Origin of the sequence: Allobosea robiniae (assembly GCF_900102525.1) — a bacterium.
Taxonomy (GTDB): Bacteria; Pseudomonadota; Alphaproteobacteria; order Rhizobiales; family Beijerinckiaceae; genus Allobosea; species Allobosea robiniae.
Window position 1 is genome coordinate 393,875 of sequence record NZ_FNBZ01000005.1, and the last position, 54,715, is coordinate 448,589.

At 65.8% G+C, this 54,715-nt stretch carries 57 protein-coding genes and 1 tRNA gene (2 of these 58 cut by a window edge); 30 read left to right on the top strand and 28 right to left on the bottom strand.

Annotation, left to right across the window (positions count from 1 at the left end):
* The 4 genes in view from BLQ70_RS16285 to BLQ70_RS16300 are tightly spaced (at most 22 nt apart) and all read left to right on the top strand, a layout consistent with a single transcriptional unit that may run on beyond the window.
* Positions 1-853, top strand: partial view of a TRAP transporter large permease gene (locus tag BLQ70_RS16285; RefSeq protein ID WP_244512047.1) — the 3' end only. Its footprint begins 995 nt before the window's first position; 853 of the gene's 1,848 nt are visible here — the last part of the coding sequence; its start codon lies off the left edge, out of view; its stop codon occupies positions 851-853.
* 19 nt (positions 854-872) lie between these two features.
* Positions 873-1,427, top strand: coding sequence for a VOC family protein (locus BLQ70_RS16290; protein ID WP_091858592.1), 555 nt, complete (start codon positions 873-875; stop codon positions 1,425-1,427).
* A 22-nt stretch (positions 1,428-1,449) separates the two neighbouring features.
* On the top strand, positions 1,450-2,724 hold the full coding sequence (locus BLQ70_RS16295) for a ribulose-bisphosphate carboxylase large subunit family protein (RefSeq protein WP_091858594.1): 1,275 nt from the start codon (positions 1,450-1,452) through the stop codon (positions 2,722-2,724).
* A 6-nt stretch (positions 2,725-2,730) separates the two neighbouring features.
* A complete protein-coding gene (locus BLQ70_RS16300) occupies positions 2,731-4,008 on the top strand; it encodes a four-carbon acid sugar kinase family protein (RefSeq protein ID WP_091858597.1) in 1,278 nt (425 codons plus the stop codon).
* Here BLQ70_RS16300 and BLQ70_RS16305 read toward each other — a convergent pair.
* From BLQ70_RS16305 to BLQ70_RS16330, 6 genes are all read right to left on the bottom strand, one after another.
* Positions 4,005-4,949 (bottom strand): threonine ammonia-lyase, encoded by a 945-nt coding sequence (locus BLQ70_RS16305; RefSeq protein WP_091858600.1) that lies wholly within the window; start codon positions 4,947-4,949, stop codon positions 4,005-4,007. The two genes, BLQ70_RS16300 and BLQ70_RS16305, sit on opposite strands and share 4 nt — an antisense overlap.
* On the bottom strand, positions 4,949-5,986 hold the full coding sequence (locus BLQ70_RS16310; protein ID WP_091858603.1) for a succinylglutamate desuccinylase/aspartoacylase family protein: 1,038 nt from the start codon (positions 5,984-5,986) through the stop codon (positions 4,949-4,951). The genes BLQ70_RS16305 and BLQ70_RS16310 overlap by 1 nt, the downstream gene beginning before the upstream one ends.
* Positions 5,987-6,167: 181 nt before the next feature.
* Positions 6,168-6,950 carry a transporter substrate-binding domain-containing protein gene (locus BLQ70_RS16315; protein ID WP_061968939.1) on the bottom strand — a complete coding sequence of 261 codons (783 nt, stop codon included), beginning with the start codon at positions 6,948-6,950 and terminating at the stop codon, positions 6,168-6,170.
* A gap of 39 nt (positions 6,951-6,989) precedes the next feature.
* On the bottom strand, positions 6,990-7,721 hold the full coding sequence (locus tag BLQ70_RS16320) for an amino acid ABC transporter ATP-binding protein (RefSeq protein WP_061968940.1): 732 nt from the start codon (positions 7,719-7,721) through the stop codon (positions 6,990-6,992).
* Positions 7,708-8,358: an amino acid ABC transporter permease gene (locus BLQ70_RS16325; RefSeq protein WP_210184308.1), complete on the bottom strand. Its 651-nt coding sequence runs from the start codon at positions 8,356-8,358 to the stop codon at positions 7,708-7,710. Before BLQ70_RS16325 ends, BLQ70_RS16320 begins: the two co-directional genes overlap by 14 nt.
* The gene (locus tag BLQ70_RS16330) at positions 8,355-9,017 is read right to left on the bottom strand and encodes an amino acid ABC transporter permease (protein WP_091858607.1); all 663 of its coding nucleotides are present in this window, start codon (positions 9,015-9,017) and stop codon (positions 8,355-8,357) included. Before BLQ70_RS16330 ends, BLQ70_RS16325 begins: the two co-directional genes overlap by 4 nt.
* 142 nt (positions 9,018-9,159) lie before the next feature.
* Here BLQ70_RS16330 and BLQ70_RS16335 point away from each other — a divergent pair, with 142 nt between their 5' ends.
* A complete protein-coding gene (locus BLQ70_RS16335; RefSeq protein WP_061968946.1) occupies positions 9,160-9,942 on the top strand; it encodes an IclR family transcriptional regulator in 783 nt (260 codons plus the stop codon).
* Between the two features lie 20 nt (positions 9,943-9,962).
* Here BLQ70_RS16335 and BLQ70_RS16340 read toward each other — a convergent pair whose 3' ends face one another.
* On the bottom strand, positions 9,963-10,865 hold the full coding sequence (locus BLQ70_RS16340; protein WP_091858610.1) for a GntR family transcriptional regulator: 903 nt from the start codon (positions 10,863-10,865) through the stop codon (positions 9,963-9,965).
* 93 nt (positions 10,866-10,958) lie between these two features.
* Here BLQ70_RS16340 and BLQ70_RS16345 point away from each other — a divergent pair, with 93 nt between their 5' ends.
* The 10 genes from BLQ70_RS16345 to minE all read left to right on the top strand — a co-directional run bounded on the left by BLQ70_RS16345 (position 10,959) and on the right by minE (position 22,315).
* Positions 10,959-12,107, top strand: coding sequence for a C45 family autoproteolytic acyltransferase/hydrolase (locus BLQ70_RS16345; protein ID WP_091858612.1), 1,149 nt, complete (start codon positions 10,959-10,961; stop codon positions 12,105-12,107).
* A 49-nt stretch (positions 12,108-12,156) separates the two neighbouring features.
* A complete protein-coding gene (locus BLQ70_RS16350) occupies positions 12,157-13,698 on the top strand; it encodes an ABC transporter substrate-binding protein (protein ID WP_091858615.1) in 1,542 nt (513 codons plus the stop codon).
* A 182-nt stretch (positions 13,699-13,880) separates the two neighbouring features.
* Entirely contained in the window at positions 13,881-15,350 is a 1,470-nt protein-coding gene (locus BLQ70_RS16355) for a M81 family metallopeptidase (RefSeq protein WP_091858618.1), read from the top strand.
* A 103-nt stretch (positions 15,351-15,453) separates the two neighbouring features.
* Entirely contained in the window at positions 15,454-17,055 is a 1,602-nt protein-coding gene (locus tag BLQ70_RS16360) for an ABC transporter substrate-binding protein (RefSeq protein WP_170843439.1), read from the top strand.
* A gap of 177 nt (positions 17,056-17,232) precedes the next feature.
* Positions 17,233-18,174 carry an ABC transporter permease gene (locus BLQ70_RS16365; RefSeq protein ID WP_061968957.1) on the top strand — a complete coding sequence of 314 codons (942 nt, stop codon included), beginning with the start codon at positions 17,233-17,235 and terminating at the stop codon, positions 18,172-18,174.
* A 13-nt stretch (positions 18,175-18,187) separates the two neighbouring features.
* Positions 18,188-19,069 carry an ABC transporter permease gene (locus BLQ70_RS16370; RefSeq protein WP_091858624.1) on the top strand — a complete coding sequence of 294 codons (882 nt, stop codon included), beginning with the start codon at positions 18,188-18,190 and terminating at the stop codon, positions 19,067-19,069.
* Between the two features lie 110 nt (positions 19,070-19,179).
* The gene (locus tag BLQ70_RS16375) at positions 19,180-20,181 is read left to right on the top strand and encodes a D-cysteine desulfhydrase family protein (protein ID WP_091858627.1); all 1,002 of its coding nucleotides are present in this window, start codon (positions 19,180-19,182) and stop codon (positions 20,179-20,181) included.
* A 286-nt stretch (positions 20,182-20,467) separates the two neighbouring features.
* Complete coding sequence (gene minC / locus BLQ70_RS16380) at positions 20,468-21,202, top strand: septum site-determining protein MinC (RefSeq protein ID WP_091858876.1); 735 nt, start codon at positions 20,468-20,470, stop codon at positions 21,200-21,202.
* Between the two features lie 34 nt (positions 21,203-21,236).
* The gene (gene minD / locus BLQ70_RS16385; RefSeq protein ID WP_061968962.1) at positions 21,237-22,052 is read left to right on the top strand and encodes a septum site-determining protein MinD; all 816 of its coding nucleotides are present in this window, start codon (positions 21,237-21,239) and stop codon (positions 22,050-22,052) included.
* Positions 22,049-22,315: a cell division topological specificity factor MinE gene (gene minE / locus BLQ70_RS16390; RefSeq protein WP_091858630.1), complete on the top strand. Its 267-nt coding sequence runs from the start codon at positions 22,049-22,051 to the stop codon at positions 22,313-22,315. The genes minD and minE overlap by 4 nt, the downstream gene beginning before the upstream one ends.
* Before the next feature lie 33 nt (positions 22,316-22,348).
* Here the strand turns inward: minE and BLQ70_RS16395 are convergent, their stop codons facing one another.
* From BLQ70_RS16395 to BLQ70_RS16405, 3 genes are read right to left on the bottom strand one after another with little or no spacing between them, the layout of a single operon-like run.
* Positions 22,349-22,867, bottom strand: a complete 519-nt coding sequence (locus BLQ70_RS16395; protein WP_091858634.1) for a hypothetical protein — start codon at positions 22,865-22,867, stop codon at positions 22,349-22,351.
* Between the two features lie 55 nt (positions 22,868-22,922).
* Positions 22,923-23,846, bottom strand: a complete 924-nt coding sequence (locus tag BLQ70_RS16400; protein ID WP_091858637.1) for a LysR family transcriptional regulator — start codon at positions 23,844-23,846, stop codon at positions 22,923-22,925.
* Entirely contained in the window at positions 23,843-24,718 is an 876-nt protein-coding gene (locus BLQ70_RS16405) for a LysR family transcriptional regulator (RefSeq protein WP_091858640.1), read from the bottom strand. Before BLQ70_RS16405 ends, BLQ70_RS16400 begins: the two co-directional genes overlap by 4 nt.
* A 115-nt stretch (positions 24,719-24,833) precedes the next feature.
* Here BLQ70_RS16405 and BLQ70_RS16410 point away from each other — a divergent pair, with 115 nt between their 5' ends.
* The 4 genes from BLQ70_RS16410 to BLQ70_RS16425 all read left to right on the top strand — a co-directional run bounded on the left by BLQ70_RS16410 (position 24,834) and on the right by BLQ70_RS16425 (position 29,133).
* Positions 24,834-26,360, top strand: a complete 1,527-nt coding sequence (locus tag BLQ70_RS16410) for an ABC transporter substrate-binding protein (RefSeq protein ID WP_091858643.1) — start codon at positions 24,834-24,836, stop codon at positions 26,358-26,360.
* Between the two features lie 61 nt (positions 26,361-26,421).
* Positions 26,422-27,357 (top strand): ABC transporter permease, encoded by a 936-nt coding sequence (locus BLQ70_RS16415; RefSeq protein WP_091858646.1) that lies wholly within the window; start codon positions 26,422-26,424, stop codon positions 27,355-27,357.
* Between the two features lie 4 nt (positions 27,358-27,361).
* Positions 27,362-28,174 (top strand): ABC transporter permease, encoded by an 813-nt coding sequence (locus BLQ70_RS16420; RefSeq protein ID WP_091858879.1) that lies wholly within the window; start codon positions 27,362-27,364, stop codon positions 28,172-28,174.
* Between the two features lie 35 nt (positions 28,175-28,209).
* Positions 28,210-29,133, top strand: a complete 924-nt coding sequence (locus BLQ70_RS16425) for a serine hydrolase (RefSeq protein ID WP_091858648.1) — start codon at positions 28,210-28,212, stop codon at positions 29,131-29,133.
* A 46-nt stretch (positions 29,134-29,179) separates the two neighbouring features.
* On the opposite strand, the gene BLQ70_RS16430 is transcribed toward BLQ70_RS16425, so the two are convergent.
* From BLQ70_RS16430 to BLQ70_RS16460, 7 genes are read right to left on the bottom strand one after another with little or no spacing between them, the layout of a single operon-like run.
* On the bottom strand, positions 29,180-30,883 hold the full coding sequence (locus BLQ70_RS16430) for a GMC family oxidoreductase (protein WP_091858650.1): 1,704 nt from the start codon (positions 30,881-30,883) through the stop codon (positions 29,180-29,182).
* Between the two features lie 43 nt (positions 30,884-30,926).
* A complete protein-coding gene (locus BLQ70_RS16435; protein WP_170843440.1) occupies positions 30,927-31,358 on the bottom strand; it encodes a GlcG/HbpS family heme-binding protein in 432 nt (143 codons plus the stop codon).
* A 2-nt stretch (positions 31,359-31,360) separates the two neighbouring features.
* On the bottom strand, positions 31,361-32,269 hold the full coding sequence (locus BLQ70_RS16440) for a carbohydrate ABC transporter permease (RefSeq protein WP_091858656.1): 909 nt from the start codon (positions 32,267-32,269) through the stop codon (positions 31,361-31,363).
* Positions 32,269-33,132, bottom strand: coding sequence for a carbohydrate ABC transporter permease (locus tag BLQ70_RS16445; RefSeq protein ID WP_061968984.1), 864 nt, complete (start codon positions 33,130-33,132; stop codon positions 32,269-32,271). Before BLQ70_RS16445 ends, BLQ70_RS16440 begins: the two co-directional genes overlap by 1 nt.
* A 53-nt stretch (positions 33,133-33,185) precedes the next feature.
* Complete coding sequence (locus BLQ70_RS16450) at positions 33,186-34,502, bottom strand: ABC transporter substrate-binding protein (RefSeq protein ID WP_091858660.1); 1,317 nt, start codon at positions 34,500-34,502, stop codon at positions 33,186-33,188.
* A gap of 26 nt (positions 34,503-34,528) precedes the next feature.
* Positions 34,529-35,275: a GntR family transcriptional regulator gene (locus BLQ70_RS16455; protein WP_170843441.1), complete on the bottom strand. Its 747-nt coding sequence runs from the start codon at positions 35,273-35,275 to the stop codon at positions 34,529-34,531.
* Positions 35,256-36,452, bottom strand: a complete 1,197-nt coding sequence (locus tag BLQ70_RS16460; RefSeq protein WP_139163568.1) for a mandelate racemase/muconate lactonizing enzyme family protein — start codon at positions 36,450-36,452, stop codon at positions 35,256-35,258. Before BLQ70_RS16460 ends, BLQ70_RS16455 begins: the two co-directional genes overlap by 20 nt.
* A gap of 315 nt (positions 36,453-36,767) precedes the next feature.
* Between BLQ70_RS16460 and BLQ70_RS16465 the strand changes: the two genes are divergently transcribed.
* Positions 36,768-38,375: an FMN-binding glutamate synthase family protein gene (locus tag BLQ70_RS16465; protein ID WP_091858668.1), complete on the top strand. Its 1,608-nt coding sequence runs from the start codon at positions 36,768-36,770 to the stop codon at positions 38,373-38,375.
* 46 nt (positions 38,376-38,421) lie between these two features.
* Here BLQ70_RS16465 and BLQ70_RS16470 read toward each other — a convergent pair whose 3' ends face one another.
* The 4 genes from BLQ70_RS16470 to BLQ70_RS16485 are packed head-to-tail and all read right to left on the bottom strand — an operon-like array spanning position 38,422 to position 42,118.
* Positions 38,422-39,105, bottom strand: coding sequence for an HD domain-containing protein (locus BLQ70_RS16470; RefSeq protein WP_210184309.1), 684 nt, complete (start codon positions 39,103-39,105; stop codon positions 38,422-38,424).
* A 38-nt stretch (positions 39,106-39,143) separates the two neighbouring features.
* Positions 39,144-40,433 carry a TRAP transporter large permease gene (locus BLQ70_RS16475; protein ID WP_091858671.1) on the bottom strand — a complete coding sequence of 430 codons (1,290 nt, stop codon included), beginning with the start codon at positions 40,431-40,433 and terminating at the stop codon, positions 39,144-39,146.
* Between the two features lie 5 nt (positions 40,434-40,438).
* Complete coding sequence (locus BLQ70_RS16480) at positions 40,439-41,029, bottom strand: TRAP transporter small permease subunit (protein WP_091858674.1); 591 nt, start codon at positions 41,027-41,029, stop codon at positions 40,439-40,441.
* A gap of 27 nt (positions 41,030-41,056) precedes the next feature.
* Entirely contained in the window at positions 41,057-42,118 is a 1,062-nt protein-coding gene (locus BLQ70_RS16485; RefSeq protein WP_170843442.1) for a TRAP transporter substrate-binding protein, read from the bottom strand.
* Between the two features lie 109 nt (positions 42,119-42,227).
* Between BLQ70_RS16485 and BLQ70_RS16490 the strand changes: the two genes are divergently transcribed.
* Positions 42,228-43,157: a LysR family transcriptional regulator gene (locus tag BLQ70_RS16490; RefSeq protein WP_091858680.1), complete on the top strand. Its 930-nt coding sequence runs from the start codon at positions 42,228-42,230 to the stop codon at positions 43,155-43,157.
* A gap of 15 nt (positions 43,158-43,172) precedes the next feature.
* On the opposite strand, the gene BLQ70_RS16495 is transcribed toward BLQ70_RS16490, so the two are convergent.
* Together BLQ70_RS16495 and BLQ70_RS26145 are read right to left on the bottom strand one after the other, a co-directional pair.
* A complete protein-coding gene (locus tag BLQ70_RS16495) occupies positions 43,173-44,081 on the bottom strand; it encodes a LysR family transcriptional regulator (RefSeq protein WP_162766209.1) in 909 nt (302 codons plus the stop codon).
* A complete protein-coding gene (locus BLQ70_RS26145; RefSeq protein WP_280140821.1) occupies positions 44,078-44,200 on the bottom strand; it encodes a hypothetical protein in 123 nt (40 codons plus the stop codon). Before BLQ70_RS26145 ends, BLQ70_RS16495 begins: the two co-directional genes overlap by 4 nt.
* On the opposite strand from BLQ70_RS26145, the gene BLQ70_RS16500 reads away from it, so the two are divergent.
* The 4 genes from BLQ70_RS16500 to BLQ70_RS16515 are packed head-to-tail and all read left to right on the top strand — an operon-like array spanning position 44,199 to position 48,183.
* Positions 44,199-45,350 (top strand): mandelate racemase/muconate lactonizing enzyme family protein, encoded by a 1,152-nt coding sequence (locus BLQ70_RS16500; RefSeq protein ID WP_091858682.1) that lies wholly within the window; start codon positions 44,199-44,201, stop codon positions 45,348-45,350. The two genes, BLQ70_RS26145 and BLQ70_RS16500, sit on opposite strands and share 2 nt — an antisense overlap.
* A gap of 46 nt (positions 45,351-45,396) precedes the next feature.
* Positions 45,397-46,383 (top strand): TRAP transporter substrate-binding protein, encoded by a 987-nt coding sequence (locus BLQ70_RS16505; protein WP_210184310.1) that lies wholly within the window; start codon positions 45,397-45,399, stop codon positions 46,381-46,383.
* On the top strand, positions 46,380-46,892 hold the full coding sequence (locus BLQ70_RS16510; protein ID WP_091858685.1) for a TRAP transporter small permease: 513 nt from the start codon (positions 46,380-46,382) through the stop codon (positions 46,890-46,892). The genes BLQ70_RS16505 and BLQ70_RS16510 overlap by 4 nt, the downstream gene beginning before the upstream one ends.
* Before the next feature lie 13 nt (positions 46,893-46,905).
* Positions 46,906-48,183, top strand: coding sequence for a TRAP transporter large permease (locus BLQ70_RS16515; protein WP_091858688.1), 1,278 nt, complete (start codon positions 46,906-46,908; stop codon positions 48,181-48,183).
* Positions 48,184-48,487: 304 nt separating this feature from the next.
* Here BLQ70_RS16515 and BLQ70_RS16520 read toward each other — a convergent pair whose 3' ends face one another.
* The 4 genes from BLQ70_RS16520 to BLQ70_RS16535 are packed head-to-tail and all read right to left on the bottom strand — an operon-like array spanning position 48,488 to position 51,985.
* Positions 48,488-49,321, bottom strand: coding sequence for a metal ABC transporter permease (locus BLQ70_RS16520; protein ID WP_091858691.1), 834 nt, complete (start codon positions 49,319-49,321; stop codon positions 48,488-48,490).
* Positions 49,321-50,178: an iron/manganese ABC transporter permease subunit SitC gene (gene sitC, locus BLQ70_RS16525; protein WP_091858694.1), complete on the bottom strand. Its 858-nt coding sequence runs from the start codon at positions 50,176-50,178 to the stop codon at positions 49,321-49,323. Before sitC ends, BLQ70_RS16520 begins: the two co-directional genes overlap by 1 nt.
* A complete protein-coding gene (locus tag BLQ70_RS16530) occupies positions 50,175-51,080 on the bottom strand; it encodes a manganese/iron ABC transporter ATP-binding protein (protein ID WP_091858697.1) in 906 nt (301 codons plus the stop codon). The genes sitC and BLQ70_RS16530 overlap by 4 nt, the downstream gene beginning before the upstream one ends.
* Complete coding sequence (locus BLQ70_RS16535) at positions 51,077-51,985, bottom strand: metal ABC transporter substrate-binding protein (protein ID WP_091858891.1); 909 nt, start codon at positions 51,983-51,985, stop codon at positions 51,077-51,079. The genes BLQ70_RS16530 and BLQ70_RS16535 overlap by 4 nt, the downstream gene beginning before the upstream one ends.
* A 301-nt stretch (positions 51,986-52,286) precedes the next feature.
* Here BLQ70_RS16535 and BLQ70_RS16540 point away from each other — a divergent pair.
* Positions 52,287-52,363: transfer RNA gene (locus tag BLQ70_RS16540), tRNA-Arg, on the top strand.
* A 109-nt stretch (positions 52,364-52,472) separates the two neighbouring features.
* On the opposite strand, the gene BLQ70_RS16545 is transcribed toward BLQ70_RS16540, so the two are convergent.
* Positions 52,473-52,931, bottom strand: coding sequence for a DUF669 domain-containing protein (locus BLQ70_RS16545; protein ID WP_091858700.1), 459 nt, complete (start codon positions 52,929-52,931; stop codon positions 52,473-52,475).
* A gap of 95 nt (positions 52,932-53,026) precedes the next feature.
* On the opposite strand from BLQ70_RS16545, the gene BLQ70_RS26195 reads away from it, so the two are divergent.
* From BLQ70_RS26195 to BLQ70_RS16570, 4 genes are all read left to right on the top strand, one after another.
* Entirely contained in the window at positions 53,027-53,470 is a 444-nt protein-coding gene (locus BLQ70_RS26195) for a helix-turn-helix domain-containing protein (RefSeq protein WP_082617541.1), read from the top strand.
* Between the two features lie 472 nt (positions 53,471-53,942).
* On the top strand, positions 53,943-54,248 hold the full coding sequence (locus BLQ70_RS16560) for a helix-turn-helix domain-containing protein (RefSeq protein WP_061969035.1): 306 nt from the start codon (positions 53,943-53,945) through the stop codon (positions 54,246-54,248).
* Positions 54,235-54,618: a hypothetical protein gene (locus tag BLQ70_RS16565; protein WP_091858706.1), complete on the top strand. Its 384-nt coding sequence runs from the start codon at positions 54,235-54,237 to the stop codon at positions 54,616-54,618. Before BLQ70_RS16560 ends, BLQ70_RS16565 begins: the two co-directional genes overlap by 14 nt.
* A gap of 9 nt (positions 54,619-54,627) precedes the next feature.
* Positions 54,628-54,715 carry the 5' end (the start) of a helix-turn-helix transcriptional regulator gene (locus BLQ70_RS16570; RefSeq protein WP_091858709.1) on the top strand. 374 nt of this gene lie beyond the right edge of the window, so 88 of the gene's 462 nt are visible here — the first part of the coding sequence; the start codon lies at positions 54,628-54,630; its stop codon lies beyond the right edge, outside the window.

The window sequence follows — 54,715 nt, forward strand, 5'->3', positions numbered from 1 at the left end:
CTCGGCGACCGGCGCGCAGACCGAGACGATCCCGCCCTCGATCGTGCTGATCACCATCGGCTCCGTCACCGGCGTCTCGATCGCAGCCCTGTTCACCGGCGGCATGCTGCCGGCCGTGGTGCTGGGCGCGGCGCTCTGCTTCGTGGTCTGGTGGCGCTGCCGGGGCGAAGACCTCAGCAACGTCAAGCGCTATCCCAAGCGCGAGATCGCCAAGCTCGCTTTGATCGCAGCGCCCGCCATCGCCCTGCCCTTCGTCATCCGCGCCGCGGTGGTGGAAGGTGTCGCGACCGCGACCGAGGTCTCCACCATCGGCATCGCTTACGCGATCCTCGCCGGCATCCTGCTCTACCGCCAGTTCGACTGGCGCCGCCTGCCCAAGATGCTGATCGAGACGGCCTCGCTGACCGGTGCGATCATCTTCATCATCGGCTGCGCCACCGCCATGGCCTGGGGGCTGACGCAATCGGGCTTCTCGCGCGACCTCGCCCAGGCGATGGCGGCGGTGCCGGGCGGAAGCTGGGGCTTCCTCGGCATCTCGATCGTCGCCTTCACCATCCTTGGCAGCGTGCTCGAGGGCATCCCGGCGATCGTGCTGTTCGGGCCGCTGGTGTTCCCGATCGCCAAGCAGGTCGGGATACACGAGGTCCACTACTCGATGGTCGTGATCTTCGCGATGGGCATCGGGCTCTTCGCCCCGCCCTTCGGCGTCGGCTATTACGGCGCCTGCGCGATCAGCAAGATCAATCCCGACGAAGGCCTGAAATACATCTGGGGCTACATCCTCGCCCTGATCCTCGGCCTGCTCGTCGTCGCTGCCGTGCCGTGGATCTCCATCGGCTTCCTCCGGTCCTGATAATCAGAAAGCAACGCCCATGAGCCGCTTCTTTGGCCAGATCCGTCAGGCTGGCTACGTCGTCCCGGATATCGAGGCGGCGATGGACTACTGGAGCCGCGTGCTGGGCGTCGGACCGTTCTTCTACAATCCGAAGGTCCCGATCAGGAACTACCGCTACAAGGGCGAGACCTACGAGCCGCACAACTCCGTGGCGCTGGCCAATTCCGGCCCGCTCCAGATCGAGCTGATCCAGTGCCGCAACGCCGTGCCGTCGATGTACAAGGACTTCACCGATGCGGGGCTGACCGGCCTGCAGCATGTCGCCTACTGGACCTCGGACTACGATGCCGACCTGGAGCGGCTCGTCGCGGAAGGCTTCAAGCCGGTGATGTCCGGCGAGGTCGGCGAGCGCGGGCGCTTCGTTTATTTCGACACGCATTACCACCCGGGCACGGTGATCGAACTCTCGGAGGTCGCCGGCCCCAAGGGCGAGATGTTCCGCCTGATCCGCGAGGCGTCCGAGACCTGGGACGGCAAGGATCCGGTCAGGCCCTTCCCGGACCTGAGCAAGCTCGCTGCTGCGGCAGCCTGATATCCCTTCGCATACCGACCCCATGACCAGCGAACGCTTCGAAGCGACCTATCTCATCGAAACTCCGCTCGACCCGGCCAAGGTCGCGGAGGTGATGGCGGGTGAGCAATCCTGCGGCACCTTCGCGCGCGTCGCCGGCGAGACCGACGAGTTGCGCAAGCGGGCGCGGGCCGTCGTAACGCGGATCGAGGAGCTGGAGCCCGCCACGGAGCCCAGCCTGCCTAATGCGTGGCTTGCGCGGAAGGGCGTCGGCGGGCCATGGCGGCGCGCGCGCATCACGATCTCCTTCCCGGTCGACAATGTCGGCGCCAATCTCGCGACGCTGGCCGCCGTGGTTGCGGGCAATCTCTACGATCTCGGCGAGGTCACCGGCCTCAGGCTCGAAAGCATCGCCCTGCCCTGGTCATACCGCCAGCGCTTCCCGCTGCCGGCACAGGGCATCGCCGGCACGCGGCGCCTGACCGGGGCGGCGAAAGGACCGCTCGTCGGCTCGATCATCAAGCCGAATGTGGGTCTCAGCGCCGCACAGACGGCCGAACTCGTCGCGAGCCTCTGCGAGGCCGGGCTCGACTTCATCAAGGATGACGAGATCTCGGCCGATCCGGTGCATGCGCCGCTGGCCGAGCGCATCCCGGCGGTGATGGCGGCGGTTCGCCGGCATCAGGACCGGACCGGCAAGCACGTCATGGTCGCCTTCAACATCACCGACGAGACCGACGCGATGCGCCGCCATGCCGATCTCGTCACGCGCGAGGGCGGTTCCTGCGTGATGGCGAGCCTGAACTGGTGCGGCTTCTCCGCGATCGAGAGCTTACGCCGCTCGACTGATCTCGCTCTGCACGGCCATCGCAACGGCTATGGCGCCTTCTCGCGCCATCCGCTGCTCGGCATCGGCTTCCAGGCCTATCAGGTGCTGTGGCGGCTGGCCGGTGTCGACCATATGCATGTCCATGGCCTGCAGGGGAAATTCGCGCAGGAGGACGAGGAGGTCGTGACCTCCGCTGGGGATTGCGTCACGCCGCTGACCGATGGCGCCGACGACCGGGTGATGCCGGCCTTCTCCTCCGGGCAATGGGCCGGTACGGCTCAGGCGACCTGGGATGCGATCGGCCATGACGACCTGCTGTTCATGGCCGGCGGCGGCATTCTGGCTCATCCCGGCGGCCCGAAGGCCGGCGTCGCCAGTATCCGGCAGGCCTGGGCTGCCGTCGCCGAAGGCACGCCAATCGTGGAGGCGGCGCGAACGCACCCTGAATTGCAGCAGGCGCTCGACACTTTCGGCGGCAAGGCGGGCTAGCGCGCCGTGACGACGAAGCGCATCCCTCTCTACGGCTGGTACGGCGACGATTTTACCGGCTCGACCGATACGCTGGCGACGCTGGCGGAGCGTGGCTTTCGCGCCCTGCTGTTCCTGCGCCAACCGAGTGAAGCCCAGTTGGCGGCAGCCGGCCCGCTCGACGCGATCGGCATTGCAGGCGCTAGCCGGGCCATGGCACCGGACGCGATCACCGCGGAACTGACGGAGATCGGGCGCTTCTTCGCCGGGCAGGGCGTCGGGCTGATGCATTACAAATGCTGCTCGACCTTCGACAGCGCGCCTAATGTCGGCAGCATCGGCGCGGCGGTCGCAGCGCTGAAGCCGTTCTTCCCGAACCCGCTCGTGCCGATCCTTGGCGGCCAGCCCAATCTCGGGCGCTTCTGCCTGTTCGGAAACCTGTTCGCGGCCGGCGGCGACGGCACGGTCCACCGCATCGACCGGCACCCGACGATGAGCCGTCATCCGGTCACGCCGATGGCGGAAGCAGATCTGCGCCGGCATCTTGCCGCGCAGGGGTTCGAAGGTATCGGACTCGTCGATTATCGCGCCTATGGCGAGGGCTCGGCAGCACCGGCGACGCCGCCAGACGGAAGCCCGGCCGTCCTGTTCGATGTGGCAACCGAGGCCGATCTCACGGCGATCGGTGGATGGCTCGCGACGTCACTGAGGAATGGGCCGATGCTTGCGGTGGGGGCAAGTTCGGTCGCCCGCGCCTTCGCGGCCGGGCATGGCAAAGCGGTCATTTCCGCATCGGCGTCAGATGCGAAATATTGCGGGGCAGGACCGGTCCTCGCCCTAGTCGGCAGCCTGTCGCCGGTCACACGCGCGCAGGTCGAAGCGGCGCAAGGCTACGCGATGCTGCCCGTCGATGCCGGCCGGTTGTTGGCGGATGCAAACTATGGAACGGAGCTGCGCGCCGCAGCCTTGTCCAAGCTGGCTCAAGGCGACGTCATGCTGGTGACCAAACGGCCTGAGGGCGCTCCGACGGCAGCAGGCGCAGTTGCGGAAGCGACCGGGGCATTGCTCGCCGCAATCATCACCGAGGCTCGCCTCGGCCGGCTCGTCGTCGCGGGTGGCGATACCTCGACTATGGCGATCCGGTCCCTGCCGCTCTGGGGACTCTCCTACCTCCGGCCCTGCGTGCCCGGCGCGCCGCTCTGCCGCGCCCATTCCGACGATGCGCGTCTCGACGGGCTCGAGATCGTGCTGAAGGGCGGGCAGATGGGGCCGCCCGGCTTCTTCAATAACGAGGCACGCGCCTAGCCCGGCAGGCAGCCATCCGTGCCGGCGCCACAGACCAGCGCGCAGACCTTCTCGCCACCGGACAAGGCGACCCGCCCTGATTGCAGCGCCGCCAGCGCCGCCGCGCCCGACAGGTCGGCGGCGATGCCGAATTCGAACCAGAGCGATTTCGCCGCCGTCTCCATCTCGGCGTCGGTGATCAGAACGATCTCGTCGACATTCCGGGCCGTCGCCTCATAGATCGCCTGATCGGTCTGGCGGCAGGACATGGTGGCGACGCGCGTCTCCAGCTTGCCGAGCGCGACGAGGCGCCCGGCGGCGAAGCAGGCGTGGAGCGTCGGCGAGCCCACCGGCTCGATGCCGATGATCCGGGTCTGCGGGCGCAAGGCCTTCACCGCCGTCGAGAGGCCGGTGATCAATCCACCGCCGCCGATGGCGACGAGGATGATGTCGACATCGGGCATGTCGTCGAGGATGTCGAGGCCGAGCGTGCCCTGCCCGGCCACGACGACCGGATCACTGAAGGGATGGGCATAGGTCGCGCCGGTTTCGCGGGAGCGAGCCAGCGCGGCGGCATTGGCATCGTCCCAGATCGCGCCGACGATATGGACGTCGGCGCCCCAGTCGCGCAGCTTGGCTATCTTGTCCGGAGCGGCATTGGACGGCAGGAAGATCGTCGCGTTGACGCCGAGCACATGGGCCGAGCGGGCGATGGCGAGACCGTGATTGCCGCCGGACGCCGTGACGACGCCGCGCGCCAGCTCGTCCTTCGACAGGGTCAGAAGGCGGTTCATCGCACCGCGCGCCTTGAAGGAGCCGGCCGCCTGCAGCAATTCGAGCTTGAGCGTGACGTCGCCGCCGAAATCGCCGCCGCGCGTCTTCGCGTAGGGCAGCGTCGGGGTTTTTCGGATGTAGGGCGCGATGCGCTGGCGGGCGGCGCGGATATCGTCGAGCGCGATCATCAGAGGGTCCCGCGATAAGGCGCCGCCACGATCAGGCAGCAATTGCCCGGCTTCACGCGGCCCGGCTGGCGCCGACCGTAGAGGATGCCGTCGGCGGCGTAATGCAGCGTCTCGGGTTGGCGCGTTGGGTCCCAGGTGCAGTGGATGCGTCCGGCCGGCTCGCCGGCGCTGACCTTGGTGCCGTTGGCATGGAAGGGCTCGAAGATGCCGTCCGCCGTCGCATAGACGTAAGCGGAGATGCCGGGCAGCTCGAGGATCTGCCCCTCGCTGCGCCTGGGCTCGGGTTTTTCACGGACGACGACGCCGAGATGGTCGAGCACATTGGCGACACCGCGCCGGCAGACCGCAAGCGCGTCCAGCGAGACCGTGCCGGCCCCGGCCATCTCCGTGCCGACCGTGACGAGCCCGGCCCGGCAGGCGGCCGCCGTCGCGGTGCGCGGTTCGCCGAGATTGCTGATCACCACGGTCATCGGCGCGTCGAAGGCCTGCACCGCCGCGATATTGCGTTTGTGCAGGGCGGGATCGTCGGTCGGCTCGACGATGGCGCTCGGAATGATGTCGAGCGAGGAGCCGCCCGAGTGCAGGTCGAGGAAGGCGTCACCGATCGGCAGGATATGGTCGGTGACGAAGGCCGAGATCTGCTGGGTGATGGTGCCGCGCGGATCGCCCGGGAAGGTGCGATTGAAGTTCAGTCCGTCGACCGGCGAGGTGCGCTGGCCGGCCATCACGGCGTGGACGTTGTTCGCCGGCATCAGGATGAGGCGGCCCTGGACGCGGCCGGGATCGAGATCGCGGATCAGGTCGCAGATCGTGATCGGCCCCTCATATTCGTCGCCATGGTTGCCGCCTTCCAGGATCACGGTCGGGCCGGTGCCGTTCTTGATCACGGCGATCGGCACGCGGGTCGCGCCCCAGGCATCGTCATGCGGCGAATGCGGGATCATCAGGAAGCCGGTCTGCTTGCCCTCGCGGTCGAGATCGACGGTGAGGAAGGCGCTGGATGGGCGCGGGGTCGGCTTGGGGCGGAGGTTGGTCATGGCGGGCTCGATCGGACAGTACTTGGCATGACTTGGGGGGCCTCCCCGAGACGGGGAGGATCGATGCAGGCCGTCATGCTCGGGCTTGACCCGAGCATCTCAGGCAGAAGGAGGCTCCGACCAGCGCCTTCTGGTCGGGAGATTCTCGGGTCAAGCCCGAGAATGACGCGGGTGGTTCACGTCACAGCGTCGGCAGCGGATCCATCGGCATGTCCAGATACTTCCGGTGCAGCCGATCGAGCTCGCCGTTCATCGAATTGAAGAAGATGAAGCCGTCGAGCCAGCGCACGAGATTATGCTGGTCCATCTGCACGCCCATATGGGCCGGGCTGCGGCGGATGACGAACTTGCGCTCGAATTCCTTGTTCGGGTTCTGCTTGGCGAGCGCCTGCGCCACGATCGAGTTGGTGGCGAGGAGATCGGCCTGGCCGGTGATGTACGCGGCGGCGGCCGTCGCGTCGTCCTCGGTGCGCATCAGGCTGGCCTTCGGCGCCGCGGCCGAGATGGCGAGCTCCTGCGTCGTGCCCTTGGCGGCGGCGACGCGGGCGGAGCCGATCGTCTCCGGGCTCGACACCGTCGAGCTTTTCGCGCCGTAGACCGCGAGGAAGGTGTTGGCATAGGGCGCCGTGAACTGGATTTGCTTGGCGCGCTCGGGCGTCAGGCCCATCACCGAGATGACGATGTCGACCTTGTCGGTCATCAGGAAGGGAATGCGGTTGGCGCCGGTAATCTGCTGCATCTCCAGCTTCACGCCCAACCCCTTGGCGACCATCTCGGCCATTTCGATATCGAAACCGATGGCCTTGCGGTTGGCATCCTGCGAGCCGAAGGGCGGCGCATCGAGCGGCACGCCGATGCGGACGACGCCCTTGGACAGGATGTCCTGGAGCTTGTCGGCCTTGGCCTCGGCGGCGCCGAAGGCGGCGATGGCCAGGGCGGCTAAACCTGCGAACAGTGAACGCATCGTCTTCTCTCCCCTCGTTGATGTTGTTGGCGTTCCGCCTCAGTGCAGGACCGCGCTGAGGAAGGTCTGGAGTTCCGGCGTCTTCGGCTCGGCCAGCACGGCGGCCGCCGGCCCCTGCTCGTGGATGCGCCCTTCATGCATGAAGACGACGCGCGAGCCGAAGCGGCGGGCAAAGCCCATCTCATGGGTCACGAGGATCATGGTCATGCCCTCGTTCGCGACGGATTCGAGGACCTTCAGCACCTCGCCGGTCAGCTCAGGGTCGAGCGCGGATGTGACCTCGTCGAACAGCATCAGCTTCGGCCGCATGGCGAGCGAGCGGGCGATGGCGACGCGCTGCTGCTGGCCACCGGAGAGCTGCGAGGGGTAGGCGTCGAGCTTGTCCTCGAGGCCGACGCGGGCGAGCACCTCGCGCGCGACCTCGCGGGCAGCCTGCGGCGCCTGTTTCTTCACGACGCGTGGGGCGAGCGTGATGTTGTCGCAGACCGAGAGATGCGGGAACAGGTTGAAGCTCTGGAAGACGATGCCGACCTCCTGCCGCAATTTGCGCAGGTTGGTCGCGGGATCGTTGACCTGCGTGCCGTCGACGCGGATCACGCCGGCCTGGATCGGCTCCAGCCCGTTGATGCAACGGAGCATCGTGCTCTTGCCCGAGCCGGAGCGGCCGATCACGGCGATGATCTCGCCCTTGGCGACGTCGAGCGTGACGTCCTTCAGCACCTGGACCGAGCCGTAGCTCTTGTTGATCCCATGGATTTCAACGAGCGACATCGAGCTTCCGCTCGATCGAGCGGCTCCATTGCGAGAGGGGGAAGCACATCGCGAAATAGATCGCGGCGACGGTGATGTAGACGGCGAAGGGCTTGTAGGTGCCGGCCGCCGTGAGCTGGCCCTCGCGCGTCAGCTCGACGAAGCCGATCACCGCGGCGAGCGAAGTGTTCTTGATGAGCTGGACGAGGAAGCCGACCGTCGGCGGGATCGCGACCCGGATCGATTGCGGCACGATGACATGGCGCAATTGCTCCCACAGCGAGAGGCCAAGCGAGGCGCCTGCCTCCCACTGGGTCTTCGCGATGGAGACGAGCGCACCGCGCCAGATCTCGCCGAGGAAGGCGCTGCCATAGACCGAGAAGGCTGTCGCAGCCGCGAGCCACGGATTGACGGAGATGCCGGTGAGCGGCAGGCCGAAGAAGATCACGAACAACCAGACCAGCAGCGGCGTGCCCTGGACGATGTGGATATAGGCGGCGGCGAGCCAGCGCAGCGGCGCGAAGGGCAGGATGCGGGCGATGGCGATGACGATGCCGATCAGCGAGGCGCCGATGAAGGCGGTCGCGGTCAGTGCCAGCGTCCAGCGCGCCGCCGCGATCAGATACATCACATCGATGAGGCCGAATTCGCGGATCATCGCCTGACGAACGCCCAGTAATAGAGGCCTGCGAACAGGCCACGGAAGGCGAAGGCGAGCCCGAGATAGAGCACGCCGATGACGGTGTAGACCTCGAAATCGCGGAAGGTGCGCGACTGCACGATCGAGGCCGCGTGGAACAGGTCCTCGACCGAGATCTGCGAGACGACGCTGGTCGCCAGCATCAGCAATACGAACTGGCTGGCGAGCGCCGGGAACATCGCCTTCAGCGCGGGGAACATCACGACATAGCGGAAGACCTGCAGGCCGGAGAGCCCGAGCGAATGGCCGGCCTCGACCTGCGCCTTCGGCACGGCCTCCAGCCCGGCGCGGACGATCTCGGTGGTGTAGGCGCCGAGATTGATCACCAGCGCGATGATCGCGGCGGTGAGCCCGTCGAGCCTGACGCCGAAGCTCGGCAGGCCGAAGAAGATCAGGAAGAGCTGCACCAGCAGCGGGGTGTTGCGGATGACCTCGACATAGGTGCCGACGATCCGGCGAAGCCAGGCGGGGCCGTAGACGCGGGCGGCGGCGCAGGCGATGCCGATGACGAGGCCGCCGACCATCGCCAGCGCAGAGAGCAGCAGCGTGATCCAGACGCCGTCGAGGATCGATTCCCAGGTGGCGAAGACATCGCGGAACTGCAGGCCGTATTTCATCGCCGGCCGCCTCGCGGCAGCGGCGCGATGCCCCCAGAACCTGCGATATGATGCGACGATCGTACCATCCGCCTCCCCTTTGACGACGAGGCTAGGTTCGTTTCTTATTTGATGTCAAGCTTCATATATGAAACAGAGAGACATGAGCGACCTGCCGGATACCGAGAACGGAGACAAAAGCAGCTACGCGGCGCCGGCGCTGGAAAAGGGGCTCGACATCCTCGAACTCCTTGCCGAGGTCGGCGAGCCGCTCTCGACGCGCGAGATCGCCGAGCGACTCGCCCGCTCGAAGAGCGAGATCTTCCGCATGGTCTTCGTGCTGCAGCAGCGCGGCTATCTCGCCCGCGAGGCGGGAACCGACCGGCTCGAGCTGTCGCGCCGACTGTTCGATCTGGGCATCCGCACGCCGGCCGGGCGCCAGCTCACCTCGATCGTGCTGCCGGTGATGGAGCGCTTCAGCGAGGCGAGCGGGCAGGTCGCGCATCTCGTCGTGCTGAGCCGGGCCCAGACCGTGGTGCTGGCGACGACCTCGGGACATCTCGATGCCAGCGTCATCGTCAGGCCAGGCTATGGCCGCCCGGCGCTCGATGCGAATTCCGGGCTGCTGATCCTCGCCTTCCAAAGCAAAAGCCGCCGCGACGCGTTGATGCGGGAAGCATCGGAGGCCGACAAGCGGCGCCTCGAAGCTGCCGAGACCGAGCGCATATTCGCGGATATCCGCGCCCTCGGGCACCGCGTCGCCGCCAGCCGTGACATCATGGCGGTGACCGACATCGCCTGCCCGGTCATCGGCCCCGGCGGCCATGCCGAGGCGGCGATCCTGGTGCCCTGCCTGCAGCGCCACGGCATCGCGACCGACGAGGAGGCGATCCTGAAAGCGCTCAAGGCGAGTTGTGCCGAGGCCGGCTCGCAGCTGTCGCTTTAGCGGGGGCGCCGGCTGAAGCGTCAGGGGCGCTCTGAACCTTCCGACGATGGCTCTTCCCAATCCTGGGCCGCTCCGGCGAGATGCGCGACGAGAAGCTGTACGGCGCCCGGCCGGTCGCCCTTGTCGAGCGCGGCGAGAATGGCGAGGTGGTCCCGGCAGGATTGCAGGATCTGTTCCGGCTCCAGTTCCCAGAAATCGGCGAATTGATGCATGCGCCGCAGCGCATTCTGGCGCCGGACCGCCTGCAAGAAGAAGCGATTGCGCGACCATGAGGCCAGGGTTTCGTGGAAGGTCGAGTTGACCTCGAACCAGAGCTGCGGCGTGACCTCCCCGACCGGGCGGCGCATCAGCGCCTCATGCGCCGTGCGGAGTCGGGCGAGCTCGGCAGCATCGACGCGGTAGCCGGGCTGGCTCAGCGCCGCCGTCTCGATGGCGATGCGGAAGGCATAGGATTCGAGAATGGCCTCCGGCGTGTCGAGGCTCTCGGTGAAGCGCCAGCCATGGCCGCGCTGGCGCTGGACCAGCCCTTCCGAGGACAGCCGCATCAGGGCCTTGCGCAGATCGCCCTTGGCCGCGCCGAAATGCGCCAGCATCGCGTTCTCGGTGACTTCGGTCGGGAGATCGCCGCGCGCCCGCCCGGTCAAAATCCTCTGGTAGAGTTCGCCGCCACCGGCCGGGGCCGGCATATGCGCAGCGATCGCCACGTCGTCGACCGACTGCAGCAGGCTGAAGCCCTGGCTCTGCTCGCGCGCCAGCAGCCCCATCTCGACCAGCGTCAGGAGCGCGCTCCGCACTGGCGTACGCGAGACGCCGAACCGCGCCGCCAGAGGCTTCACGCCGACAGGCGCGCCCGCCGGCCAGCCCTCGTCGCGGGCCAACCGCAGGATGTCGCCGATGATCTCGCCGTGCAGGCTGTTGGCCATTCCCTGGTTTCGCCTCTTCCGGAGCGATTTGACAATCCGCGAAATGATGCGCCACTGTGCATCTTGGTCAATCAAAAAACACGATAGTGTCTCATGATCGAACCGTTTCCCTTCGTCTCCGTGTCAGGCTCGCCCTATGAGCGCGGCCGCAGCTATGGCGCGGCGGTGCCGGATCGCATCGTCGGCAGCGCCCGGTTCTATGCCGGCCAACTGGACGGGCTCGGCTCCAGCACGACGCTGCGCCGCAAGCTAATCGACGAGGCTAGGCAGGGAATCGCAGCTTTCGACGAGGCCTATCTGGAGGAGATGCGCGGCATCGCCGACGGCTCCGGCGTGCCGCTCGATGCGATCATCATGATCAACGCCCGCACCGAGATCGTCGCCAAGGCAAGGCTTCTCGCCAACCGTGCCGACGAGGAGGAAGAGGAAGACGAGGCCGATAATGACGGCTGCACCGGGGCGATCATCCTGCCCGAGCGCAGCGCCACCGGCGGCATCATCCAGGGCCAGAACTGGGACTGGCAGCCGGAATGCGCGAAGACCGCGATCGTGCTCAGGGTGCAGCGAAAGAACGGGCCGGACCTGCTGACCTTCGTCGAGGCTGGCGGGCTGGGCCGGCACGGCATGAACGAGGCCGGCATCTGCGTCACCGGCAATTACCTGCGCAGTGACCGCGACTATTGCCAGGAAGGCGTGCCGCTGGCGCTGGTCCGCCGCAAGGCGCTGGAGCAGGAGCATCTGGCGCTGGCGATCAAGGTGGTCGCGACCACGCCGAAGGCCTGCTCGACCAATATGATGCTCAGCCAGGACAAGGGCTTCGGCATCGACCTCGAATGCGCGCCGGACGAGGCCTTCCCGATCCTGCCCGAGGACGGGCTGATCGTGCATGCCAATCACTGGGCCAGCCCGACGGCGCTGGCGAAGCTGCGCGAGACCGGCATCGCCAGCGCGCCCGACAGCCCCTATCGCGACTGGCGCGTCCGCAATCTCCTGAACGAGCCGCGCCGGCCGCTCGGGCGCGAGGACCTGAAGGCTGCGCTGTTCGACGATTTCCTCTCGCCCTTCTCGGTCTGCCGCCCGCCACGCCCCGGCCAGCGCGGCGATATCACCGCCAGCGTGGCGATGATCCTGCTGGAGCCCGCCAAGGGCGTGATGGAGGTGGCGCCGCTGCCGGCGCTTAACCGGCATTTCACCTGCTACGGCCTGACCGGCGAGCCCTTCGCGACCGAAAAGGCCGCCTGACCGACATCGATCGCGCCGCTCGTCGCGGCATCTTGAGGGAGCCGATGCCATGAGACGCCCACTCGCCCTTGCCATCCTGCTCGCCGCCTGCGCGAGCCCGGCCGCGGCCCAGTCGATCACCGTCGCGGTCGCCGCCGACATCCGCAGCAACAATCCCGGCGTGAACCGCGACGACAGCACCGACGATTTCGCACTGCAGCTCGTCGAGGGGCTCGTCGGCTACAACGAGGGCGGCAATGCCACGCCGCTGCTGGCACAGAAGGTCGATCTCTCGGCCGACGGCAAGACCTATACCTTCACGCTGCGCGAGGGCGTGAAATTCCACAACGGCGCGACGCTGACCTCGGCCGACGTGCTGTGGAGCTGGAACCGTTATATGGACCCGAAGACCCAGTGGCGCTGCACCTCGGAATTCGACGGGCGCAGTGGTCTCAAGGTCGAATCCGTCTCGGCGCCCGATGCCAGGACCTTCGTCATGACCATCGACAAGCCGAACGCGCTGTTCCTCGACACGATGGCCCGAACCGACTGCGCGATGACCGCGATCCTGCACAAGGATTCGGTCAAGGCCGACGGAAGCTGGGACAAGCCGATCGGCACCGGCCCCTACAAGTTCGGCGAGTGGAAGCGCGGCGAGTATTTCACCATGACCGCCTTCGACGGCTACCAGTCGCCGGGGCAAGGCAAGATCGACGGCTATGTCGGCTCGAAGCGCCCGCTGCTCAAGGAGGTCAAGTTCCTCGTCGTCAAGGACGCGGCGACCGTGAAGGCCGGCCTCATCTCCGGCGCGCTGCAGATGAGCGAGACGCTGCCGAGCGATGTCGAGGAACTCAAGAAGGTGCCGAGCCTCAAGGTCATGGTCGCGCCCAACGCGGTCCGCCACATCTTCCTGATCCAGACCAAAGACACTGTCATGGGCAACAAGAACCTGCGCCAGGCGATCGCGGCGGCGCTGGACTATCCCGAGCTGGTCGCGGCGGCCTCCAACAATCTGGGCACGCCGAACAACTCGCCGATCTACTCGACCTCCGGCTATTTCGGCGAGGTCGAGAAACAGGGCCATAAATACGACCCGGCCCGGGCCAAGCAGTTGCTGCAGGAGGCCGGCTACAAGGGCGAGAAGATCACCATCCTCGCCAACAAGCGCCCGACGGTTCCGAGCTTCCCGGCGGCGGTGGTCTGGCAGCAGATGCTGCAGGCGGTCGGGATCAATGCCGAGATCGAGGTCCTGGACTGGGCGACGCAGCTCGACCGGTTCAACAAAGGCAACTACCAGATGCAGTCCTTCTCGTTCTCGGCCCGCTTCGACCCGGCCATCGCCTTCGAACAATTCTCCGGCCCGAAGGACAAGCAGCCGCGCAAGGTCTGGGACAATCCCGACGCCCAGGCGCTGATCGACAAGTCGATGCTGATCTCGGACAAGGCCGAGCGGCAGAAGATCTTCGACGAGCTGCACCGCCGCGTCATCGACGAGGTGCCGCTGATCTTCCTCTATAACGGCCTCGATGCCGTCGCGATGAGCAAGGCCATCTCCGGCTTCCAGCCCTGGCAGTCCAAGCTGCGGATGTGGGAAGTGACGCTGGCGCAGTGAGCCGCCGCCCGTCGACCAGCCCGGCGTCGAAGCCGCGAGCACCGAATGCGAATGCACCTCATTAGCAATAATGAGGTGCGCTGCATCAATGCTGCATCTGCAATCCCTCTGCTCGCGCTGCAGCTTGACATGGCCTTCGCGGCCAACCGAACATGACGGCCACATTGTCGGAAAGGTAGCTTATGCGTCTGTTTGCTGCGTCGCTCGCAACCGAGACCAATACGTTCTCTCCGATCCCGACATCCCGGGCCAATTTCGAGGCTTCCGCCTATTTCCCGGCGGGCCAGCATCCCGACCGGGCGACCCACACCACCGCCCCGCTCTATGTCGCGCGGCAGCGGGCCAAGCGCGACGGCTTCGAGCTGATCGAAGGGTCCTGCTTCTGGGCCGAGCCGTCGGGCACCTGCGCCAAGGCCGATTACGAGGAGATGCGGGACGAGATCCTCGTCCAGCTCAAGGCGGCGCTGCCGGTCGACGGCGTGCTGCTCGGCCTGCACGGCGCCATGGTCGCGCATGGCTACGACGACTGCGAGGGCGATATCATCGAGCATGTCCGCGCCATCGTCGGGCCGTCCGTGCCGATCGGCGTCGAGCTCGATCCGCATTGCCACCTGACCGAGAAGCGTGTCCGCCTCGCCGATGCGGTGATCCTCTACAAGGAATATCCGCATATCGACTTCGTCGAGCGGGCCGAGGAGCTGGTCGACATCATCCTCGGCACGATCCGCGGGCAGATCAAACCGGTGATGTCGCTCTATGATTGCCGGATGATCGAGCTGGTGCCGACGACGCGCGAGCCCGGCCGCTCCTTCGTGGACAGGATGAGCGCGCTCGAAGGCAAGGACGGCATCCTCTCGGTCTCGCTGGCGCATGGCTTCCAGCAGGGCGACGTGCCGGAGATCGGCACCCGCGTGCTCGTCATCACCAACAACGACAAGGCGAAGGGCGATGCGCTGGCAGCAAAGCTCGGCGAGGAGTTCCGCTCGCTCAAGGGGCAGTTCGCCCCGCCGGTGACCCCACTCGACGAGGCGCTCGACCGCGCGCTCGGCGGCGCAGCGAACGGCCCGCGCGTCATCGCGGATTCTACCGATAATGCCGGCGGCGGCGCGGCCTCCGACAACACCAACATCATCCACCGCCTGCGCGAGCGCGGCATCTCTGACGCCGCAGTCGGCCCGGTCTGGGACCCGGTCGCGGTCGCGTTCTGCCTGACGGCCGGCGTCGGCGCGACCATTCCGCTGCGCTTCGGCGGCAAGGCGGCCTCGACCTCGGGCACACCGGTCGATGGCGAGGTCACGGTACTCGGCGCCATCCGCAACGGAACCCAAAGCTTCGGCACCGCCAAGGTGCCGATCGGCGATGCTGTCGGCATCCGCATCGACGGCATCGACGTTGCGCTGCTCTCGCACCGGACGCAGGCGTTGGGGCTGGAGATCTTCACCAGCGTCGGCATCGACCCGACGCAGAAGCGCATCGTCTCCGTCAAGTCGACCAACCATTTCCACGCGGCCTACGGCCCGATCGCCAGCGAGGTGATCTACACCGATGGCGGTGGCCCCTCGCATCTCGACGTGCGCAAATATCCCTATCGCAAGATCAACCGGCCGCTCTGGCCGCATGATCCGCTCCCGCCGGGCCGGCTCGTCGTCTGACGCCTCGCGACCCGAAAGGAACAGGAGAGACGAAGCATGACCCGATGAGGGCCAGACGAGGTGAATGCCCGCGGCCCTCTGTTGCAACGAGGAGGAGAACGACATGACCACGACACGCCGACGTTTCGTTCAGGGCGGATTGGCAACCGGGGCGCTCGTCGCCGCGCCGGCCACGATCCGCGCCCAGACCACACCAACCGCGGCCCGCACCATCCGCACCGTCCTGCATGGTGATCTTCGCGTCTTCGATCCGATCTGGACCACCGCGAACATGACCTCGTACCACGCAGGCATGGTCTATGACACGCTGTTCGGCGTGAACGACAAGTTCGAGCCGCAGCCGCAGATGGTCTCGAAATGGTCGCTCTCGGACGACCGCAAGACCTATACGTTCGAACTCCGCGACGGCCTGCGCTTCACGGACGGCACGCCGGTCACCGCCAAGGATTGCGTCGCCTCGATCCGGCGCTGGGGCGCGCGTGATGGTGGCGGCCAGCACATGATGGCGCGCCTCGCCGATACGCCGGTGAAGGACGACAAGACCTTCCAGATCGTGATGAAGGAGCCTTACGGGCTCGTGGTGGAATGGCTCGCCAAGGCCGCGACCAATGTCTGCTACATCATGCGCGAGAAGGAGGCCGGGACCGATCCGAACCAGCAGATCAGCACGATCCTCGGCTCCGGACCGTTCCTGTTCAACGAGGGCGCAGTCGTCCAGGGCCAGCGCTACGTCTACGACAAGAACCCGAACTACGTGCCGCGCTCGGAGCCTGCGGTCTTCACCTCGGGCGGCAAGGTCGTGAATGTCGACCGCGTGGTGTTCGAGAACATCGCCGACGAGGCGACCGCGATCGCCGCGATCCGGGCCGGCGAGATCGACATGATCGAGTATCCGAACGTCGATCTGCTCGACTCGCTCGCCGGCGAGAAGGACATCAAGCTTGAGGTGCTGAACAAGCAAGGCCAGCTCGGCTGGTGCCGCGTCAACTGGCTCCATCCGCCGTTCAACAACGTCAAGGCCCGCCAGGCCATGCTGCACCTGATCCACCCGACCGAGGTGATGAAGGCGACCTTCGGCGACGAGAAATATTTCCGCGGCTGCTCCTCGCTGTTCGGCATGGGCACGCCGATGGAGAACGACGCCAATATCGACTGGTTCAAGACCGCGCCGGACATCGAGAAGGCCAAGCAGCTCGTCAAGGAATCCGGCTATGACGGCCGCCCGGTCGTGGTGCTGCAGGCAACCAACATCGCCTATATGAACAACGCCGCCAACCTGGTCGCGCAATGGATGCGCCAGGCCGGCTTCAACGTCTCGCTGCAGGCCTCCGACTGGGGCGCCGTCGTCACCCGCCGCGCCGTCAAGGCCGCGCCGGACCAGGGCGGCTGGAACGTGTTCTTCACCTCCGGCTCGGTCAACGCCTTCGGCAATCCCGTCTCGCTCAGCGGCCACGCCGCCAATGGCGAGAAGGGCTGGTTCGGCTGGCCGAGCAATGAGAAGCACGAGCAGCTGCGCGACAAATGGGCCAGCGCCCAATCGGATGCCGAGCGCAAGCAGATCGCTCGCGACATCCAGCAGAACGCCTGGGATTTCGTGCCGCATGCGTATTTCGGCCAATGGTTCCAGCCGGCGGCCCTGCGCAACCTCACGGGCCTGATCGGGATGCCTGAACTGATCCCGTTCTGGAACGTCAAGAAGGGCTGATTTCAGCCCGGCCGCGAACCCACCCACGGAGTCCGCCCCTCGGCGGGCTCCGCTTGCCCAGCCGTCTTCAGCTGATCGTGCCGGCGGCGCGAGGGCGAGCACGCGATACCGTGCCCGAGCGGGGCCTGCCGATCGTCCCGCACCAGACAAGCAAGCCGACGGAGGACGACCGACGCAATGCTGAGTTATCTCGTACAACGCCTGGCATCGACCCTTCTTGTGATGACGCTGGTCGGCATCTTCGTCTTCCTGCTGCTGCATCTCTCGGCGGGCGACCCCGCCGCCATCATCGCCGGCGACTACGCCACGCCGCAGCAGATCGCCACGATCCGCCAGCGGCTCGGTCTCGACGATCCGCTGCTCGTCCAGTTCGGACGCTGGGCGCTGCGCGTCGTGCAGGGCGATCTCGGCGTCTCGATCTTCACGAGCACCCCGGTCTCGGCCCTGATCCTGCAGCGCCTGGAGCCGACCTTGTCGGTCGCGGTGCTGACCATGATCTTCGCGGTCTCGATCGCGGTCACGCTCGGCGTGCTCGCCGCCTGGAAGGCAGGCCGGCCGGTCGACCGCCTGCTGATGGGCTTTTCCGTGCTCGGCTTCTCGATGCCGACCTTCGTGGTCGGCTACTGCCTGATCTATGTCTTCGCGATCGAATTGCGCTGGCTGCCGGTGCAGGGCTATCGGCCGATCATGGACGGCATCGGCCCGTGGTTCCTGCATCTCGTGCTGCCGACGATCACGCTCGGCCTCGCCTATGTCGCGCTGATCGCGCGCATGACCCGCGCCTCGGTGCAGGAGGTGCTGGAAGAGGACTATATCCGCACCGCCAATGCCAAGGGTGTTCCGGCGCGAACCATGCTGATGAAGCACGCGCTGAAGAACGCCGGCGTGCCGATCATCACCGTGATCGGCATCGGCGTCGCCCTGCTGATCGGTGGCGTCGTGATCACCGAGACCGTGTTCAACATCCCCGGCATCGGCCGCCTCGTCGTCGATGCGATCTCGAAGCGCGATTATCCGATCATCCAGGGCGTGATCCTCGTCTTTTCAGGCGTCTATGTGCTGATCAACCTCGCGGTCGACCTCTCCTATTCCCTCATCGATCCCCGCATCCGGCATTGAGGAGGCGAGACCGATGACCGCAATCGACACCTCGACCGTCCCTGCGCCCGCCCCTGGCAACCGTCTGGTTCGCTTCGGCCGGTTCGCGCGCCGCAACCCGACCATGCTGATCGGCGCCGCCATCCTGATCTTCTTCGTCACCGTCGCGATCATCGCGCCCCTGATCGCGGGCGATCCGATGCTGAAGCTGCCGACGCGGCGCCTGCAACCGCCCTCCCCCGAATTGCGCTTCGGAACCGACCAGCTTGGCCAGGATGTCTTCGCACGCACCGTCTACGGCGCCCGTGTCTCGCTGATCGTGGGCCTGAGCGTCGCGACGATCTCGATCCTGATCGGCCTGACGATCGGGCTCTTCGCCGGCTATTACCGCCGCTTCGACGCCGTCGTCATGCGCCTGATGGACGGGCTGATGGCGATTCCCGCGATCCTGCTCGCCATCGCCATGGTCTCCCTGAACCAGGGCAGCATCGGCATCGTTATCGCGGCGATCTCGATCCCGGAACTGCCGCGCGTCGTCCGGCTTGTCCGCTCGATCGTGCTCAGCGTGAAAGAGCTGCCCTTCGTCGAGGCCGCGCGAGCCTGTGGCGCGAAGACACCACGCATCCTGTTCCGGCACATCATGCCGAGCACGATCGCACCCTTGATCGTGCAGGCGACCTATATCTGTGCCTCGGCGATCCTGGTGGAGGCCTCGCTGTCCTTCCTCGGCGCCGGCGTGCCGCCGGAGGTGCCGAGCTGGGGCAACATGATCGCGTCGAGCCGGCTCTATCTCGCCCGCGCGCCCTGGACGATCTTCTGCCCGGCAATCGCGCTCGCGCTCGTCGTGCTGGCGGTGAACCTGCTCGGCGACGGCCTGCGGGACCGGCTCGATCCGCGCCTGTCGCGGCGGTTGTAGCCTCAAGCCGGGATTGCACGCCGGGCATGCGTTCGCACGCCCGGCGAATCTCCAGCGCCGCGCTATGCTGTTCCCGCTAACGACGGCAACGAAGCTGGGAGCCTGCCGGAATGACCCGACCCGAGACGATCCGACTGGCGCTGCTGCCGACGCCCTTCGAGCAACTCCCGCGCCTGTCGCAGGCCCTCGCCCGCGAGGACAAGGGCCCCTCGATCTGGATGAAGCGCGATGACTGCACCGGTTTTGCCGGCGGCGGCAACAAGGTGCGCAAACTCGAATACCTCGTCGCGGAGGCCCTGAAGCAGGGCGCCGACACGCTGGTCACCATGGGCGCGATCCAATCCAACCATGCCCGCCAGACCGCCGCGGCAGCCGCCCGGAACGGTCTGGCCTGCGTGCTGCTGCTGACCGATTCGGTGGCGAATCGCAGCGAATCCTACCGGACGAACGGCAACTGGCTGCTCGACCAGATTTTTGGAGCCGAGATCCGCCTGCTTCCAGCCGGCGGGGATGCGACTGCCATCGCGAACGAGGCGGTGTCCGGCCTGACGGCGCAGGGGAAGCGGCCCTATTTCATCCCGGTCGGCGGCTCCAATGCGCTGGGCAGCCTCGCCTATCGCGACGCCCTTCTGGAACTGGCCGGACAGGCGAAGGCCGACGGTATCGGCATCGACCATATCGTCGTGCCGACGGGGAGCGGCGGCACCCATGCCGGCATCCTCGCCGGCGTCGAGGATGCCGGGCTCGGCTGTCGCGTGCGGGGCGTCAGCGTCTCGCGCTCGTCCGAGCAGGCGGGTGCCATCGTGTCCGGGCTCGTGAACGACATCTACGCGCTGGAAGGCCGGCAGCGGGGCCAGCAGGTCGCGCTTGAGATCGATGATTCGCAGGTCGGCCCCGGCTACGGCCAGCCCACGCCTGCGATGATCGAAGCGGTCGAGCTGGTCGCGCGGACGGAAGGCATCCTTCTCGACCCCGTCTATACCGGCAAGGCGATGGCCGGGCTCGTCGCGCTGGTCAGGGGCGGTACCATCGGCCCCGACGAGACCGTCGTTTTCTGGCATACCGGCGGCGCGCCGGGGCTCTACGCCTATCCGGAAGTTTTCCAGGGATAGAATCGACCGACGGAATCACTCCGTCGCATCGCTCCCGTCATGGTCGGGCTTGTCCCGACCATCCACGCCTTCCCTCATCAAAAATGCAGCATTCAAGACGTGGATGCTCGCCACAAGGGTGAGCATGACGGCACCCAATTTTGCGCCGTTTTGGCCGGCTCCGTGCCCCGCCAATGACGTGTGGACAGCGTCCCTCGGAGCGTGTCGAGAGAGCCTCTTCGGAGGCGCAGTTTACACTCTGTTAACCATTTTCTCGATACACCGAAGCAACCGAAAATTTACCAAGATAACCGACGTGTTAACTCAACCCCGGCCCATCCGCCTCAAGGGGCGGTCCTATCTTGCGCTGACGCTGACCCCGGAGCTGCCCTTCGAGGACTGGTTGGCGCGGCTCGACGACCTCGCCTCGCGCTCCGCCGGCTTCTTCCTGCGGCGCCCCGTCGTGCTCGACATCACCGGGCTCGAGATCGACCGGGCGCAGCTGCGGACCTTCGTCAGCCAGCTCGGCTCACGCCAGGTACGGATCATGGGCATCGAGGGCGCCTCGCCTGCCCTGCTCGGCTCCGATCTGCCGCCGGCCATGGCCGACGGGCGCCCGACTTCCGATTTCGAACCTCCGGCCGCTGCGGCCGAGGCGGCCAAGGCCGAGCTGGCGGTCGCCGAGCCGGTCACGCCGGATCTGCCCAAGGCCGTGCCCTCGATCATCGTGACGCAGCCGGTGCGCTCGGGCCAGTCGCTGGTCTTCCTCGAAGGCGACGTCACCGTCATCGGCTCGGTCGCCTCTGGCGCCGAAATCGTCGCCGGTGGCTCGATCCATGTCTACGGCACCCTGCGCGGGCGAGCGATGGCCGGCACGATGGGCAATGCGGCGGCGCGCATCTTCTGCCGCAAGCTCGAGGCCGAGCTGATCGCGATCGACGGCTACTACAAGACGGCCGAGGACATGGGCCCGGAATTCCGCGGCAAGCCCGTACAGATCTGGCTCGACGGCGAAGCGTTCAAGGTCGAAGCGCTCGCCTGAGGCGAAGGCATCAACAATCATCAAGGAGCGGTCAATGGGCAAGGTCATCGTCGTCACATCGGGCAAGGGCGGCGTCGGCAAGACGACATCGTCGGCCGCGCTCGGCGCCGCGCTCGCCCAGGGCGGGGACAAGGTCGTGGTCGTCGATTTCGATGTCGGCCTGCGCAATCTCGACTTGGTCATGGGTGCCGAGCGGCGCGTGGTCTACGACCTCGTCAACGTCATCCAGGGCGAGGCCAAGCTCACCCAGGCGCTGATCCGCGACAAGCGGGTCGAGACGCTCTACCTGCTGCCGGCCTCGCAGACCCGCGACAAGGAGAACCTCACGGCCAAGGGCGTCGAAGCGGTGATCGGTGCGCTCAAGGTGAATTTCGACTGGGTCATCTGCGACAGCCCGGCCGGCATCGAGAGCGGCGCGACGCTGGCGATGCGCCATGCCGATATCGCGATCGTCGTGACCAATCCGGAAGTGTCCTCGGTGCGCGATTCAGACCGGATCATCGGCCTGCTCGATTCCAAGACGGTCAAGGCCGAGAATGGCGAGCACATGGAGAAGCACCTGCTGCTGACCCGCTACGACCCGGCCCGGGCCGAGCGTGGCGACATGCTGAAGGTCGACGACGTCCTCGAAATCCTGTCGATCCCGCTGCTCGGCATCATCCCCGAGAGCATGGACGTGCTGCGCGCCTCCAATATCGGCTCGCCCGTCACGTTGGCGGACCAGGGCAGCGCGCCTGCCGTGGCCTATTTCGACGCCGTGCGCCGGCTCAAGGGCGAGGCTCTCCCCGTCTCGGTCCCCGGCGAGAAGCGCGGCTTCTTCGGCAAGTTCTTCGGAAGGAAGGCGGCATGAAACTGCTTCGTCTCTTCTCCCGCCCCCGCTCGGCTCCTGCCGCCCGGGAAAGGCTGCAGGTCCTGCTGGCCCATGAGCGCGCCAGCAATGCCGGCGATTCCGATCTGCTCGGCAAGCTGCGCGACGAAATCCTGCGCGCGATCTCCAAGCACATGCAGATCGACGACGACAAGGTCAGCGTCCGGATGGAGCGCGGCGCCCAGGTCTCGACGCTCGCCGTCGATATCGAGGTCCCCTTCGACGTCGGCAAGAAGGCGGCCTGACGGCCGGACATTCCCTCGGGCGTGCGACGGCTCTCAACCGTTTGCGCGCCCGATGATCGCGTCGACCTCGTCGCGATCGATGCGGCGTCGATCGGACAATCGCCGGGCGATCGCTGCCTGGGCCGCCAGCATCGCCGGGCGATAGAGAATGGCCGTCGCCGCGTTGGCGCAGCGGGCCCGCAGCCCAGCCTCATCCGGCGGTTGCAGCAGCGCGATATAGGGCATCATCTGCTGGAGATCGTCCTCATGGGAGGCGATCGCACCCGGATACCATTTCAAGCCTTCCTCGTTCCAGTAGATCATCTCGCCGCAATACCCGGCGGACAGGATCGTGATCTCGACCTCCGCGCGCTGGAGATCGATCGGATTGCCGCTCTGGAAGCCTCGGCTGTAGGGCTCGAAACAGGTCTCGCCGGAGGACCCATAAGGCGGCCGCAGCCAGGCATGCGTGATGTAGCGCCGGTGATGCCAGCCGACGACAATATGGCCGGCTTCGTGAAAGGCGCAGGCGGCGCGCCGGATATCGGCCGGGATGTCGCTGAGAATCGGCATTCCGACTGACTGTCACCGGCAGCAGCTTTTGCGCAACCGCAACGTAAGCCGATCGTCAGGGTTCGCTGCCTGGCGCGCCGGTCCCCGGGAGCAGCCCGCTGCCGTGCCCCTCGACCAGGATCTCGACGAAACGCGCCGCCAGACGGGCCAGGGGCCGGCTCCGCACCGTCATCAGGCATATGGTGATCGGCAGTTCCGGCGTCACATCCAGCCTGACCAGCCCCTCGAAGCGCTGGGCCTGCGTCAGCAGGCTGTCGATCAGGATGACATCGCCCTGGCGCGCCAGCAGATGCGCAGCGGAAATGCTGTAGGGCACGGTCATGAAGGGTGCATAGTCGAGACCCGCCTTTTCATGGGCGCGCGCGATCAGCCAGCCCAGCGGCGATTTCTCGCGATCGAAGCAGATCAGCCGGTGATCCCGAAGCTCGGGCAAGCTGACCCGGCCGCGGCGCGCCAGCGGGTCGTCCTCGCGAACGAGGGCGATGATCGAGGCCTGGGCGAAAGGCGTCAGGGCGATGTCGTCGGTGACGCGGGGCGAGAACATCACGCCGAGATCGGCCGCGCCCTTCGACAGCTCCGTCGGTGCATCGCCCATGATCAACTCGATGCGGGCGTGGGGATATTCCGTCACCAGTCGCCTGATCGCCTGCGCGATGAGCCCCTGGCCGATGCTGGGCGTCGAAGCGATCCGCAGCGGCAAAGCGCGCCCGGACCGCAGATCGCCGACGGCTTCGCGCAAGATGTGCCATTCGTCCTCGACTTGGCCCAACGCCGACATCAGGCCGCGGGCCTGAGGGCGCAGGACGAGGCGACCATCGCTGCGATCGAAGACCGGGATGCCGAGGGTCGCCTCGCTGCGGGCGATAATCTTGCTCACGGCCGATTGCGTCAGATGGAGCTGGCGCGCGGCCTCGACGGTGGTGCCGCAACGATCGACGGCGCGCAGCACCGTCGCGTGAGACGGCGTCAATGCCTTCATGCGCCATCTCCCACGAGATGTTCGAGCAGGACGTGCGCCGCAGGGTCCAGCGGTGCGCCGTCGCGGTGATGCGCAAAGGCCGTGACGAGAGGGCTCTCGTCGAGCGGACGCACCGCCAGCCCCTGCGTCAGGCCGCTGCTGATGACGAAGCCGTCGACGACGGCGATGCCGACGCCCTCGCGCGCCAGATGGCAGGCACTGTCCGTATGGCGCACGGTGATCGCGATCCGGTCGGACAGGCCGGCTCGCCCCAGCGCGTCCTGAAAGCTGTCGGCCAGACTGATGCCGTCAGGCCCGTAGCTGATCAGGCGCTGGCCTTCGAGATTGTCGCGCGCCAGCCTGTCATGGCCGGCGAGCGGATGAGCCTCGTCGAGCACGCAGACCAGCGGGCTGCAGCGCAGCACGATGTCGCGCAATCCTTCGGTCGCCATCGGGCCGTAGGAAATCGCGAGATCGACCTCATTGGCGCTGAGGTGGTCGCGGACATGGTCGAACATCACTTCGACGGCGGCTCGATCGGCCAGGTCACGGCGTGCGCCGGCGATGGCCGGCGGCAGGATGCTGTGCGCCAATCCCGGCACCGTCGCGATCCGCAGGCGGTCGGCCATGCCGACGCGGATCATGTCGGCTTCGTGGTGCGCCCGGCGCAGAGCCCCGAAGGCCGGGCGCGCGAGCCGATTCAGCTCCAGTGCCTCGGGTGTCGGCGTCAGCCGGCCCTGGACGATCGCGACGAGGCTGAGATCGAGCTCCCTTTCGGCAAGACGCAATGCCTTGATCACGGCGGACTGGCTGACACCGAGGGCCTGGGCCGCTTCACCGGTGCCGCCAAGCCGAACGAAAGCATCGATCACCTGCAGCGCGCCGAGCCTCATCCAGGCTATTCCGTTTGGTTGATAAACTTGCCGAATGTTTCATTTGCGAGACTAGGCGCGCCCGTGGGAGGTTGCAAGCTGCCGCCGGCAGAGCGGCCAAGATCAGGGGATCTCCATGACCACGTTTCGCTCCATGGCATCGGCTGCCGCGCTCGCGCTTTCCATCCTCGGCCCGGCTCTGACCATCGCGCCCTCCAGCGCCTTCGCGCAGGGCGTTCTCAAGCTGGCGCAGACGCAGGACCTCGTCTCGCTCGACCCGATCGCGACCAGCGACAACCCGTCGATCTATGCGCAATTGCTGATCTACGACACCTTGCTGCGCCCGAGCACGGATGCCAGCAAGCTGGAGCCCGGCCTTGCCGAAAGCTGGACGGTCAGCGATGACGGCCTGACCTATAGCTTCAAGCTCAGGCAAGCGAAGTTCTCGGACGGCACGCCCGTCACCGCCGCCGACGTCGCCTTCTCGCTGAAGCGCGCCGGCAGCGACGCGTCGAGCTGGAAGCGCTTCTTCTCCGGCATCGACGCCATCGAGACGCCGGACGAGCGCACCGTCGTGCTCAAGCTGAAGACCGTGTTCACTCCGCTGCTCAACAACCTCGCCCTGTTCTCCTCGGCGATCCTGCCGCAGAAGGCGTTCGAGGCCGCTCCCGACAAGTTCTTCGAGAAGCCGATCGGCTCCGGCCCCTTCACCGTCGCGGCCTGGAACAAGGGCCAGGCGCTCTCGCTCAAGAAGAACGCGCATTACTGGCAGGCCGGCAAGCCGAGCCTGGACGGCGCCGAGATCATGGTCCTGCCCGAGGGCAACAGCCGCGTGCTGAAGCTGCAGGCCGGCGAGATCGACGCCGCCCTCGAGATCCCGCTCAACCAGATGCAGAGCCTCGGCCGCGCCGGCACGATCAAGACCGCCGTCGCCAACGTGCTGCGCACCGATTTCGTGCTGCTGAACACCAAGAAGAAGCCCTTCGACGATGTCCGCGTCCGCCAGGCGCTGAACTACGCCATCGACAAGGAAGGGCTGGTCAAGGCACTGCTCTACGGCGCCGGCAAGGTCGCGAACTCGCCGATGCCGCTGATGGCCTATGCCGATCCCGACCTGAAGCCCTATGCGCATGACGTCGCCAAGGCCAAGGCGCTGCTCAAGGAAGCCGGCTATGCCGACGGCTTCAAGACCTCGCTGCTGGTGCATTCCGGCCGGCCGCTGCATCGCCAGCTCGGCCAGGCGCTGCAGAGCGCGCTCGCGCAGATCGGCGTCACCGCCGAGATCCGCCTCGTCGAAGGCGGCACGCATTGGTCGACCACCAAGGCCGGCGACTACGAGATGGCCGTCTCATACGCCTCCAGCGACACGATCGACCCCGACCAGATGGCCGGCTTCCTGATCGTCAATCCGGAGCGCGCCAACGCCTACCACACCGAGTGGAAGAACGAGCGCGTCAACGAGCTCTATGCGAAGGAGCGCGCCACCAAGGACGGGCCGGAGCGCGGCGCGATGTTCAGGGAGATGGTCAAGCTCTCGCATGAGGGCGCGCCATCGATCTTCCTGTTCTATCCCGGCACGCCTTATGCCTATCGCAGCAATGTCAGCGGGTTCGAGGTATTGCCGACCGGCAATTTCCGCCTCGAAGACGTCAAGATGAAGTGAGGACGGGGCATAAAGTGAGGACGGGACGGCCTCCGGCCGCCCTGCCCCCAGGCCCGCTGCCATGCTGACCTATATCCTCAAGCGGCTCGTCCAGCTCGTCCCGGTGCTGTTCGGCATCACGCTGGCCTGCTTCTTCCTGCTCAGGGCGTTGCCGGGCGACCCGGCGACGCTGCTGCTCGGTGCCCGCGGCGGAGCGGACGAGATCGCCGCGATGAAGCAGCGGCTCGGGCTCGACCTGCCGCTGTGGCGGCAATATCTGCTCTTCCTCGGCGACATCCTGTCCGGCAGCCTTGGCCGCTCGGTCGTCTACGGCCAGCCGGTGATCTCGCTGGTGCTGGAGCGCCTGCCCGCGACGCTCTGGCTCGTCGCCTACTCGACCGTGATCGCGGTCGTGCTGACGATCCCGCTGGCGCTGTGGTCGGCCGTGAAGCGCGACCGGGCGCCGGATGTGCTGGTCAAGCTCGTCTTCACGGTGCTGCTCGCGATCCCGTCCTTCTGGCTCGGGCTCGTGCTGGTCGTCATCCTCGCCATCTGGGTGCCGCTGTTCCCGACCTCGGGCTACGGTACGGGCCTGTTCTCGCGCCTGCATCACCTGACGCTGCCGGCCTTCGTGATCGCGCTGGCGACGGCTTCCCTGACGATCCGCAGCCTGCGCAGCGGCATCCTCAACGTGCTCGGCTCGGACTATGTCACCACCGCTCGCGCCAAGGGCAACGCCACCGGGCGCACCATGCGCGTCCATGTGCTGCCGAACGCGCTGATCAGCTCGATCTCGGTGCTCGGCGCCCATACCAGCTGGGTGATCGGCGGGACGGTGGTGATCGAGACCGTCTTCGCGCTGCCCGGCCTCGGCTCGCTCTTCGTCGAGTCGATCTTCGCCCGCGACTACCCGATGATACAGGGGCTGACGATCGTCTTCGCCGTGCTCGTCGTCCTGATCAATCTCGCGACGGACATCGCCTATGCGCTGGCCGACCCGCGCATCAGGCTGGATTGAAGCGATGAGCAAGCGCCGCCTCGATCCGACGCTCCTCGTCGGCCTCGTCATGCTCCTGCTGCTCGCCCTGCTCGTCGGGCTGGGCCAAGTCTGGACGCCGCACGATCCCTTCCTGGTCGATTACGGCAACACGCTGCAGCCGCCCTCGACCAAGCACTGGCTCGGCACCGACGATCTCGGCCGCGACGTTGCCTCGCGGGTGATGGCTGGCGGGCTGGTCGATCTGCGGGTCGCGCTCATCTGCGTCATGGCTCCGGCGCTCCTGGGCATCGCGATCGGCGCACTGGCGGGCTTCGTCGGCGGGCGGGTCGACACCGTGATCATGCGCATCACCGACATCTTCTGGGCCTTCCCCTTCCATGTGCTGGTGATCGCCATCGTCGGCGTGCTCGGGCCGGGCGAGGCCAATCTCTATCTCGCCTTCCTGCTGGTGAACTGGATCTCGTTCGCCCGCATCACGCGCGGCGAGGTACTGGTGCTGCGCGAGCTCGAATATGTGCAGGCGGCGCGCAGCTTCGGCTCGACCGATACCCGCATCATCGCCGCGCATATCCTGCCCAACGCCGTGACGCCGTCGATCGTCTACGCCATGGCCGACGTCGTGCTGACGATCCTGGCCGTGACCTCGCTCTCCTTCCTCGGCCTCGGCATCCAGCCACCGACCCCGGAATGGGGGCTGATGATCGCCGACGGGCGCCAGTTCATGTTCGACGCCTGGTGGATCGCAACCGCTCCCGGCCTCGCCATCATCTACACCGGCGTGACCTTCGCCCTGATCGGCGAGGGCCTCGACACGGCCTTGCGCCCCAAGGGCTGACCCATCTCCCCGATGACCTGCTTCGCGAGACGACCATGAGCTTCTTCACCGACAGTTCCGACCTCAAGCGGATCGGCGCCCTGATCGAGGCCCATGCCGCCCCGGTCTATGCCGCGCGCAGCGTCCCCTTCACGCAGTTCGCCTATGTCCTGACCCGGCCGGCGCCGGAGCCCGGCCGCAAGCCCGAGGGCGCTGCATTGCGACAGGACTGGCGCGCCTATCCCTGCTCTCTGGTGAAGGTGTTCCACCTCGTCGCCGCGCAATTGCGGCTGGAGGACGGGCGGCTCTCGCCCCATGGCGAGCTCGACCGCGCCATGCGCGACATGATCCTGTGGTCGTCGAACTCCGCGACGAACTACATCATCGACCTCCTGACGGGCACGACCGGCGATACGCTGCTGAATGATGCCGAGATGGGTGCCTGGTGCGAGCGCCGCGAGGAGATCAACCGGATCTTCGCCGGGCTGGGCTGGCCGGAACTCGCCGGCATCAATCTCAACCAGAAGCTGATGGACGACCTGCGCTACGGCCGGGAGAAGGTCGCGCTCGACCGCTCGGCCGCCGGGCACAACTGCCTGACGCCGATCGCGATGGCGCGATTGATGCACGAGATCTTCAACGACTCCGCCCTGCTGCCGCCGGCGCGCCTTGCCGTCATCCGCGACCATCTCGCGCGCGATGCCGATCATCCCGAGCGCGGCCGCGGCATCTACCAGCTCCTCGGCTATCTCGGCGATGCGCTGCCGCGCGGCACACAGATCTGGTCCAAGGCCGGCCGCACGCGCTGGCTTGGCGACGACCGCGCCTCGTTCCGCCGGCATGACACGCTGCGCGCGATCCTGCCTGCCGGGCAGGAATTCCGGCTCACCGTCTTCACCCAGGGCGAGGCCATCGCCGAGGACGAGAGCTTCCTGCCGGCGATCGGGGCACTGGTCGCAACCGAATTGTCGCGAGCCTGACGCCGCATCAGAATGCGTGGTGCGTTCTCCGGCGTGTTCTCGTGGCCTAGCTCGACCGCGCCCTTATCAGATCCGCCATCCGCTCCGCGATCATGATCACCGGGAGGTTGAGGTTCGCGCGCGGCGCGGTCGGCATGATCGATGCGTCGACGACACTGAGGCCGCCCACGCCATGGACGCGTCCGGTCGCCCCATCGACGACCGCATCGGGATCATCGGCCGCGCCCATCCGGCAGGTGCCGCAGCAATGCCATTGGCCGAAGGCATGGGCCTTGACGTAGGCCTCGAGGATATCCGGCTCGTTGAGCAGCGATTGCAGGCTGATGCCGCTGGAGACGGCGCGCTGGAAGAACAGCTTCCGCAGCGGCGGCAGGGCATCGATGGCGAGCGCGATCGGCGCTGTGATCAGGTAGTTGCGCAGCGTCTGCCGGCCCAGCGACTTGGCGAAGCCGCTATAGCTCGAAGCACCCGGCATTTCGACGATGTCCGCCAGCGGGCGGGTGGCGAAGAGCCTGGCCATCAGGTGCACGGCTGCGCCCATGCGCTGGAGGTCGCGATAGTCGGAGAGATAGTTGAAGTCGGCAGTCGCTTCCCGGCTCGGATCCGATGAGACCAGCCGCACCGCGCCGCGCGAATGCGCCTTGTTGATCCAGGAGATGATCGTGCCGATCCGGGGGCCCAGCGGATGCCAGGCCGACTTCGCCGCAACCATCAGGAACATGTCCGACGGCCCGCATTCCTCGACGCCGGAGCTGTAGCGCATGCCGACATGGATGTGCCGGCGCGTCGAATTGCCCAGCCGCGCTGCCGGCTTGATATAGCCCGAGAGCGAGATGCCGGGATGTTCCTGCAGATTGGCGCCGACGCCACGCAAATCCGCATGGACCTCGACGCCGAGCGAGCGCAGATGTGCCGCCGGGCCGATGCCGGAGCGCATCAGGAGAGCCGGCGAATGCATGGCGCCCGACGAGACCACGACCTCCCGCGCCGCAAGACGCTCCTGCCCGCGCCCCCGGGCGATATCGACGCCGATGACCTGCCTGCCCTCCATCGCCAGCGAGAGGACCTGGGTATCGGTCATGATCGTCAGGTTGGACCGGCGCCGTGTCGCCGCATCGAGATAGGCCATCGCAGTCGAGACGCGATGCTGCCCGCTATTGTTCGACAAGGTCATTGCGAAATGGCCGTCCCCGAACGCGCCGTTCTGATCCTTGATATCGGGAAAGCCCTGCGCCTCCATGGCGGCTTCGGCCGCGATGGAAAAGGCCGGCCAGCGTTCTCGCGGGATCCGGTGGATCGGGATCGGCCCCGCCTTGCCGTGCAGCGGCCCCGCATAGTCCAGGTCCGTTTCGGCCTTGATGAAATAGGGCAGCACCGAGCTCCAGTCCCAGCCCGCGGCGCCGGCCTGTCCCCATTCGTCATAGTCGTCCGGGGTGCCGCGATTGGCGATCTGGCCGTTGATGCTGGAGCCGCCGCCGATCAGCATCGGCTGCTCGTAGCGCTTGGGCGGCGGCCTGTTCACGGCATTGTGCAGATGCGGCTGCGTCTGGACCATCAGGTCCGGCCAGTGGTTCTGCGGGTCGAAAGCCGCCTTGCCGGGATAGGTATCCAGGATCGCAGAGCCCTCCTCGCCCGGCTTGAGGTCGCGCCCGGCCTCGATCAGCAGGACCTTTCGCGCGGGATCGGCTGACAGGCGATTGGCCAGGACGCAGCCGGCCGAACCGCCGCCCACGATGATGACATCCAACATGATTTGGCTCACGATGCTTGCGTAGACAGGAGACGTGCGCGGATCAGGCGGAGAGCCCGAGCGCTTCGAAGGCAGTGGCTCCGGCTTCGGCGACCTGCTGGTCCTGGACCGTCGAGCCGGAGCTCACGCCGATCGCGCCAATCACCTGCCCCCCGATGCGCAGCGGTATCCCGCCCGCCAGCGTGGTGAAGCGCCCGCCATGCAGGTTCTGGAGGCCGAAGCCAGGCTCGCCCGGCAACGTGCGCGCGGCGATGGCCCTGGTCTCGACCTGCGCGCCCGACGCGCTGAAGGCCTTCGCCAGCGCGATCTCGATCGAGGTAAACTTGGCGCCGTCCATGCGCCGGAACGCGACGAGGTGGCCGGCGGCATCGACGATCGCGATGTTCTGCGGCACGCCCATCCGCGCCGCTTCTCCCGCCGCGGCGGCCATGACGATGTCGGCTTCGTCGCAGCCGATGTTCAGAACGCTGTGCATGTCTAACCCTTGACCGAGCCCTTGGTCAGGCCGGACACGATCAGGCGGCTGAGCAGGGCGAATGCGATGAGTATGGGAAGGATGGCCAGCGTCGCGGACGCCGTCAGCGGCCCCCATTCGCGCCCGAAATAGCCGATGAAATTGTAGATCGCGGGCTGAATCGGCCGCAGCGCCGGGGTGTCGACCATCACCGAGCCTGCGACGAACTCGTTCCAGCAGGCAACGAAGGTCAGCACACCGGCCGCCCCCAGTGCCGGGCGCGTCAAGGGCAGCATCACGCGCGTCAGAATCTGGAAATGCGTGGCGCCGTCGATGATCGCGGCCTCGTCGAGCTCGCGCGGGATGCTCTCGAGCGAGCCCTTGACGATCCAGATCGCCATCGGGAGCTGATAGGCGGTGTAGATCAGCGGCAGCGTGAACCAGGAATTGGTCAGGCCGAGGCGCGTGAAATAGAGGTAGTTCGGAATCAGCAGCGCGGCTGCGCCCAGCGACAGCGGAATGCTCGCAACCACGAGCATGAACAGCGCCCGGCGCAATGGGAAGTCGAAACGGTCGAAGGCATAGGCGGCCGGCAGGGCCAGCGCCAGCACGCTCGCCACGGTCAGCACGCTGTAGAACACGCTGACCCACATGTTGCCGAGAAAGCCGCTGTCGACGACGCGCTGGTAGTTTTCGGCCGTCGGGATGAAGTCGAGCAGGACCGGAGGTGTCCTGAACAGGTCCGGTTGCGATTTCAGCGAGGTCAGCACGCCCCAGAAAAGCGGCAGCAGGTTGAGGCCGGCCAGCACCGCGAACAGGCCGGCGATCACCAGGCCCAGCATGCCGGGCAGGACGATGCGGGACCGGCCCGGCACGGCTGCCTGCTGCACGGCGACCGGCCTGGGATGCGAGGCGGAAGACGCGGTGCTCATCACGCCTTCCACTTCGCGAGGCGGACATAGGCGAGAACGAGGATAATGTTGCCGGCAAACATCGCCAGCGCGAGCGCAGTGGCGGAGCCGAGGTCGAAATTGACGAAGGCGCGCTCGAACACCTCGATCGGCAGGATGCGCGTCGCGTCGCCCGGGCCGCCGCCGGTCAGGACGAGCGGCGTCTCGACGGTGTTGAGATTCGACAGGGTCAGCACGATCGTCACCAGCAGCAGCGGCGTCTTCAGCAATGGCAGGACGATCAGCCAGAAGATCTGCCAGCGGTTGGCGCCGTCGATCTTGGCGGCTTCCTCATAGTCCTCGGGAATGCCCTTGAGCCCCGCGAGCAGGATGATGACGGCATAGCCGAGCCGCTTCCAGACGGAGACGCCGATCAGCAGGGCCATGGCGCTGCCGGGGCTGTTGAGGAGCTGCATGTCGGCGATGCCCGCCATCCGGACCAGCGACCCCGCCAGCCCGATATCGCTGACGAACACCCAGCGAAACAGCAGGGTGGCGACCACCGTCGAGATGATCCAGGGCAGGATGACGATCATCTGGACGACGAAGCCGAGCCGCTGGCCGAGCCGGTTGATCCAGACCGCCAGAGCGAGCGCAATGACCAGCGTCAGCGCGACGGCGGCGCAGGTGAACACCGCGCTGCGCTCGAGCGTGGCCGCAAGCACGGGGTCGTCGAGCAGTCGCGCATAGTTCTCCAACCCGGCGAAATCCGTCGGCGCGCCGTACTGGATGCGAAACAGGCTGAACCAGAAGCCGTAGAGGACCGGCGAGAACAGCACCAGCATCAGCAGCGCCATCGCAGGCAGCACGTAGTTGACGCCGGTGAGGCGCGAATACATCGTCATCAAGAGCGATCCCCGGTCGAAGGCGGAGCCTTTTGGGCTCCGCCCGGGTGACGTCAGCGATTGTTCTGGCGGTTGAAGCGGGTTTCCGCCTCTTCGAGGGCCGCCTTGACGGGAACGCCTTCCACGATGATACGCTGCGTCGCCTTGTTCAGCGCCTGACGGTAGCCGCCGACATTGAACTCGATCGGGGTCAGCCAGCCATATTTGCTCGCGCCCTCGGCGGCGACGCGGATATAGCCGTTGCCAGGCTGGTCGACGAAGGAGGCTACAGCCTTGGCCGTCGATGCCATCAGGGGCGATTGCCCGCCGACAGTGACCCAGATCTTCTCGGCTTCCGCCCCGAGCATGTAGTCGACGAACTTGCCGGCCTCCGCCTTCTGCGTGCCCTTGGACCAGACGCCGACGGCCCAGCCGGCCATGACGGCGGGAGAATGAGCGGTCTTGCCATTCCCGGGCCAGAGCATCAGGCCGACATTCTCCTTGCCGAGCTTGGCCTGGAGCGTCGAGACGCGCACGCTTGGGCCCTGGATCATCGCGACGCGGTCGGAGGAGAACTGCTCGAACAGATCATCGACCGTCCAGGTCGCCGATTGAGCCGGCGAGACATTGTATTTCTTGATCAGATCGGTCGCGAAGGTCATGGCCGCGACGCCTGCGGGACTCGCGAAATTCGCCTTGCCGTCGGCCTTGAACAGCTGCTCCCCCTCGCCAAGGAGATAGGGAATCATCATGTGCGGGTCGGCCTGCTGCTCGCTGAAGCCCTGGGCGAAGCCATAGCGCGTCACCTGGCCGGCGGCATTCTTCACCGTCAGCTTCTCCGCGGCGATGCGGAGGTCGTCCCAGGTCTTGATCGAGGCCGGGTCGATGCCGGCGGCCTTCAGCAGGTCCGCCCGGTAGACAATCGAGATGTAGTTCGGCGAGGCGAACATCGCATATTGCTTGTCGCCCTTCTTGGTCAGGTTCCAATAGGCGCTGGCATGGTCCTTGACCTGCTCGGCCGGCCATTTCCCGATGAACAGCTCGTTGAGGTCCGCCAGCGAACCCGAGCCGATCGCGTCGCCGAGGAAATCGGTGACGACCCAGCTGATGTCGGGCGCATTGCCGGCGCGATGGGCGGCCAGGAACTTCGGCGTCATCTGATCCCAGACCTGCGTCTCGACGACGATCTTGGTGCCGGGGTTCGCAGCCTCGTAATTCTTGATGATCTGCGCCAGAGCGACCTCGCGCGGCGACGTCCCGGTCGCGCTCAGGAACGTCCACATTCGGATCGTCTTCGTCTGCGCCGAGGCCGGGGCCTGCGGAATCAATGCGCTCGCCAGCACGCAGCCGAAAGCCGCGAGCGTGTTCAAAAGCTGACGTCTCTTCATCATGGGTTCCTCCCCGAAAATATGGCCGATTAGGTTCGGCTCTGTGCGAGTTCTTCGATCAGATTGCGGGCCTTGAGATCAGCCAGCGCATCCTTGAGCGAGCGGCCGAGATGCTCGCGCACCGCCTTGGCGTAGTCATTCGGGTTGCGGTCGCGCAGCGCCGCGAGGATCGCCCGGTGCTCGACGGCCTCCGAGGCGTGCCGCCCGCGCCAGGATTCGATGCCGCGCTGGATCCAGGCGTTGAGCACCTGCATCTGGATGCCGCGATAGGTCGAAAGCAGCAGCGCATTGCCGCTCAGCTCCACGATCTGATGATGGAAGCTCGCGTTCTGCTCGTGCCGATCCTTGTGCGAAATGGCTTGCGGATCGACTTCGAGACGCCGCTGGACCTCCTCGATCCGGTCGATCGCCGTGCCGTCGAGCGTGCCGTCCTTGAGCCGCTCGATCATCAGCTCGCCGGCCATCAGCTCGATCGCCAGCCGCACCTGCCAGAGGTCGAGGACCTGCTTGGCGTCGGGATCGCGAATGTGATAGCCGCGCCGCTGGATGACCTCGATGAAGCCTTCCGCCGCGAGCCGCATCAGGGCCTCGCGCACCGGCGTCAGACTGACGTTGAAATGTTCGGCCAGCTTCTCGGGATAAAGTCGCGCACCCCGCTCGAAATAGCCGAACACGATCATGTCGAGCAGCGTGCGCCGCAAGGTCTCGGCGAGCGTCTCGCCGGGCTTGCCGACGAGGTCGCCGAGGTCGCCGGGGCTACGCACCAAGATGGACATGGGCCCGCTCCTCTGTCTCCCCCAGGCCATTCACGGCATAGCGGGACAAGCGCCCGAGATCCGGCTCGCCGCCGTGACCGGGGGCATTCTGGGCGACGAGTTGTCCGCCTTCGGTGATGAGCGGGCGCACCGCCATGTTGTCACGCAGCGGATTCAGCAGGCGGTTCGCCTCATAGGCATGGACGGCGGGCGCGGCCCGGCAGGTATGCACGGCTGCCGAAACGGCGACGCAGGTGCCGACACCATGGGGCGCCATGCGGATGCCGGAGCGGGCGCAGAGCGCGCCGATCGCCATCAGCCCGGACACACCGCCGGCGCGCGAGATGTTGGGCTGCAGGAAATCGACCGCATCGGCGGCGACGAGCCTTGCATGAGCGTCCAGCGTGAAATCGTTCTCACCGGCCGCGATCGGCACGGGCGAGGCCTTGCGGACGGCCGCCAGCGCCTGCGGATCATCGGGCGGCACGGGCTCCTCGAACCAGCCGATGTCATAAGGGGTCAGCGCCTTCGCGACCGTGATCGCCGTCGCGACGTCATAGGCACAATTGGCATCGAGATAGAGCGCCGCGCCCGGCCCGATCTCGCCGCGCACGGCGGCGATGTGCTCGATGTCGGTCGCAAGGCCGCGGCCGACCTTGAGCTTGATGGCGGTATAGCCCTGATCGAGATAGGCACGCGCCGCGCGTGCCGATTTGTCGGGATGATCCTGGAATCCGACCGGACTGACATAGGTCGCGACCGGTCCCGGAGAACCACCGAGCAGTGTCGCCAGAGGCAGTCCGGCGGCCCGCGCCTTCAGATCCCACAAGGCGATGTCGACGCCGCTCAGGGCCTCGATGGCCGGGCCGCGCGTGCTGCCCATCGCCGTGAAATAGCGCTCCAGATCGCCAAGCATCTCCCGGGGATCGGCGATCGTCGCCCCGATCAGCGCTGGAGCGATGACACCGTTGATGATCGCAGTGGCAGCACCGGCATGGGGTAGACCGAAAGCCTCGCCATAGCCGATCGCCCCGTCATCGCTTTCCACGACGACGAGCGTCGCAACCTGTCCGGTGCGTGGGATGCGCCGAAAATGGGCGGCCGGGGCCAGCAATTCCGCCGGCACCTTGTCGATCCCGCCGAACACATCCGCGAACCGCGCTTCGAGCTGAATGGCTCTGAGTCGAGAAATCTTCAACACCGGCTCCTCCAATATTATAAATTATAATTTATTTTTTTGGAGAGGAGTCAAGCGGCGTGTGCGGCTTGGCGAAAGGCCGCCGATCTGACGATTTGCGACGCTCATCGCGAGCATCGTCCCCGAACAGCAGCGGGCCGAGGGAGCCGGTCCCTCCGAAGCTGTGTTTGGGGGGTGCAAGTTTGCCCTCTTGCGACGGGGATCGGCATGGGCTGTGGCCCCCAGCCTTTCAGGTCCCGCCGTTCGGTTCAGCAAACTCGTCATGGCGATGCGCGGAGGCTACAACGGTCCGCTGCTGTTCGGACAGGTTCGGATATGACATTGCGATTGAGTCGGTTCACGACGCTCACATTATGCCTTCTGGTTGCGCTCTCGACGCTTCCCCTGGCCTTCCGGTATCACTGGCTATGGGTCCCGGGGATGCTCGCGGCTCTTCTGGCGCTCGTCGGGTTATGGGACCTTGTCCAGACCGGCCACGCGATCCGCCGCAACTATCCGGTGATCGGCCATATCCGTTGGTTCGCGGAACTGGTCCGTCCCGAGTTGCGCCAATATCTTTTCGAGGCTGACGAGGAAGCCGCCCCGTTCTCCCGATCGCAACGCTCGCTAGTCTATCGCCGGGCCAAGGGCATCGCCGGCGACCACCCCTTCGGAACCATGCTCGACGTCTATCGAGAGGGTTACGAATTCATCGGGCACTCGACGCGCCCAGCGCCGGTGGCGGATCCCGACAGCTTCCGCATCACCATCGGCAACGACCAATGCCGACAGCCCTATTCGGCCTCGGTCTTCAACATCTCCGCCATGAGCTTCGGCTCGCTATCCGCCAACGCGATCCGCGCGCTGAACACCGGGGCGCGTCTGGGGAATTTCAGCCACGACACCGGCGAGGGTAGCATCAGCCCCTATCACCGCGCCGGGGGCGGCGACATCGTCTGGGAGGTTGCCAGCGGCTATTTCGGCTGCCGCGACGAGCAGGGGAATTTCGATCCCGACCGCTTCGCCCGCCAGGCGGCCGACCCCCAGGTGAAGATGATCGAGATCAAGCTGAGCCAGGGAGCCAAGCCCGGCCATGGCGGCATTCTACCGGCGCCGAAGGTTTCCCCCGAGATTGCCGAGACACGAGGCGTTCCGGTTGGGCTCGACTGCATCTCGCCCTCGAACCACAGCGCTTTCTCGACACCGCTCGAAATGATGGGCTTCATAGCGCAGTTGCGCGCGCTTTCAGGCGGAAAGCCAGTCGGCTTCAAGCTTTGCCTCGGCCACCCATGGGAGTTCATGGGCATCGTCAAGGCGATGCTGGCAAGCGGCGTCGTGCCGGACTTCATCGTCGTCGACGGCGCCGAAGGTGGCACCGGCGCCGCACCGGTGGAATTCAGCGACCATATCGGCCTGCCGATGCGCGAGGGTCTGCTGTTCGTTCATAACGTCCTCGTCGGCGCGGGGCTGCGCGACAGGGTGAAGATTGGCGTCGCAGGACGCATCGTCAGCGCCTTCGACATCGCCAGCGCGCTGGCGATCGGCGCGGACTGGACGAATGCGGCGCGCGGTTTCATGTTCGCTTTGGGCTGTGTCCAGGCGCTGTCCTGCAATACCAATCGCTGCCCGACGGGTGTCGCGACCCAGGATGCGGTTCGTCAGCGGGCGCTTGTCGTTCCGGACAAGGCACAGCGCGTCCACCTGTTCCACGCCAACACCCTCAAGGCTTTGGCGGACATGCTGGCCGCAGCCGGCCTCACCCACCCGTCCGATCTGGGTCCTCACCACCTCGTCCGCCGCGTCAGCGCGACCGAAATTCGCCTGTTCTCCGATCTCCATGTCTTTCTGGAGCCCGGCGAGCTCACCTCCGGAGAGTGCGAGCACGCATTCTATCGCCGCAACTGGGACGCCGCCCGCGCCGACAGCTTCGACAGGCTCGCGTGAATTGGCGGAAACCCCGCCTTGCCGAAGCGGCGGGGCCCTTGTGCGATCAAGCCTTGGCAGATTTTGGCTGCCCGCTGACGCCTCCGGTCATGCCGTCGAGCCAGGTGTCCGTGGCCGCGAACTGGCGCCCAGCCTCCACGGTCTTCCAGAATGTCACATCGGCCCAATGAACGATCGTATTCTCGAGACTGCGCTCGAGGAGCTCCCCCTCGGCAGAGTGCGCCGCGGCGATATGAGCCACGGCCTCGGGCAGGTCCATGGCGAAGCAGATGAACACCCCGTAACCGGGATGGCGCACCGACGGAAAGCCGACGGCATATGAGTCAGCCTTCCAGCGCTTGACGTTGTCGGGCTGGAACTCCCAGACCTTGCCGATGTCGTGGCAGAGCGCGCCCGCGATCAGGATATCGCGATCGTAGCGGAAATTGGGGAACAGGCCCGCCATCTCCTCGGCCGTCTTGACCGCAAGGCGGCAAACCGAGCGCATATGATCACATTGCGTGCCGGTCAGGAGCGGGTTCGAGTCGTAATTGCCCGATGGCTTCATGTCGCCGATCTGCGTGAAACCATGGGCTTCGAGCGCTGCGACCCAGGCATCGATGACTTTGTCGCGCAGGTTGTGATCCTTGATCCATTCGACCTCCGGCATCTCGGCGACGCGGGCGGCACGTTTGGCGTCGGTGATCTCGATCGACTTGCCACGCATTGTCACGGTTCGCGGGTAGTTCACAGCATTCTCCGAATTGAAGATCAGGCGTTGGACGAGGGTCACTGCGCGCCGATCAGGCGTGGCAGCCACATGACGATGTCGGGGGCGACGATGATCAGGACGATCATCAGGAGCAGGCTTCCGATGAAGGGCAGAACGCCGAGAATGACGTCGCTGATGACGCCGCGCCCTCGTACCCCCTGCACGACGTAGAGATTGACCCCGACCGGCGGCGTGATCATCGCGGTCTCGCACAGCAGGACGACCATGATGCCGAACCAGACCGGGTCGAAGCCGGCTTGCACCACGACGGGGACGATGATCGGGATCGTCACGATCATCATCGGCAGCGGCTCCATGAAGCAGCCGAGAACGAGATAGAAGATGATGATCGCGACCAGCGTGCCCATCGGCCCGAGCCCGAGGCCGGTGATGAAGCCGTTCAGCGCGGCAACGAGGCCGATCGCCGACAGCACGAAGTTCAAAAAGAAAGCCGATGCCACGATCAGCATGATCATGGCGGATGTCCGCATCGTGCCATCCAGCGCTTCGAGGATCATCCTGACGGACAGCTTGCGGTTGACCGCCGCCAGCGCGATCGCCACGACGACGCCCAGTGCAGCCGATTCCGTCGGGGTCGCGAAGCCCGCATAGATGCTGCCGATCACGATCACGAAGATGAACCCGGGAGGAACAAGTCCGCTCAGGCTCTCGAGGCGTTCCTTCCAGGAGGTCTCGATCGCGCGGCCACGCCATTCCGGCCGGACGAGGCAGCAGATCAAGATCGTCGCCATGAAGATCAGCCCGAGCACGATCCCGGGCACGAAGCCGGCGAGATAGAGCTGCGGCACGGAGGTCTGCGTCAGCCAGCCATAGATGATCAGGTTGATCGATGGCGGTATCAGGATGCCGAGCGTGCCACCGGCGGCAATGGTGCCGAGGAAGAGCCTCTCGCCATAGCCGTAGGTCTTGATCACCGGCGTCGCGACGGTTCCGATGGTCGCGGCCGTCGCCACGCTCGAGCCCGAAGTCGCCGCAAACACCATCGAGGCACCGATATTGGCGTGCATCAGCCCGCCCGGGAGCCAGGCGAGCCAATGGCTCATCGAGCGATAGAGTCGATCCGCCATGCCCGAGCGCAGCAGGATCTCTCCGAGCAGCACGAAGAGCGGCACGCTGACGAGGATGGCATTGGTCGAGGCCGACCAGATGACCTCGCCCATGGCGAGATAGATCGGCATCGGCGAGAACGCCGCCCCCAGCGACAACGCCAGAAGGAGAAGCGCCGCGCCGACGGGGATGCTGAGGCCGAGCAGGAGGATGAGGAGGCCGAGCGAGGTCTGGACCATGGCCGCTATCTCTGGATCACGGGTTGAGCGTCGACGGCGTCGAGCGCCTCTTCGATTTCATCGGCGACATCGGGTGTCGTGACCATTGCGGCAGCGGCTGCGCGGTCACCGCGCATGAGGGCGAGCGCGACGAGGGCGAGCTGCTCCACGCAGACGAAGGCGAACCAGACCAGCCCGATGAACCAGAGCCCTTGCGGGATGACCAGCAATGTCCCCAGCGAGGTGTTCTCGCGTGCACCGAGGGTCCACGAGGTATCGACCGTGTCCCAGGCGAACCAGGCCATGATGAGTGCGACGGCGCCGAGCGCACCGAGCGCGAGGACATCCAGGGCGAACCTGATGACCGGCGGCGTCCAGTTCCTGATGACGTCGATCCGGACATGGGCGCGGTTCAACAAGGCGTAACTGAAGGCCCAGCTCGCGGAGATGGCGAGCGCATAGCTCGACAGCTCCGTGCCAACGCTGAACGGGATATGGATCACCTTGCGCGCCAGGATCTCCATGGTGATCACCACGGAGGATCCGACGAGCATCAGGCCGCCGATGCGGGCCATCCAGAGCGAGATGGCCGCGACGATCGCGTGAAATGCGTTCATGGCAATGTGCCCCGAAAAGCCCGCGGGTTACTGCGCCTTGGCCTCGATGCCCGCGACCTTGCCGACCGTCGCGTTCCACTCGGTGACGCATTCGGTGCCGCAGCGCTTGGCCCAATCGGGCAGGATCCGCTCGCGCAGGATCTTCTGCGCGGCCGCCTTGTCCGGCTCGGAGACGGTGACGAATTTCATCTTGGGACTGGCTTCGATGCCGTCCTTGCAGGGGCCGAGACCGGTGTTGCAGTTCACGCCGTCCTGGATGTCGTTGCCCGCCTGCACCCACATGCGATCCTCCAGTTCGGCGAATTGCTGTTCGAGAATGGTGCGGGTCTTCGGGTCGAGCTTCGCCCAGCTGCTCAGATTGGCGCCGAAAAACGTCATCGACCAGCCCATGGGCAGCGCATAGAGATGGTCGCTCACCTCCCACCAGCGTGCGGTATTGCCGGCTGACGTGCCTGTCACCGCGCATTGCGCGACGCCGCGCTGCATCGCCGGGATGACTTCGGCGAAGGGAACGTTCACCGAAGAGCCGCCGGCGCCCTCGACCATCTGCGACATTGCCCGGTTGAAGGTTCGCACCGCCTTGCCGCGCAGCGAATCCAGCCCCGTGATCTCGCCCTTGCAGTAGAACATCTGAGCCGCCACCGGGCTCATGCTGAGCAGCTTGGTGTGGTATTTCGTCTCGAGCGCCTTGGCGAGCGCGGGGCGGAAGGCGTCGGCAGCCTTGCGCTGCGTGACGATATCGACGGTCACGCCGGGCAGATCGAGGCCGTCGAAGCGGGAATCCTCGCCCGCCATGTAGGACATCGTCGCCTCGGAGATATCGAAGACGCCCTGCCGCAACAGGCGCAGCACCTCGGGGCCGCGTAGGCCGAGTTCCTCGAGCGATCCGAACGTCGTGGTAATCGCGCCGTTCGTCTTTGCCGCGAGCATCTCGGTGAAGAACGGCTTGTAGACCTTCTGGAACAGGTTCTGCGTCTGGTTTCCGCCAGAGACCTTGAGATTGATCTTCGGGAAATCCTGAGCCTGGGCGCCGAGCGCCGACATTCCAAAGGCTGCCAGAAACGCCAATACACGAAGCGGTCGCTGCATCACTCTCTCCCTTGAAAGGTCGATTATTCGACTTCTGGCGGGCAGCGTAAGCCGCATTGCAATCGCAAATCCAATTGGATTATCTCGTGCGACAACATTGGAATTTTCAATGCGCCCGACGATCGCGGAATTAGAGGCCTTTGTCTGGACAGCCCGACTTGGCTCCGTGCAGGCGGCCGCGAAGCATCTTTTCCTCGCGCAGCCAACCGTGTCGCTTCGGCTGAAATCCCTGCAGGACGAGCTGGGCGTCAAGGTTTTCGATCGCGCCGGCTCGACGCTGCGCCTGAGTCCGGACGGCGAGCTGCTTTTCGGGCACGCCATCTCGATCATCGAGGAGCTCGGCCGCATGCGCGAGCGTGCAGGGTCGACCGGGGCGCTTCACGGCACGGTGAAGGTCGGCATGCCGGAAACCTTCGCGGTCGCCTGCCTGACGCTGATCCTCAAGGACCTTGGAGCGCTCTATCCGCGGCTGCGGCTGGAACTCTCCGTGGCCACGAGCTCCCAGCTCGAGGACGAACTCCGCGAGCACAGGCTCGACGTCGCCTTTCTGGTCCACCCCAGCGACGGCGTTGCGATCAGGCTGGTCGAGCTCGGGCGCCAGGAGGCGGCATGGGTCGCCGCCAAGAGCCTCGGCCTCGGCCCGATCGTGCGGCCTGCCGATCTGCAGGACTGCCAGATCCTGACCAACCCCCCGCCATCCGCCATGCATCGCCAGATCACCGAGTGGTTCAGCGCGGCAGACGTCAAACCGCGCCGGCTGGACTTTTGCACGGGCCAGATGGTCATCGCCCATCTGGTTCAGGAGGGCGTGGCCGCCGCCTTCCTGCCTGTAAAACTGATGGAGCCCGCTCTTGCCGACGGGCAAATCGTGAAGCTGCGAGCCGTGCCGGACTTCGCGCATGCCGCGCTTTGCGCCGGCCATCGCATCGGAGGAGCGACCGCCGAGATCGAGGCGGTGATCGCGGCGGCGCGACGGGTTCTGGGGACGATGCCGTTCCTGCTGCCGCCAGCACGGAGGGGGCGCGAGTGCGAGGGCTGATATCGGCCCAGCCCGTCAGCGCGGGCCGTCCACCTTGAGATAGTCGATCGCGTCGAGCGCCTTCTGGATCGATTTCAGCATGGCGCTGACCGGAGCGGTCAGGCCACCTTCCGGATAGCTTGCATAGACCCTGCCGTGATTGAGGTCCGGAACCGGGCGCAGCACCGTGACGAGACCGGCCTTGACGTCGGCCTCCATCATCCGGACCGGCAATACGCCGAGGGCCACGCCCGACGAGACGAGATGGCCGATCACGGCGACGCTGTTGCAAAGATCATGGCGAAGCGGTTCGAGGCCGGCAGTCGCGAACCAGTCCTTGATCTGTCGGAACATGGCCGATCTCGGCTGATTGCTGACGATCGGCAAGGGACAGAGGTCGGCAGGACGGACTTCCGGACCGAGCCCCCATTTCACCGAGGCGACCCAGGCCGTGTCCTGCACGCCAAGCGGAACCAGCCTCATGCCGGGACGCCCGATCGGGTTGACCAGAACTGCGAGGTCCAGCCTGCGGTCATTGAGTTCGCGTTCCAGCTCGTAGCTGATCGAGACGACGTATTCCGCCTTCAGCAATGGATAATCCGCCCGCACCGTTTCCAGCAGGGTCGGCAGGCAGGTCATCGCGAAGCCTTCGGCAAAGCCGACGCGGATACTGCCGGTCACGACCGCAGGGTCGGTCTGCAGCATGATCCGGTCGGCTTCCTCCAGCAGGGCGGCAGCGCGCGGGAGCAGGGCGAGGCCGTCCGCTGTCGGCGCAAGTCCCCGGCCCTTGCGCTGGAACAGCCGGACATCGAGCGCCTGCTCGAGATCGCGCAGGCGCAGCGAGATGGTGGGCTGCGACATGTGGAGATGGCCCGCAGCCTTGCTCAGCGAGCCGAGGCGAACGGTCCAGAAGAAGGCCTCGAGTTGCGCAATGGTGAATCTCATGCCTGGCGCATTCTCATATTGAGATTCCTGATTGATACCCCTGCAGATAAACCAATTGGATTGGCGATGGCAAAGCTGATTAACGGTTGAGTCCCTGCCGCAACCTGCCTGTCGTTCATGCTGTCCGCGCCTCCCAAGATACGTCGCATCGACGGGTTCGAGCTCACTGCGAAGCTGAGCGAGACCGTCGGCAATTCGCGGCAGATGTTCGATCGCCGCGGCGCCCTGCTCCTGCGGGTCACCAGCGATACGGGCGCGGTCGGCTGGGGCGAGACCTGGGCCTATCCCGGCGCGGCTGCCGCGCTTGTCCGCGAGCATTTCGCCCCTGCCCTGCTCGGCCGCGACGCGACGACGCCGCGCGCCGGCTGGCAGGCGATGGCTGCCGGGCTCGGCTATGACCGACGTGGCATCTCGACGATGGCGCTCGGCGGGCTCGATGTCGCCTTGTGGGACCTCGCCGGGCAGATCGCCGGACTGCCGGTCCATGCCCTGCTCGGCGGCAAGCTGCGGGACCGGATTCCGGCCTATGTCAGCGGCCCCTTCATGAAGCCGGGCCGCGATCCCTATCGCGACTTCGAGGCCGATATCGCCGGCTATCTCGACGCCGGCTTCCGGGCGATCAAGCTCAGGATGGGCAGCGACCCGGCTCGGGACGGCGCAACCGCCCATAAGGTCCGCGCCCAGATCGGCGACGCCATGCCGCTGATGGTCGATCTCAACGAGGGCTTCACCGTCGAGGGTGCGCTCGCGATCGCCCGGCGGCTCGCGGAGGTCGATCCGGTCTGGCTCGAGGAGCCGATCGCCCATGACGACCTGCCGGGTTATCGCCGCTTCGCCGCCAAGGCGCCGATGCCTCTGGCGGGCGGCGAGGCGCTCTTCGGCCTGCGCGCCTTCCGGGATTATCTCACCGCCGGCGTGTTCGACTTCATCCAGCCCGATCTCGGGCTGTGCGGCGGGCTCTCCGAGGGGATGCGGATCTCGGCGCTGTGCGAGGCGTTCGAAGTCGCCCTGGTGCCCCATGTCTGGGGCTCCGTCGTGAATTTCCAGGCCTCGCTGCATTTTGCGGCCTGCCTGCCCGAGCGGCGCGGCCGCCTGCACTGGCCGCTGTTCGAATACGACCCTTCCGAAAACCCGCTGCGCACCGCCTTCGCCAGCCATCCGCTGGACGCCGACGGGGCGGTTGCGGTTCCGGACGCCCCGGGCCTGGGTCTTGACCTGACGCCCGAGCGGCTTGCGCCGTTCATCACGAACCATTGGACGATTGAATAATCGGCTCGTCGGATTCAACCGAGAGCGAACCTAAAGGGAGACGACCATGCGATTGACATCCATCCTGCGTTCCGCGCTCGTCGGCGCGGCCTGCCTTGCCGGGCTGACATCCGCGTCGGCTCAGCAGCCGAAGGTGCTCAATCTGGCCTTCGTCGGCCGGGTCACGGCGCCCGAAGGCGTCGCCATGACGGCCTTTGCCGAAGAGATCAAAGCCAAGACCAACGGCCGCATCGAAATTCGCCTGCATCCGGGCGGCGCGCTCGGCGGCGACCGCGAGGTGCTGGAAGGACTTCAGCTCGGCACCGTCGATCTCACCGTGCCCTCGACCTCGGTGATCGCGAATTTCGTGCCCGAGGTCCAGGTTTTCGACATCCCCTTCCTGTTCCGAGATTTCGACCACGCCCAGGCGGTTCTCGACGGCCCGATCGGCCAGGAGATCCTGGCCAAGTTCAAGGCCAAGGGCCTTCAGGGCCTCGCTTTCGGAGGCATCGGCTTCCGTCAGCTCACCAATAGCCGCCGGCCGGTCAACGGCCCCGACGACGTCAAGGGGCTGAAGATCCGCACCCAGGAGAACCAGATCCATCTCCAGGTCTGGCGCGCGTTGGGGGCGCTGCCGACGCCGATGGCACTGCCGGAAGTCTTCACGGCCCTGCAGCAGGGCGTGGTCGACGGCCAGGAAAACCCGATCGGCGCGATCCTCAACAACAAGTTCGGACAGGTGCAGAAATACCTGACGATCACCAACCACGCCTTCACGCCGGTCGGCTTCGTCATGGCGCCCCGTGCCTTCGAGGCGCTGTCGCCGGAGGATCAGAAGCTCTTCGTCGAGGCCGGTCGCCGCGCCATGGCGATCTGCAAGGACGAGGTCGGCAAGGTCGAGAAGACCGGCATCGACGAGTTGCGCAAGCTCGGCGTGCAGGTGGTCGAGAAGGTCGATACCGCCAAGTTCCAGGACCTGCTCAAGCCTGCCTTCGCCGAGCTAGGCAAGCGCTTCGGCGAGGCGACGATCGCGCGCATCAAGGACCAGAAGTGAGCGCGCGGCAGTCCAGGGCGGTCGCGCTGCTGTTGGGCGCGGAGCGCATCGTCACCGGCGCCGGCCTCGTGGCCGGCTGCCTGGCGATGGCGCTGGCGGCCTGCGTCGGGCTCTTCCAGGTCCTGACCCGCTTCATCCTTCAGGAACCCGCGACCTGGTCCGAGCCGCTGATCCGCGCCTTGCTGATCTGGATGGCCTATCTCGGCCTGGCATCGGCGGTGCGGGCCGGATCGCTCGTTTCGGTGGATCTGCTTTATCGCCTCGTCAAAGGACGAAATCGCCGGCTTCTCGAAGCCGCGATCGCGATCGCGACCTTCGCACTGCTGGCGATCCTGTTCTGGTTCGGCGCCGATCTGGTCTGGCGGGTCCGCTTCCAGAACCTGGCCGGGCTCGAGATTCCGATCAGCTACGCCTATGCCGCGATCCCGACCGGAGCGCTGGTCTCGATGCTCGCCGTGATCGCGCATTTCTTCGATCCACGCCGCGAAGAACTCGAAACCGCGGTCTGAAAGACGATTTGCCATGACTGCAACGATGCTCGTCACGATGTGCGTGCTGTTCCTGCTCTCGGTGCCGGTGGCTGTGGCCGTCGGCCTCGCGGCGGTCGCGGGACTCGGCCTCTACACCCCGCTGCCGCTGGTGCTGGTGGCGCAACAGGCGTTCGCCTCGCTCGACAAGTTTCCGCTGGCGGCGGTGCCGTTCTTCATCCTCGCCGGCAATCTCATGGGCGAGGGCGGCATTTCGCGGCGGTTGGTCGATTTCGCCAAGAGCCTGGTCGGCGGCGTGCAGGGCGGCCTCGCCTGCACCTGCATCCTGACCTGCATGATCTTCGCCGCGGTCTCCGGATCGAGCGTGGCCACGACCTTCGCCATCGGTGCGATCCTGATCCCGGCGATGGTCAAGCACGGCTATCCGATCTCCTTTGCGGCTTCGCTCCAGGCCAGTGCGGCCGAGCTCGGGGTGATCATCCCGCCTTCGATTCCGATGATCCTCTACGGTGTTGCAGCCGAGGTCTCGATCGGCGAACTCTTCGTGGCCGGCTTCGGCCCCGGCATCCTGATCGCCTGCGCGCTGATGCTCTCGGTCTGGCTCTGGTGCCGCATCCGCGACTATGGCCGCAACGATCACGAAGGGCGCATGCAGGTGCTGGCGGCAACGCGGGCTGCCGGCCTTGCCCTGATGATGCCGGTGATCATCCTCGGCGGCATCTATGGCGGCGTCTTCACCCCGACCGAAGCCTCGATCGTCGCGGTGTTCTATGCGCTGATCGTCAGCTGCTTCATCTATCGCGAGCTCGATTTCGCGACGGTGATCGCGATCCTGCGCAAATCGGTGGTCTCTTCATCGGTGATCATGCTGATCATCGCGATGGCGGGCCTGTTCAGCTTCCTGCTGACGCGCGCCGGCGTGCCTTCCCAGATCGGCGCCTATATCATCGCGACCTTCGACAGCGGCTGGTCCTTCCTGCTCGCAGTCAATCTCTTCCTGTTCGTGATCGGCATGTTCATCGAGACTTCGGCGGCGATCATCGTGCTGGCACCGATCCTGGCGCCTGTCGCGCTGCGCTTCGGCATCGACCCCGTGCATTTCGGCATGGTCATGGTGGTCAATCTGGCGCTCGGGATGATCACGCCGCCCTTCGGCGTCAATCTGTTCGCAGCCTGCGCGGTTGCCCGGATTTCGCTGGACCGGATGACGAAATCGCTCCTGCCCTTCATCGGCGTCGTCTTCGCCTGCCTGATGCTGATCACCTACATGCCCTGGATTTCGCTCGCCTTGCGGGATTTTGTCTACCGCTGATCTTTTTGCCGCGAGCGAGCGGCTATCGCGCGCACGGGACGCGTCCGATCTTGGGAGCGGCCAGGACTCATACTCTTTGATCGGGAAAAATACGTCCTGTGTGCGAGCGGGATCGTCACTGCCGGGTTCGTGTCAGGTCCACATGCGCCAAGCGATTTTGATCATCCCAGCCGATGCCTCGGAGAGCGTTGCCGGCCGAAGGCGCTCCAAAAATCATGAGAGCGCTGCTCGGAAGCCCACCAGGTGTCCGGCAAACCGCGAGCATTTCGGAGAACTGCGCGCCATCCAAAATCCCGCTATGCACCTATACCGGTGCCTCGGTGGCTCTCCTGCTCGTATGGAAAAGCGCGAGAACGAAGACGAGCGACAACAGCAGCACGATCGTCGGGGCCGGCGCACTGTCGAGGAAAAACGAGAGATAGACGCCCAACACGGAACCGGTCACCGCGATGATGACCGATATCAGCAGCATCGTGCTGAAGCGGCGGGTCAGCAGGAACGCGATGGCGCCGGGCGCGATCAGCATGGCGATGGCGAGGATGATGCCGACGGCCTGCAGCGCGCCGACGATCGTCAGCGAAATCAACGCCAGCAGGCCGTAATGCAGCAGCTTGACCCGCAGGCCGATCGCCTGTGCCTGCGCCGGATCGAAGGCGTGCAGCAGGAAATCCTTCCACTTGATGCCGATCACCGCCGCCGTGAAGGCGGCAATCGCGGCAGCGCCGGCAATGTCCGCCCCGGAGACGCCGAGCATGTCCCCGAAGAGGATGTGGTCGAGATGCACGTCGGACTGGATCTTGACGTAGAGCACGAGGCCGAGCCCGAACATGCCCGAGAAGACGACCCCCATCACCGTGTCCTGCTTGATCCGGCTGTTCTCCTTGAGGAAGCCGGTCGCAGTGGCGCAGATCATACCGGCGACGAAGGCGCCGATCGCATAGGGAAAGCCGAGGATATAGGCGAGGACCACGCCCGGAAACACGGCATGGCTGATCGCGTCGCCCATCAACGACCAGCCCTTCAGCACGAGGAAGCAGGACAGCAGCGCCATCGGCACGGCGACGATCGCCGAGATCACCAGCGCGTTGATCATGAAGTCGAAACGGAAGGGCGACAACAGCATATCGATGAGAGCCATCACCCGGCCTCCAGCTCGCAGGCGGCGCGGCGGCGGGCCGCCAGCAGGCCATGCTTGGGCGCAAGGAAGAAGGCGACAAGGAAGATCGTGGTCTGCAGCACGACGATGATGCCGCCGGTCGCCCCGTCGAGAAAATAGCTGATATAGGCGCCGGTGAAGCTCGTCAGCGCGCCAATCGCCACTGCGATCACCAGGAGCCGCGGGAAGCGGTCGGTCAGCAGATAGGCGGTGGCGCCGGGCGTGACCACCATGCAGATGACGAGGAAGGCGCCCACCGTCTGCAGGGCCGCCACCGTCGAGGCCGAGAGCAAGGTGAAGAACATCAGCTTCAGCGCCGTCGGATTGAGGCCGATCGAGCGCGCATGGCTCTCGTCGAAGAAGGTCACCATCAGGTCCTTCCATTTGACGAGCAGGATGGCGAGCGAGACGAAGCCGATGGCCGCGAGCTGGATCGTGTCGGCCGGCGTGATGGCGAGCACGTTGCCGAGCACGATCGTCTGGATGTTCACCGAGGTCGGCGACAGCGAGACCATGAACAGGCCGAGCCCGAAGAAGCTGGAGAAGATCAGGCCGATGATGGCGTCTTCCTTCAGCCTTGTCCGCTGGTTCAGGAAAAGCATCGCGCCGGCCGCGAGCCCGCCGGAGAAGAAGGCGCCGACCGAAAAGGGCAGCCCCAGCATGTAGGCGCCGGCAACGCCCGGCACGATCGCATGCGAGAGCGCATCGCCGATCAGCGACCAGCCCTTCAGCATCAGATAGCAGGACAGGAAGGCGCAGACGCCACCGACGAGGGCGGATACCCACATCGCATTGCGCATGTAGCCATAGGCGAAGGGTTCGAGCAGAACGGCGATCATGGCCGCTCACCCTGCGGCGTTTCGGCCTCCCGGCTGGATGCCTTGCCCTCGCGCAAGATCAGCGGCCGCTCGTCATCGGTGAAGACGCCGACCGGCGCCTGCCCGCTGCGGCCGGGCTCGTTCAGCACAAAATGACGCAGAACGCCGCCGAAGGCGCGCTGCAGGTTTTCCTGCGTGAAGGTCTCCGCCGTCGGGCCATGGGCCAGCACCGTTCCCTTGATCAGGATGGTGCGGTCGCAGAATTCCGGCACGGAGCCGAGATTATGCGTCGAGACGAGCATGACCCGCCCCTCGGCCCTGAGCTCGCGCAGCAGCGCGATGATCTGGTCCTCGGTCTTGACGTCGACGCCAGTGAAAGGCTCGTCGAGCAGGATGACCCGGCTGTCCTGGGCCAGGGCACGTGCCAGGAAGACGCGCTTCTTCTGTCCGCCCGAGAGCTCCCCGATCTGACGCTTGCGAAAGGCGCTCATGTCGACGCGCTCAAGCGCGGCGGCGACAGCCTCGTGATCGGCCGCCTTGGCGATGCGCATCATGCCCATATGGCCGTAACGGCCCATCATCACGACGTCCTCAACCAGGACCGGGAAGGTCCAGTCGACCTCTTCGGCCTGCGGCACATAGGCGATGAGGTTGCGGCGCAGCGCCTCGCGCACCGCCATGCCGAGGATGCGGATGTCGCCCTTCGCAAAGCGCACGAAACCCATGATCGCCTTGAACAGCGTCGACTTGCCGGAACCGTTGACGCCGACCAGTGCCGCGATCGTGCCGGTGGGGATGCGGAAGCTCGCATCCCGAAGCGCCGTATGGCCGTTGCGATAGGTGACCGTCGCATCGGTCACCGCAATCCCTGAGCCCTCCTCGGCAGCGGGCGGAAGCGAGCGACCGGCGACGGGAGCGTTCACCGCGTCAGCCCCTTCGCGATCGTGTCCGCGGTAACCTTGAGCAGGTCGATATAGGTCGGGACCGGGGCGTCCGCCTCGCTCAGAGAATCCACGTAGAGCACGCCACCGTAGCTTGCGCCGGTCTCGCGCGCGACCTGCTGGGCCGGCTTGTCGGAGATCGTGCTCTCGGAGAAGACCACGGTGATCTTGTTCTTGCGCACGGCGTCGATGACCTTCCGGACTTGCTGCGGCGTGCCCTGCTGGTCGGCATTGATGGGCCAGAGATAGAGTTCCTTCAATCCGAAATCGCGGGTCAGATAGGAGAACGCCCCTTCGCTGGAGACGAGCCAGCGCTTCTCCGCGGGGACGGCGGCAAGCTCCGCCTTGATCGGGTCGATGACAGCCTTGATGCGGGCCTTGTAGGCCTCGGCATTGGCTTTGTAGGCGTCGGCGTTCTTGGGATCGTGCTTGGCGAAGGCATCGCGGATATTGTCGACATAGATCAGCGCCGCCGCCGGCGACATCCAGGCATGCGGGTTCGGCTTGCCCTTGTAGGGGCCTTCGCTGATCCCCATCGGCTCGACGCCCTGCGAGACGACCACGCTGGGAACGTTCCTGAGATTGCGGAAGAATTTCTCGAACCACAGTTCGAGATTGAGGCCGTTCCAGAGGATAAGCTGCGCGCCCTGCGCACGCTGGATGTCGCCTGGCGTCGGCTGGTAGTTATGGATCTCGGCGCCAGGCTTGGTGATCGACTCGACCACAGCCACGTCGCCGGCGACGTTGCGCGCGATATCGGCGATCACCGTGAAGGTCGTGACGGCCTTGAACTTCTCCTGCGCCGCGGCGGGCACGACACTGCATGCGGCGAAAAACGCGGCGCCCATCAAACCGATGAGAGCCGATCTGCGCGAGCCAACGGCCATCGAGGCATCCTTATTGACAATGAATTGCAACAAATCCCTTCTAACTCGAAGCCTGTAAATTTTGCAAGTGCGAGCTATTAGCAATTACAGGATCGGCAATCATGCCCGCGCGAGAGACCCCACTGAACCACACATCAGAGCGCTGTCGCGGGCGGCTGACTTGTTCGCCGAGGCCCCAGCCGCACTCGCGGCGCGCCCGACACGATTCGAACGTGTGACCGTTGCCTTCAGAGAACTGCGCGCCATCCAAAATCCCGCATTGCCGAAGCGGCGGGGATCGGCTATCCAGCCTGCACGGTTAGCGCCCGTAGCTCAGCTGGATAGAGCGTTGCCCTCCGAAGGCAAAGGTCACACGTTCGAATCGTGTCGGGCGCGCCATTAAAATCAAATAGTTAGCATTGGCTACACCCGCCAGATCATTCGGGGAGTCGCCACGGTGGACGGAAACGTTAGGCATCGTGCGGTGACACGTGGCGCACCGCCTACCTCATGCAGCCTTGCGCCAGTCGGTGCATTCGACCTTGGTCCGCGGCTGCGGCGCAGGTGCCTCGTCATCAAACAGGTACTGCTTGATGACGTTTTCCAGCTCGCCGGTGTCCTTGCGGGCCTTGATGCCGATCTTCACGCCGAACTTGATAAAGTGGAGCTGCTCAGAATCGTCGGGCGCGAGCACGCCAGTCGCCCGACGCAGGCCCGCAAAGTCGCGCTGGCCGATCTCCTGCGCCTGCGGGTTATCGTTTTCGAGGTTGTAGTTGATGTAGAACGGGCGCTGATCGTAATCGCCGCCGACAATCTGAGCTTTGCAGGCCAGCAGCATGCCGGTTCCCTTGGACGTCGCCTTATACTCGCTCTCGACAATCTCCAGCGTGTATTCCCCGGCAGGGAGGGGCGTAAAGCCCGCTGACGGCTCGGCGTCGGGATTGTAGTTGGATGCGATGTTGGCCATAGCGCTGCTCCTGTTTCGTGGTTTCCGTTAATGATAAACGTAAAACACGGAAAACATAACACGTCAACGGAATTCGTTTGTGGTACACGAATTCCATGAAACAGATTTCGATTGCCCAATGCCGCGCCGCACGCGGCCTCATGGATTGGTCTCAGGCGGAGCTAGCGTCTCACTCAAACCTGAGCGAGAGCACCATTCGCGATTTCGAGAAGAATCGGCGCATTCCCGGCCCAAACAATCTCGCTGCCATTCGCGCTGCCTTTGAAGCCGCCGGCGTCGAGTTCATCGACGATGAGCGTGGCGAGGGCGTGGTGAAGTTGCGCTTACCGGCCCGCCAAACGGCCACTGAGGCGGAGATGCAGGCCAGCGCCGACGATGTCAGATCACAAGCCGCGAGTGCCGTAGACGAGGCCTTGAGCGGCTCGGATGCGACCGCGCAGCAAAAGGCGGAGCGTCGGGGAGAGCTGACGGACGAGCCCGCCGTGGTTTGGCGCGCGCGGGGTAAGGGCCAGCCGAGAGCGCCGAGGGCCAAGGAGTGAGCGACGTGCGCGGCGAAGGCGTCGAGAAGCTGAGAAAATAATGTTTAACGTCAAAAGTCAGTATAGCGATTTATAATTAGGATTCGCTGCCGCGTCGGTTGACAACCATTACTCACCGCGCTCGTTCTCATACGAAAGAATTACAGACGATTCCTATGGACTCTCTGTCTGATTCGCGTAACGACTCTGCCTCCACTTGAGGCGAGCGCATGTCACCAAACGAAGCACTCAGACCTGTCTTCGTAACGCGGAAGACGGCCGCCAAGCTGATGGAAATCAGTACAGATACGTTTGACCTGTGGCTCCAACAGGGCTTCGTGCCGCGGGCGCACATCAACCGCGGCCAGATCATGCGATGGCACTGGCCCAGCGTTGAGCAGAAATTGGCGCCGCCCCTGGAAATGGAAAAGCCGGCCTGGGTGATGCCAGAGGGACCTTACGTGCGGCCACCCCGCGGGAGAAGGCCGAAGCCATGACCGGCCCGCTTGGCACGATCTACAGCCTGCAGGAAGCCGCAGACCATCTGCGTATTTCCAAGCAAGCTCTAGCCCGGGCTGCGAGGCGATACGGCATCGGCTCGATGTTCGGTCGCCATCATCGGTTCACAGATGACGACCTTAAGGCCATCCTCGAGGCCATGAAGATCCGCGGAGAAGAGGCCAATCCGGTCGCGGTCCGGGCGGCGTACCAGAGCCTCAAAAAGATGGCGCAGGCAAAACGAGACGAGAAGGTTCGGCAGCGGGCCGCAGCTAGGGGAGGAAACAATGGAAAGCGCTGAGTTGGTGAAAGTCTCGCCGATGCAGGTCCGAGTCGCGACGGTTCAGGTTGATGGAGAGGTCGCCGGCGCTGATGCCTTTAACATGGACCACTTCGGCGGCATCCTGCCGAACGTCGGCGACCAGTTCCTTCTGATCCGCAGCCCTGATGACTACGACACAGTAACGGTGCAAAGGCGCTATTTTACGACCGAGGCTGCGACCCGCAGCATCTACTGGACGCTCGTCGTCAAAGTCGCCGAGGCTTGCTCGCAATTCACGCAGGTTGCCACCAATGCTCTAGCCGTGACCGATTACCTTGAGGCGGCCAAGCAGGGGGGGCCCGTGCCGGAGGTGGTAGCGAAGCGGCGGAAGACGAACCGAGTTGGCTGAAAGCCAGCCATGAGCGAGCCCGACGATCGCCCCCGTCTGATGACGAAGCAGCAGGCCGCGGCCTACTGTGGTGTCAGCGCCCCTACCTTCACTAAGT

Bases quoted from the DNA above. Each gene is read 5' to 3' on its own strand.
- BLQ70_RS16290 (WP_091858592.1), top strand. From the start codon at position 873: ATGAGCCGCTTCTTTGGCCAGATCCGTCAGGCTGGCTACGTCGTCCCG.
- BLQ70_RS16295 (WP_091858594.1), top strand. From the start codon at position 1,450: ATGACCAGCGAACGCTTCGAAGCGACCTATCTCATCGAAACTCCGCTC.
- BLQ70_RS16305 (WP_091858600.1), bottom strand. From the start codon at position 4,949: ATGATCGCGCTCGACGATATCCGCGCCGCCCGCCAGCGCATCGCGCCC.
- BLQ70_RS16310 (WP_091858603.1), bottom strand. From the start codon at position 5,986: ATGACCAACCTCCGCCCCAAGCCGACCCCGCGCCCATCCAGCGCCTTC.
- BLQ70_RS16315 (WP_061968939.1), bottom strand. From the start codon at position 6,950: ATGCGTTCACTGTTCGCAGGTTTAGCCGCCCTGGCCATCGCCGCCTTC.
- BLQ70_RS16320 (WP_061968940.1), bottom strand. From the start codon at position 7,721: ATGTCGCTCGTTGAAATCCATGGGATCAACAAGAGCTACGGCTCGGTC.
- BLQ70_RS16325 (WP_210184308.1), bottom strand. From the start codon at position 8,358: ATGATCCGCGAATTCGGCCTCATCGATGTGATGTATCTGATCGCGGCG.
- BLQ70_RS16330 (WP_091858607.1), bottom strand. From the start codon at position 9,017: ATGAAATACGGCCTGCAGTTCCGCGATGTCTTCGCCACCTGGGAATCG.
- BLQ70_RS16335 (WP_061968946.1), top strand. From the start codon at position 9,160: ATGAGCGACCTGCCGGATACCGAGAACGGAGACAAAAGCAGCTACGCG.
- BLQ70_RS16340 (WP_091858610.1), bottom strand. From the start codon at position 10,865: ATGGCCAACAGCCTGCACGGCGAGATCATCGGCGACATCCTGCGGTTG.
- BLQ70_RS16345 (WP_091858612.1), top strand. From the start codon at position 10,959: ATGATCGAACCGTTTCCCTTCGTCTCCGTGTCAGGCTCGCCCTATGAG.
- BLQ70_RS16350 (WP_091858615.1), top strand. From the start codon at position 12,157: ATGAGACGCCCACTCGCCCTTGCCATCCTGCTCGCCGCCTGCGCGAGC.
- BLQ70_RS16355 (WP_091858618.1), top strand. From the start codon at position 13,881: ATGCGTCTGTTTGCTGCGTCGCTCGCAACCGAGACCAATACGTTCTCT.
- BLQ70_RS16360 (WP_170843439.1), top strand. From the start codon at position 15,454: ATGACCACGACACGCCGACGTTTCGTTCAGGGCGGATTGGCAACCGGG.
- BLQ70_RS16365 (WP_061968957.1), top strand. From the start codon at position 17,233: ATGCTGAGTTATCTCGTACAACGCCTGGCATCGACCCTTCTTGTGATG.
- BLQ70_RS16370 (WP_091858624.1), top strand. From the start codon at position 18,188: ATGACCGCAATCGACACCTCGACCGTCCCTGCGCCCGCCCCTGGCAAC.
- BLQ70_RS16375 (WP_091858627.1), top strand. From the start codon at position 19,180: ATGACCCGACCCGAGACGATCCGACTGGCGCTGCTGCCGACGCCCTTC.
- minD (WP_061968962.1), top strand. From the start codon at position 21,237: ATGGGCAAGGTCATCGTCGTCACATCGGGCAAGGGCGGCGTCGGCAAG.
- minE (WP_091858630.1), top strand. From the start codon at position 22,049: ATGAAACTGCTTCGTCTCTTCTCCCGCCCCCGCTCGGCTCCTGCCGCC.
- BLQ70_RS16395 (WP_091858634.1), bottom strand. From the start codon at position 22,867: ATGCCGATTCTCAGCGACATCCCGGCCGATATCCGGCGCGCCGCCTGC.
- BLQ70_RS16400 (WP_091858637.1), bottom strand. From the start codon at position 23,846: ATGAAGGCATTGACGCCGTCTCACGCGACGGTGCTGCGCGCCGTCGAT.
- BLQ70_RS16405 (WP_091858640.1), bottom strand. From the start codon at position 24,718: ATGAGGCTCGGCGCGCTGCAGGTGATCGATGCTTTCGTTCGGCTTGGC.
- BLQ70_RS16410 (WP_091858643.1), top strand. From the start codon at position 24,834: ATGACCACGTTTCGCTCCATGGCATCGGCTGCCGCGCTCGCGCTTTCC.
- BLQ70_RS16415 (WP_091858646.1), top strand. From the start codon at position 26,422: ATGCTGACCTATATCCTCAAGCGGCTCGTCCAGCTCGTCCCGGTGCTG.
- BLQ70_RS16420 (WP_091858879.1), top strand. From the start codon at position 27,362: ATGAGCAAGCGCCGCCTCGATCCGACGCTCCTCGTCGGCCTCGTCATG.
- BLQ70_RS16425 (WP_091858648.1), top strand. From the start codon at position 28,210: ATGAGCTTCTTCACCGACAGTTCCGACCTCAAGCGGATCGGCGCCCTG.
- BLQ70_RS16430 (WP_091858650.1), bottom strand. From the start codon at position 30,883: ATGTTGGATGTCATCATCGTGGGCGGCGGTTCGGCCGGCTGCGTCCTG.
- BLQ70_RS16435 (WP_170843440.1), bottom strand. From the start codon at position 31,358: ATGCACAGCGTTCTGAACATCGGCTGCGACGAAGCCGACATCGTCATG.
- BLQ70_RS16440 (WP_091858656.1), bottom strand. From the start codon at position 32,269: ATGAGCACCGCGTCTTCCGCCTCGCATCCCAGGCCGGTCGCCGTGCAG.
- BLQ70_RS16445 (WP_061968984.1), bottom strand. From the start codon at position 33,132: ATGACGATGTATTCGCGCCTCACCGGCGTCAACTACGTGCTGCCTGCG.
- BLQ70_RS16450 (WP_091858660.1), bottom strand. From the start codon at position 34,502: ATGATGAAGAGACGTCAGCTTTTGAACACGCTCGCGGCTTTCGGCTGC.
- BLQ70_RS16455 (WP_170843441.1), bottom strand. From the start codon at position 35,275: ATGTCCATCTTGGTGCGTAGCCCCGGCGACCTCGGCGACCTCGTCGGC.
- BLQ70_RS16465 (WP_091858668.1), top strand. From the start codon at position 36,768: ATGACATTGCGATTGAGTCGGTTCACGACGCTCACATTATGCCTTCTG.
- BLQ70_RS16475 (WP_091858671.1), bottom strand. From the start codon at position 40,433: ATGGTCCAGACCTCGCTCGGCCTCCTCATCCTCCTGCTCGGCCTCAGC.
- BLQ70_RS16480 (WP_091858674.1), bottom strand. From the start codon at position 41,029: ATGAACGCATTTCACGCGATCGTCGCGGCCATCTCGCTCTGGATGGCC.
- BLQ70_RS16485 (WP_170843442.1), bottom strand. From the start codon at position 42,118: ATGCAGCGACCGCTTCGTGTATTGGCGTTTCTGGCAGCCTTTGGAATG.
- BLQ70_RS16490 (WP_091858680.1), top strand. From the start codon at position 42,228: ATGCGCCCGACGATCGCGGAATTAGAGGCCTTTGTCTGGACAGCCCGA.
- BLQ70_RS16495 (WP_162766209.1), bottom strand. From the start codon at position 44,081: ATGAGATTCACCATTGCGCAACTCGAGGCCTTCTTCTGGACCGTTCGC.
- BLQ70_RS16500 (WP_091858682.1), top strand. From the start codon at position 44,199: ATGCTGTCCGCGCCTCCCAAGATACGTCGCATCGACGGGTTCGAGCTC.
- BLQ70_RS26145 (WP_280140821.1), bottom strand. From the start codon at position 44,200: ATGAACGACAGGCAGGTTGCGGCAGGGACTCAACCGTTAATCAGCTTT.
- BLQ70_RS16505 (WP_210184310.1), top strand. From the start codon at position 45,397: ATGCGATTGACATCCATCCTGCGTTCCGCGCTCGTCGGCGCGGCCTGC.
- BLQ70_RS16515 (WP_091858688.1), top strand. From the start codon at position 46,906: ATGACTGCAACGATGCTCGTCACGATGTGCGTGCTGTTCCTGCTCTCG.
- BLQ70_RS16520 (WP_091858691.1), bottom strand. From the start codon at position 49,321: ATGGCTCTCATCGATATGCTGTTGTCGCCCTTCCGTTTCGACTTCATG.
- sitC (WP_091858694.1), bottom strand. From the start codon at position 50,178: ATGATCGCCGTTCTGCTCGAACCCTTCGCCTATGGCTACATGCGCAAT.
- BLQ70_RS16535 (WP_091858891.1), bottom strand. From the start codon at position 51,985: ATGGCCGTTGGCTCGCGCAGATCGGCTCTCATCGGTTTGATGGGCGCC.
- BLQ70_RS16545 (WP_091858700.1), bottom strand. From the start codon at position 52,931: ATGGCCAACATCGCATCCAACTACAATCCCGACGCCGAGCCGTCAGCG.
- BLQ70_RS26195 (WP_082617541.1), top strand. From the start codon at position 53,027: ATGAAACAGATTTCGATTGCCCAATGCCGCGCCGCACGCGGCCTCATG.
- BLQ70_RS16560 (WP_061969035.1), top strand. From the start codon at position 53,943: ATGACCGGCCCGCTTGGCACGATCTACAGCCTGCAGGAAGCCGCAGAC.
- BLQ70_RS16565 (WP_091858706.1), top strand. From the start codon at position 54,235: ATGGAAAGCGCTGAGTTGGTGAAAGTCTCGCCGATGCAGGTCCGAGTC.